The organism is Streptomyces sp. NPDC004327 (assembly GCF_042873935.1).
Classification (GTDB): domain Bacteria; phylum Actinomycetota; class Actinomycetes; order Streptomycetales; family Streptomycetaceae; genus Streptomyces.
Map to the genome: position 1 here is coordinate 1 of NZ_JBIAME010000004.1, position 55,366 is coordinate 55,366.

Here is a 55,366-nt window from a genome sequence, read left to right on the forward strand (position 1 = left end):
AAACGCCCGGTTACATTCCGAACCCGGAAGCTAAGCCTTTCAGCGCCGATGGTACTGCAGGGGGGACCCTGTGGGAGAGTAGGACGCCGCCGAACTCCTTTTAGCCTCAACCCCTGGACTCTGTCCGGGGGTTGAGGCATTTTTGCGTTCCGGTGACCCCTGTTCACCTTGTCCTGGTGGCTGAGGGTAAGGTCATGGGGCATCGTTGGCTCGTTTCCCACAGGAGGCCCCCGGGTGGAGGTCCAGGAGACTCGCGTTCAGACGGACCGGGTCCTCACCATCCCCAACATCCTCAGCATGGCTCGTCTCGTCGGCGTGCCGCTCTTCCTGTGGCTGATCCTCCGACCCGTGTTCGGTGGACACAGTGACGGCTGGGCTCTGCTCGTGCTGGCCCTCAGTGGTGTCAGCGACTATCTCGACGGGAAGCTCGCCCGGCGCTGGAACCAGATCAGCAACCTCGGCCGGCTGCTCGATCCGGCCGCGGACCGGCTCTACATCCTTTCCACGCTCGTCGGGCTCACCTGGCGGGAGATCCTGCCGCTCTGGCTGACCGGCATCCTTTTGGCCCGCGAGCTGATGCTCCTGGTCGCCGTGGGAATCCTCCGCCGGCACGGCTATCCGCCGCCGCAGGTGAACTTCCTCGGGAAAGCTGCCACTTTCAACTTGATGTACGCGTTCCCGCTGCTGCTGCTCAGTGACGGAAACGGATGGCTGGCGTCACTCGCCGAAGTTTTCGGGTGGGCCTTCGCCGGATGGGGTACAACTCTGTATTGGTGGGCAGGGATCCTCTACGTGGTCCAGGTCCGTCGACTCGTGAAGGCGGATACCGCGGCCGATTGAGCCCGTCCGTCCCGTGCCGAGCAGCGACGCCGGCAGGTTCGAGGACGCCCGAGGGCCATTGAGTGGACAGGTGAAGTCGGCAGGACCGTCGTCTCTTCAAGGAGGACGCTTCCGACATGAAGGCCGTCGTGATGGCCGGTGGCGAAGGTACCCGCCTTCGCCCCATGACTTCGAGCATGCCCAAGCCTCTGCTGCCGGTGGTGAACCGGCCGATCATGGAGCATGTCCTGCGACTGCTCAAGAGGCACGGTCTCAACGAGACCGTCGTCACCGTGCAGTTCCTCGCCTCCCTCGTCCGGAATTACTTCGGGGACGGGGAAGAGCTCGGAATGGAGCTCACCTATGCGAACGAGGAGAAGCCGCTCGGCACCGCGGGGAGTGTGAAGAATGCCGAGGAGGCGTTGAAGGACGACGCCTTTCTCGTCATTTCCGGGGACGCGCTCACCGACTTCGACCTCACCGATCTGATCGCCTTCCACAAGCAGAAGGGCGCCCTCGTCACGGTCTGTCTGACCCGGGTGCCCAATCCGCTGGAGTTCGGCATCACGATCGTCGACGAGGAAGGAAAGGTCGAACGATTCCTGGAGAAGCCGACCTGGGGACAGGTCTTCTCCGACACGGTGAACACGGGCATCTATGTGATGGAGCCCGAAGTCTTCGACTATGTCGAAGCGGACGTTCCGGTCGACTGGTCGGGTGATGTCTTTCCCCGCCTGATGAAGGACGGCAAGCCGATCTACGGCTATGTCGCCGAGGGCTACTGGGAGGACGTCGGCACCCACGAGAGCTATGTCAAGGCCCAGGCCGACGTCCTGGAAGGCAAGGTCCAGGTCGACATCGACGGCTTCGAGATCTCCCCGGGCGTGTGGGTCGCCGAAGGAGCCGAGGTCCACCCCGACGCCGTCCTGCGCGGGCCGCTCTACGTCGGCGACTACGCCAAGGTGGAGGCCGGCGCGGAGATCCGCGAACACTCCGTCATCGGTTCCAACGTGGTCGTGAAGAGCGGCGCCTTCCTGCACAAGGCCGTCGTCCACGACAACGTCTACATCGGGCAGCAGAGCAATCTGCGCGGCTGCGTCATCGGGAAGAACACCGATGTGATGCGGGCGGCCCGGATCGAGGACGGGGCCGTCATCGGTGACGAGTGCCTGATCGGTGAGGAATCGATCGTGCAGGGCAACGTTCGGGTCTACCCGTTCAAGACGATCGAGGCCGGCGCCTTCGTCAACACGTCCGTCATCTGGGAGTCCCGCGGACAGGCCCACCTCTTCGGGGCGCGCGGTGTGTCCGGCATCCTCAACGTGGAGATCACGCCCGAGCTGGCGGTCCGGCTCGCCGGCGCGTACGCCACCACGCTGAAGAAGGGCGCCACCGTCACCACCGCCCGCGACCACTCCCGCGGCGCGCGGGCGCTGAAGCGGGCGGTGATCTCGGCGCTGCAGGCCAGCGCCATCGACGTACGAGATCTGGAGAACGTGCCGCTGCCGGTGGCCCGGCAGCAGACCGCGCGGGGCAGCGCCGGAGGGATCATGGTGCGGACCTCGCCCGGAATACCGGACTCGGTCGACATCATGTTCTTCGACGAGCGCGGCGCGGACCTGTCGCAGGCCGGGCAGCGCAAGCTGGACCGGGTCTTCGCACGTCAGGAGTACCGGCGGGCGTTCCCGGGCGAGATCGGCGACCTGTCCTTCCCGGCGAGCGTCTTCGACTCGTACACCGGATCGCTGCTGCGGAACGTGGACACCTCCGGGATCGCGGAGGCCGCCCTGAAGGTGGTCGTGGACGCGTCCAACGGCAGCGCCGGGCTCGTACTGCCCAGCCTGCTCGGGCGCCTCCAGGTCGATTCGCTGACCATCAACCCGGGTCTCGACGAGGCGCGGCCCACCGAGTCGGCGGAGAGCCGGCGGGCCGGGCTCGTCCGGCTCGGGGAGATCGTGGCGTCGGCGCGGGCCGCGTTCGGCGTGCGCTTCGACCCGGTCGGCGAGCGGCTCTCGCTGGTCGACGAGCGGGGCCGGATCATCGAGGACGACCGTGCGCTGCTCGTGCTGCTCGACCTGGTGGCGGCCGAACGGCGCTCCGGGCGGGTCGCGCTGCCGGTGACGACCACGCGGATCGCCGAGCAGGTGGCGGCGTACCACGGCACCCAGGTGGAGTGGACGACCACCTCGCCGGACGACCTCACGAGGGTCGGCCGGGAGGAGTCGACGATCTTCGGCGGCGACGGGCGCGGCGGGTTCATCGTGCCCGAGTTCAGCAGCGTCTTCGACGGGGCGGCGGCCTTCGTGCGGCTGATCGGACTGGTCGCCCGGACCCAGCTCACGCTGAGCCAGATCGACGCGCGAATCCCGCGCGCGCACGTACTGCGGCGGGACATCGCCACACCGTGGGCGGTTAAGGGGCTCGTGATGCGCCGGGTGGTGGAGGCGGCCGGCGACCGGTTCGTCGACACGACCGACGGCGTGCGGGTGGTGGAGACCGACGGCCGGTGGGTGATGGTGCTGCCGGACCCGGCGGAGGCCGTCACCCATCTGTGGGCCGAGGGCCCCGACGACGCCTCGGCCCAGGCGCTGCTCGACGAGTGGTCGGCCGTGGTGGACAGCGCAGGTCACTGACCGTACGCGGGCCGGACGAGGCCGGTGGGCCGGGCGGTACCCAGAGGTTCCGCCCGGCCCGTCCACAGGGCCATTCGGCGGTAGGGCGTGCGACGTGCGACGATGTGCGGCATGTCGCAGCAGCCCCCCGTTCGGAGCACAGGATCGCCACCTCCGCGTCCGGACGCGTCCATGTCGCTGCTGAACAACGTGATCGACCACGCCGTGGACGACGGCTACGCGGAGGCGTCGGCGCGGCGCGCGGCGGAGGGCGGCGGCCTGCCCCGTACCGTACGGGCGAAGCTCGGCCTGGCGGCCGGCCTGGTGCTGGCGGCGGCCGTGGTGACGCTCGGCGCGGCCGAGGCGCGGGTGTCCGCGCCGGTCGCCGCGAAGGAGCGGCAGGACCTGATCAACCGGATCGACTCGGAGACCTCGGCGGCGGACCGGCTGCAGAAGGACGTCGAGCAACTGCGGACCGAGGTCGGTGAGCGCCAGCGCAAGGCGCTCGAGCAGCACGGCGGTGACCAGGCGGAGCTGGTGGCGCTGCTCTCGGGCGCGACCCCGGTGCACGGGCCCGGCGTGAAGCTGGTCGTGGACGATGCCAAGGGCAGTGACACCGGCGGTGGCGGCCCGCGCGAGAGCAGCGGCTTCTCCGACACGGGCCGGGTGCGCGACCGGGACATGCAGCGGGTCGTCAACGGCCTGTGGGAGTCGGGCGCCGAGGCGGTCGCGATCAACGGTCAGCGGCTGACGGCACTGTCGGCGATCCGGGCCGCGGGTGATGCCGTACTGGTCGACAACAAGCCACTGGTGCCGCCGTACACCATCCTCGCCGTCGGCGACGGGAAGCGGCTGAGCACCACGTTCCAGGACAGCGCCGACGGGCAGTATCTGCACGCGCTGCAGGAGAACTTCGGGATCCGCACCAGCATCTCGGCGGAGGGCGACGTACGCCTGCCGGCCGCGCCGAGCCTGATCGTACGTACAGCAGAGCCGAGGGGAGCCGGGGCGGCTAAGGCCACCGGGCAGGCCACGGCCGACACAGGGAAGGGCACATCTTGATCGCCGTACTGGGCCTCATCGTGGGAGTCGTGGTCGGACTGTTGGTCCGGCCCGAGGTTCCGGCGGTGGTCGAGCCCTATCTTCCGATCGCCGTGGTCGCCGCCCTCGACGCGGTCTTCGGCGGCCTGCGCGCCATGCTCGACGGGATCTTCGTCGACAAGGTCTTCGTGGTGTCGTTCCTGTCGAATGTGGTGGTGGCGGCGCTGATCGTCTTCCTCGGCGACAAGCTGGGCGTGGGCGCGCAGTTGTCGACCGGTGTGGTCGTCGTGCTCGGCATCCGGATCTTCTCCAACGCGGCCGCCATCCGGCGGCATGTGTTCCGGGCGTGAGGCCGATGAGCGAGCAGCGCGACAACCACGAGCACGATGGCAAGAACGACAACAACAAGAACGACGGAAGCAATGCCAACGGCAATGCCAACGGCAACGTCGGCGACGCCAAGCGGAACGACGCGGCCGAGCAGCCCCGGCCGCCGAAGCCGGAGCCTGTGCAGCCCCAGCAGCCTCCGGCCCCCCAGCAGCCTCCGACCCCCCAGCGGCAGCCGCAGCCCCAGCCCCGGCAGGCTCCGGTACCCCAGCCGCAGCCGCAGCCGCAGCCTCAGGCCGCGCCCCAGCCCCAGCCCCAGCCCCAGCCTCAGCCCGAGCCCCAGCCCGCTGTCACCGGCCGCCAGCGACTCGCCTCCGCGTTGTGGCCGCCGAAGGTGAGCCGGGCCCAACTCGTCGTCGCCCTGCTGCTGTTCGTGCTCGGCCTCGGCCTGGCGATCCAGGTGCGGTCGACCAGCGACAACAGCGCGCTGCGCGGTGCCCGCCAGGAGGACCTGGTGCGGATCCTCGACGAGCTCGACGACCGCACCCAGCGCCTGGAGGACGAGAAGACCCGCCTGGAGAAGCAGCGCTCCGAGCTGGAGTCCAGCTCGGACCAGGCCGAGGAGGCGCGCAAGCAGACCCAGGAGAAGGAGCGGCAGCTCGGCATCCTGGCCGGCACGGTCGCCGCCGAGGGCCCGGGGATCACGATGACGATCACGGACCCCTCCGGTGCCATCGAGTCGGACATGCTGCTCGACGCGATCCAGGAGCTGCGCGCGGCGGGCGCCGAGGCGATCCAGGTCAACGACGTGCGCGTGGTCGCCGACAGCTATTTCTCGGGCAGTGGACGCGACATGAAGATCGATGGAACGCAGGTGGCCGCTCCGTACGTCTTCAAGGTCATCGGCAAGCCGGAGGATCTCGAGCCCGCGCTCAACATCCCCGGCGGCATCGTTCAGACACTGGAGAAGGAGCAGGCCACGGTCACGGTGGAGCGTTCCGGGAAGATCGTCGTCGACGCCTTGCGGCCTGCGAAGCGGCCTGACTACGCTCGGTCGTCCTCGCAGTGAGGCGGGGTGTGATGACGGTCGCACGGCAAGGGCATGACCTTGCGGGGGGTCGCCGCACCACATCGGTGGTGCGTGGTGGAAACTGTCGAGTGGCCACGGACGTTGTGAAGATGTCCGGGTCGGCAGGTGTGTTCAGTCAGGGTTCGTCCTGCCCCACGGGCGGGTCTGTTTCGGTCAAGGGGAATCGCCCGTGAAGTTGTTTGCGAAGTTGTTCGGCAAGAGCGGACGCGAGGACGGCGGCAACGCCAGGCATCGCGCGCCGCGGAACGCCCAGAGCGAGGAACAGGGCGCAGAGCGCCCGCTCTTCCGCGACGAGGTCGGCGGCCAGGGTGGCGACATTCCGGGCACACCGGGCGCGTCTTCTGTTGACCCTGCCGGTGCCGCGCGCATAGGTTTCGGGGAAGCATCAACCTCAGGTGCGGGCGGAGGGTTCACCCCCGACCCGTACGCGACCCAGGCCTCCGCGGGGCAGCCGCGGCAGGAAGGCGCGTCCATGCCGGTGTGTACGAGGTGCGGTCACCGCAACACGGCGGACAGCCGTTTCTGCTCCCACTGCGGCACGCCGCTGCGCGGCGGGGTCGCTCCGGAGCGTCCCTCCGAGACGACCTCGACGATCTCCATCTCGGGGCTCGAGGCCTACGACGCCGAGGTCACCGGCCAGATTCCGGCGCTGTCGCCCGAGGCCCTGGCGGCCGTCGAGGCGCTGCCGACCGGTGCGGCGCTGCTCATCGTCCGCCGCGGTCCGAACTCGGGCAGCCGCTTCCTCCTGGACGGCGAGCTGACCACGGCCGGCCGCCACCCGCAGAGCGACATCTTCCTCGACGACGTGACGGTCTCCCGCCGCCACGTCGAGTTCCGGCGCCAGCCGGACGGCACCTTCACGGCGTCGGACGTCGGCAGCCTCAACGGCACCTATGTCAACCGCGAGCCGATCGAATCGGTCGTGCTCTCCAACGGTGACGAGGTGCAGATCGGCAAGTACCGGCTCGTGTTCTTCGCGAGCCAGCGGGGCGTGTGACGCCCCGGAGAACCTTCAGGGAAGGTCCATGGTGCGTACAGCGACGGGCGGTGCCGGCCTCGGTACCGCCTCCGCGGGCGAAGGGCTGGTCAGCATCGGCACGGTGCTGAGCCGGCTGCGTGACGAATTTCCCGAAGTGACCGTCTCCAAGATCCGGTTCCTGGAGGCCGAGGGGCTCGTCGAGCCCCAGCGCACGGCCTCCGGGTACCGGAAGTTCAGCCCGCGGGACGTGGAGCGGCTCGCTCGCATCCTGCGGATGCAGCGGGACCACTACCTCCCGCTGAAGGTGATCCGCGAGCACCTGGACGCGCTGGAGCGCGGCGAGCAGATCAGGCTGCCCGCACCCGGCCAGCACCCCGACCTGCTCGACGAGGCCGGGGCCGGGGACGCGGACGGCGAGCGCCCCACGGCGGCCCGCATCGGCCGCGCCGAGCTGCTCGCCGCCGCGGAGGTGACGGAGTCCGAGCTCGCCGAGTGGGAGTCGTACGGGCTGATCGCCGAGCTCGCCGGCGGCGGGTACGACGCCGAGACCGTGACCGTCGCCAGACTCGTGGCGGATCTGGGGAGATTCGGTCTGGAACCCCGCCATCTGCGCGCGGTGAAGGCCGCCGCCGACCGCGAGGCCGGACTGGTCGAACAGATGGTCGCACCGCTGCGCCGGCACCGTAACCCCCAGACCAGGGCCCATGCCGAGGCCACCGCCCAGGAGCTCGCCGGGCTCGCCGTACGGCTGCACGCGGCACTGGTCCAGACCGCCCTCGGGGTCCGGCTGCGGTGAGCCGGAGGCGGCCCGACTACCCAAACCGGTCGGGCACGTCCTAGGGTTGCTGTGTGAACGAGCTCGACGTTGTGGGTGTCCGGGTGGAAATGCCCTCCAACCAGCCGATCGTGCTCCTGCGTGAAGTGGGAGGCGACCGGTACCTCCCCATCTGGATCGGACCGGGGGAGGCGACCGCGATCGCCTTCGCCCAGCAGGGCATGGCCCCGGCCAGGCCGCTGACGCACGACCTGTTCAAGGACGTGCTGGAGGCGCTGGGGCAGGAGCTCACCGAAGTCCGCATCACGGACCTGCGGGACGGGGTCTTCTACGCCGAGCTGGTCTTCGCCAGCGGCGTCGAGGTCAGTGCCCGCCCCTCCGACGCGATAGCGCTCGCGCTGCGCACCGGCACGCCGATCTTCGGCAGTGACGGGGTGCTCGACGACGCGGGGATCGCGATTCCGGACGAGCAGGAGGACGAGGTGGAGAAGTTCCGCGAGTTCCTCGACCAGATCTCGCCGGAGGACTTCGGGACCGGCAACCAGTAGGCGGGGGCCGACGGGGCCGGGGCGCCGGGCGCCCCCGGAGCATTCGAGTAGCCCTTCCACGGAGTGGGGCACGGGAAACCACTCTCAGGGTGATTATCACTCGGCGTGCCGAGTGTGGCGATCGTTGACGCACCCCGAGTGACTGCCTACCTTCGTGTGGGCAGGTCAAGGACGGAGGGTCGGCGTGATGAGCAGCGGCGACGGTACGGCAGGGGGCTTCCTGGGGCGTGCGCCCGGGGAGGCGGGCCCGTATCCGCTTCACGGCAGTGCGGTCGGCTCCGGTACGGACGCGGGCGCGGACGCGCCGGCCGGCCCGGACTCCGTCGGCTACCGCGGTCCCACCGCGTGCGCGGCGGCCGGCATCACCTACCGGCAACTGGACTACTGGGCGCGCACCGGGCTCGTCGAGCCGAGCGTGCGGCCGGCGTACGGCTCCGGGACACAGCGGCTCTACAGCTTCCGCGACGTCGTCGTCCTCAAGATCGTCAAGCGTTTCCTGGACACCGGGGTCTCGCTCCAGAACATCCGGGCGGCGGTGCAGCACCTGCGGGCCCGCGGCTTCCGCGATCTGGAGCGCATGACGCTGATGAGCGACGGCGCGACCGTCTACGAGTGCTCGTCGCCCGACGAGGTCGTCTCCCTGCTCCAGGGCGGGCAGGGCGTCTTCGGCATCGCCGTGGGCGTGGTGTGGCGGGACGTCGAGGCGGCGCTCTCACAGCTGCACGGCGAGCGCGTCGACACCGGCGAGACGCTGATCGGGCACAACCCGGCCGACGAGCTGGCGCGCCGGCGCCGCGACAGGGCCGTCTGAGTCCGGCCGGACCGGTCGACTTCCAGGGCTCGTACGGATGTGCGGGCCGATTGTCAGTGGCGTAGGGCAGCATCAGAACCGTGAGAGCCGCGCCCACGATCCTGCATCTCGACATGGATGCCTTCTTCGCCGCCGCCGAGCAGGCGTCGAAGCCGAGCCTGCGCGGAAAGCCCGTGGTCGTGGGCGGGCTCGGACCGCGCGGAGTGGTCGCCACCGCGTCGTACGAGGCGCGGCGCTTCGGCGTGCACTCCGCGATGCCCATGGGGCAGGCGAGGCGGCTCGCGCCGAACGCGGCGTACCTGGTGCCGCGCTTCGGCTTCTACCGGGCGATCAGCGGGCAGGTCATGGAGTTGCTCGGGCGGCTCTCGCCGCTCGTGGAGCCGCTCAGCCTGGACGAGGCCTTCGTCGACCTGGAGGCGGGGGGCGTCGCCGACGACAGCGCGAGCGCGCGGGCGGCGGGGGAGCGGCTGCGGCGGGACATCCTGGCCGTCACCGGACTGACCGGATCGGTCGGGCTGGCCGGCACCAAGATGCTCGCGAAGATCGCCTCCGAGGAGGCCAAGCCCGACGGGCTCGTCCTCATCGAGCCCGGCACGGAGCGGGAGCTGCTCGGGCCGCGCTCGGTGCGGATCATCCCCGGTGTCGGCCCGGCCACCGGCGAGCACCTGCGGCGGGCCGGGATCACCACGGTGGCGGACATCGTGGAGGCGGGCGAGGACGAGCTCGTACGGCTCCTGGGGCGGGCGCACGGCGCCGGACTGCACCGGATGGCCCTCGGGCACGACGACCGGCCCGTGGTGGCCGAGCGGGACGCCAAGTCGGTGTCCGTCGAGGACACCTTCGACGTGGACCTGCACGACCGGCTGCGGATCCGCCTGGAGGTGGAGCGGCTCGCCGAGCGGTGCGTGGCGCGGCTGCGGGGCTCGGGGCACTCGGGACGGACGATCGTGCTCAAGGTGCGGCGCTACGACTTCTCGACGCTGACCAGGTCCGAGACGCTGCGCGGGCCGACGGACGACCCGGTGGTGGTGCGGGAGGCGGCGACGCGGCTGCTCGACCTCGTGGACACGACGGGCGGGGTGCGGTTGCTCGGGGTGGGGGTGAGCGGGCTCGCGGACTACACGCAGGAGGACCTGTTCGCGCAGGCGGAGCACGAGAGCGCGGCGGAGCCGGGAGCGGTGGAGGCCGCGGGGGCGGACGCCGTCGTCGAGGCGCCGGCCGCGCCGGCGTCCGCCACCGAGACCGCCGAGCGCCGGTGGGCGCCCGGGCACGACGTGCGGCACGCGGTGTACGGGCCGGGGTGGGTGCAGGGCAGCGGGGTGGGCCGGGTCACCGTCCGCTTCGAGGAGCCGGGGTCGGCGCCCGGGCGGGTGCGGACGTTCGCGGTGGACGATCCGGAGCTGGCGGCGTCGGATCCGCTGCCGCTGGTGGAGGGCGGGGCGGGCGCGGCGGCGTAGCGCCGGTGCGGGCCGCGCCGGTGCTCAGGCCCGGCCTTCGGCCGCTTGGGACTCCGGGCCCGCCTTCGGCCGCGTCGGTGCTCCGGCCCCGGCCGTCAGCCGCGTGGGTGCTCCGGGCCCGTCTTCGGCCGCGCCGGGCCCCGCCTCCAGCCCGGCCTTCGGCCGCACGAGGTACCGACCCCCACCTCCGTGCCGCTGAGCGCACGGAGGTGCGGATTCTCCCGTCGGGCGTCGGGCGGAATCGCCGCCGCTCTGCCTACCTCTCCTGCCTCTCCTCCTGGCCCGCCACCCTTCCGAAGTCGCGGTCCTCGCTCTGCGTCGGAGGCGGCGGCAGCGCCATGCTGTAGTGGCGGTAGAGCTGGAGCTCCTGGGCGGGGGAGAGGTGGCGGCCCACGCCGAAGTCGGGGGCGTCCTTGATGAGGGAGCGCTCGTAGGGGACGTGGAGGCCGTCGGCGGAGAGTTCGCTCGGCTCCAGGGGGACGAAGGCGTCCCGGCTGAACAGGCCGGTGCGGACGGCGGCCCATTCGGGGATTCCGGTCGCGTCGTCCAGGTACACCTCGTCCACGGTTCCGATCTTGTGGCCGTTCCGGTCGAACGCCTTGCGGCCGATCAGGCTGCGCGGATCGATGTCGGTCTGCACGGTCCCTCCAACTGGTCGCAACTGCTCTACAAGCACTACGAAAGTGCACATCTGGGATGTCGGCCACTTGAGCGATGGGAGAAGGATCCGCGCTGGTAGGCTGGCTGTGGCTGTCGACCCCGCGCGGGAGAGTCCTCCGAAGAAACCTTTCGGAGGCGCCGAAGGAGCAAATCCTCCCCGGAATCTCTCAGGCCCCTGTACCGCGCGGACGAGGTCACTCTGGAAAGCAGGGCGGGCGTCGGACGGCATCCGCTCTCACCGACGGTGAAAGCCGGCCCTCCGCGAGGCGTGCCGGTGAAGCTCTCAGGTTTTGATGACAGAGGGGGAGGCCGTCCGGGCACCCGCGCCGTGGTGCCCCTCGCAGGTCGTGACGACCAGGAGGCCCCCGCATCATGACCGCCAACCGCATTCCGCTCACCGAGCTCGAGCAGGGCATTCCCTTCGAGCAGCGGCACATCGGACCCGACGCCGAGGCGCGGGCCAAGATGCTCGCCCAGGTCGGTTACGGCTCCCTGGACGAACTGACGGCGGCCGCGGTGCCGGACGTCATCAAGAACGCCGAGGCGCTGGCGCTGCCGGCCGCCCGCACCGAGGCCGAGGTCCTGGCCGAGCTGCGCGAGCTCGCCGACCGCAACCAGGTCCTCGCCCCGATGATCGGCCTGGGCTACTACGGCACCTTCACGCCGCCGGTGATCCTGCGCAACGTCATGGAGAACCCGGCCTGGTACACGGCCTACACGCCGTACCAGCCGGAGATCTCGCAGGGCCGCCTGGAGGCGCTGCTCAACTTCCAGACCATGGTCGCCGACCTCACCGGTCTGCCCACCTCCGGCGCCTCGCTGCTCGACGAGGGCACCGCGGCCGCCGAGGCCATGTCGCTCTCCCGCCGCGTCGGCAAGGTCAAGAACGGCGTCTACCTGGTCGACGCCGACGCCCTGCCGCAGACCGTCGCCGTCATCGAGACCCGCGCCGAGCCCACCGGCGTCGAGGTCGTCGTCGCCGACCTGTCCGCCGGCATCCCGGCCGAGATCGCCGAGCGCGGCGTCTTCGGTGTGCTCCTGCAGTACCCGGGCGCCTCCGGTGCCATCCGCGACATCAAGCCGGTCATCGACCAGGCCCACGAGCTCGGCGCGATCGTCACCGTCGCCGCCGACCTGCTCGCGCTCACCCTGCTCGCCTCGCCGGGCTCCCTCGGCGCCGACATCGCCGTCGGCACCACCCAGCGCTTCGGCGTCCCGCTCGGCTTCGGCGGCCCGCACGCCGGCTACATGGCCGTCCAGGACAAGCACGCCCGCTCGCTGCCCGGCCGCCTGGTCGGCGTCTCCGTCGACGCCGACGGCAACAAGGCGTACCGCCTGGCCCTGCAGACCCGCGAGCAGCACATCCGCCGCGAGAAGGCCACCAGCAACATCTGCACCGCGCAGGTGCTGCTCGCCGTCATGGCGGGCATGTACGCCGTCTACCACGGCCCCGCCGGCCTCAAGGGCATCGCGCAGCGCACGCACCGCTACGCCGCGATCCTCGCCGCCGGTCTGCGCGCCGGGGGCGTCGAGCTCACCCAGGGCGCCTTCTTCGACACGATCACCGCCCGCGTCCCGGGCAAGGCCGACCAGGTCGTCGCCGCCGCCCGCGAGGCCGGCGTCAACCTGTACCGCGCCGACGCCGACACCGTCTCCGTCTCCTGTGACGAGACCACCACGCGCGCCAACCTGGCCGCCGTGTGGGCCGCCTTCGGCGTCGACGCCGACATCGAGGCGCTGGACGCCGCCACCGAGGACGCGCTGCCGGTCGACGCGCTGCGCACCGACGCGTACCTGACCCACCCGGTCTTCCACGCGCACCGCTCCGAGACCGCGATGCTGCGCTACCTGCGCAAGCTCTCCGACCGCGACTACGCGCTCGACCGCGGCATGATCCCGCTCGGCTCCTGCACCATGAAGCTGAACGCGACCACCGAGATGGAGCCGGTGACCTGGCCCGAGTTCGGCCAGATCCACCCCTTCGCGCCGATCGAGCAGGCCCAGGGCTACGCCACGCTCATCACCGAGCTGGAGGAGCGCCTCGCCGAGGTCACCGGCTACGACAAGGTGTCGATCCAGCCGAACGCCGGCTCCCAGGGCGAGCTGGCCGGCCTCCTCGCCGTCCGCGCCTACCACCGCGCCAACGGCGACGCCCAGCGCACCGTCTGCCTCATCCCGTCCTCCGCGCACGGCACCAACGCCGCCTCCGCGGTCATGGCCGGCATGAAGGTCGTCGTCGTCAAGACCGCCGACGACGGCGAGGTCGACGTCGAGGACCTGCGCGCCAAGATCGAGCAGCACCGCGACGAGCTCGCCGTGCTGATGATCACTTACCCGTCCACGCACGGTGTGTTCGAGGAGCACGTCGCCGACATCTGCGCGGCCGTGCACGACGCCGGTGGCCAGGTGTACGTCGACGGCGCCAACCTCAACGCCCTGGTCGGCCTCGCCAAGCCGGGCCACTTCGGCGGCGACGTCTCGCACCTCAACCTGCACAAGACCTTCTGCATCCCGCACGGCGGCGGCGGCCCGGGCGTCGGCCCGGTCGGCGTCCGCGCGCACCTCGCCCCGTACCTGCCGAACCATCCGCTCCAGCCCACCGCGGGCCCGGAGACCGGCGTCGGCCCGATCTCGGCCGCCCCGTGGGGCTCCGCGGGCATCCTGCCGATCTCCTGGTCGTACGTGCGCCTCATGGGCGGCGAGGGCCTCAAGCGCGCCACCCAGGTCGCCGTCCTCGCGGCGAACTACATCGCCAAGCGCCTGGAGCCGCACTACCCGGTGCTCTACACCGGCCCGGCCGGTCTGGTCGCCCACGAGTGCATCGTCGACCTGCGCCCGCTCTCCAAGGAGACCGGCGTCACCGTCGACGACATCGCCAAGCGCCTGATCGACTACGGCTTCCACGCCCCGACGATGTCGTTCCCGGTCGCCGGCACGCTGATGATCGAGCCCACCGAGTCCGAGGACCTGGCCGAGCTCGACCGCTTCTGCGACACGATGATCGCGATCCGCGCCGAGATCGAGAAGGTCGGCTCCGGCGAGTGGCCGGCCGAGGACAACCCGCTGCACAACGCCCCGCACACCGCGGCGGCGCTCGGCGGCGAGTGGGACCACGCGTACACCCGCGAGGAGGCGGTCTTCCCGGCCGGCGTCTCGGCCGCGGACAAGTACTGGCCGCCGGTGCGCCGCATCGACGGTGCCTTCGGCGACCGCAACCTGGTCTGCTCCTGCCCGCCGCTGGACGAGTACGAGGGCTGAGCCCGCGCCGTACGACCCACGGCGCACGGCCCTCGGTGAACGAGCCGTGGCGCACGAGCCGCGGCGCACGACCCGAGGCGCATGAGCCTTGGCGCATGACAAGAGGGCCGGTTCGGAGATCTCTCCGGGCCGGCCCTCGGCTTTTCCCTCGTACGGTGTGCGGCCGCGGCGGTCAGGCCGCCGTCGTCACGCCGGCCGCCGTCAGCGGGCGGTGCGGGGCGACGACCCGCCCGTCCGGCAGCAGCTCACCGGTGTCCTCGAAGAGCAGGACGCCGTTGCACAGCAGGCTCCAGCCCTGCTCCGGGTGGTGCGCCACAGGGCGGGCGGCCTCCCGGTCGGCGGAGTCGGCGCTGGGACAGGCAGGCTGGTGCTGGCACATGGGTGGGTTCTTTCGCTGCGTCGTGGTGGATGTCCTGCGGCTCTTCACAGTCATGGCCGCCCCCGTCGGTCGGTTCGGTTCCGGAGCCCAGTCTTGCCGCACGGACGGCGTTCCGCAGGTATTTCGCGGCAGCTCGTCCTCTTCGTTGAGGACGCATCACCCGCAGGGGCGGTTCACGCCAACTGCACCATTACTTCGGGGGGTTCGGGGTGGTCCGAGCGGGCTAGTCCGAACGGGAGCGGCCTCGGACAGCAGTGCGCTCCGGAGCCGGTCGGCTCCGGAGCGCAGCGGGGACGAGCGCGCCGGCTCAGGCCGTGGCGGCCGAGCCGAGCAGCGGCGGCGGGGTGAGCCGCAGGCCGATCACGGGCAGCAGGTCGGTCACCCGGTACGGGCGGTTCGCGGCGATCCCGGGGGGTGCGGGGGCCAGCGGAACCAGCAGGTCGGCCGGGCCGGGGACGGTGGTGGCGCCGTCGGCGTCGGTGTCGGCGTGCAGCCACAGCGTCAGCATGTACAGCCCCGGTACGGAGAGCAGCCGGGGCTGGTACGGGGTGCCGAGCGCCTCGGCCTGGATCAGCGCCCGCTCGGTGGCCGCGACATAGGGACCCTCGAAGAAGTGGGAGAAGGTCCAGCCGTCCGGGGTGAGCGTGGTGTCCGCGGCGGCGATCGCCCGCTCCCCGTTGCGGATCAGGAAGCGCCAGCCCGCCAGCCGGGTGTGGGACGGCGGTCCGGCCGGACCCGCGATGTCCGGCACGCCCAGCACGTGCACCGGCAGCGGGAGTTCGGGGCTCAGCGGTCCCTGTGCGGCCCGCAGGGCCGGTGTGCGCGGTTCGCGGACGGCCGAGGGCGAGCCGAGGGCCGCGAGGACACTGCGGAGGGCCGGCGCGGGGGCCGGGGAGGGTCGGAGCATGATGGGTCGCCTCTCACTCAGGAGACACGGTGCAGCGTGGGCAGGTTTGACGGCGCTGTCAGCGACGGGGCCAGAGAGGGGGGCCATGAGGACATGGCCGTGCGCCAACACTCTGCCTCGTGCGCGGAGTTTATACGACACGTGTTCACGCAGTGTTTCCGCTAGACGGCGCCGATATTCCTGACAAGGCGTCATTCGGTCTTATTCCCGCGGCGATTCGTTGGAATGCATGCGTCCGGCGGAACGTCTTCCTGCAGTTTCGCCTCCGGATCGGGTCGGCCGAATCCGGACGGTCCTCTGTTCGACTCCGACCCGACCTCACCAGGCAATATGCCTTTGGTATATGACCATTGCCCGTTGCCCTCGGGGACTGCCCCTGGAGAAATCCGCTCCAGACTATCCGTTCACACCTCGTCCCCGCAGGCGTTGTCGATCAGTCGGCTGGGCATCATGGTCCGAGACGCTCGCGGCCGCGTGGCGGCTGCCCACTCGGGGAGGGACGCTTCGATGGGTGAGAAGGTCGTGGCCGAGGTGTTCGGTCCGTCCGACCGACAGCGCTACCGCCGAAAGCTCCAGCAATGCCTCGCCGCCCTCGCGCGGCTGCTCGCGGAGAAACGGTTCGACCGTCCGCGCAATCTCATCGGGCTGGAGATCGAACTCAATCTGGCGGGTGAGGACGGGCTGCCCAGGATGCTCAACGGGCCGGTGCTCGACCGCATCGCCAGTTCCGATTTCCAGACCGAACTCGGCATGTTCAACCTGGAAGTCAACATCGCCCCGCACCGGCTCGACGGCCATGTATTCGACCGGCTCGCGGAGGAACTGCGCACCGGACTCGGATACGCCGACCGCAAGGCCCGGGAGGCCGGCGCGGGAGTCGTGATGATCGGCATACTGCCGACCCTCACCGAGGACGACGCGGTCGCCGCCAACCTCTCGGCGGCCGACCGCTACACCCTGCTCAACGACACGATCCTCGCCGTCCGCGGCGAGGACCTCATCCTCGACATCCAGGGCGTCGAGCACCTGCGCTGCACGCCGGCGTCGATCACGCCCGAGGCGGCCTGCACATCGGTGCAGCTGCACCTCCAGGTCACCCCGCCGCGCTTCGCCTCCGTGTGGAACGCGGCGCAGGCCATCGCCGGCGTGCAGATCGCCGTCGGCGCCAACGCTCCCTTCGTCTTCGGCCACGAGCTGTGGCGCGAGTCCCGGCCGCCGCTGTTCACCCAGGCCACCGACACCCGGCCGCCCGAGCTCCAGGCCCAGGGGGTGCGGCCGCGCACCTGGTTCGGGGAGCGCTGGGTGGACTCGGCGTACGACCTCTTCGAGGAGAACCTGCGCTACTACCCGGCGCTGCTGCCGCTGTGCGACGACGAGGACCCGCTGCGCGTCCTCGACGAGGGCGGGGTGCCCAGGCTCGCCGAACTCGTGCTGCACAACGGCACGGTCTACCGCTGGAACCGGCCCGTGTACGGCTGGGTCGACGGCGTCCCGCACCTGAGGGTGGAGAACCGGGTCCTGCCGGCCGGGCCGACCGTCACCGACGTCGTCGCCAACGCCGCTTTCTACTACGGCCTGGTGCGCACGCTCGCCGACGAGTCCCGGCCCGTGTGGAAGCGGCTGGCCTTCGCGGACGCCGAGCACAATTTCGACACCGCGTGCCGCCATGGCATCGACGCCGAGCTGCGCTGGCCGCGCTCCGGCCGCTCCGGCGGCACGGCGACCGTGCCGGCGGTACGGCTGGTGCTCGACGAACTGCTGCCGATGGCCGCCGCCGGGCTCGACGCCTGGCACATCGAGCCGCGCGACCGGGACTTCTACCTGGGCGTGATCGAGGAGCGCTGCCGGCGGCGGGTCAACGGCGCCTCCTGGCAGGCCGACACCTTCCACCGCTACCTGGAATCCGGGCTCGACCGGCCGGCCGCGCTCGCCGCGACCACCCGGCGCTACCGGGAGCTGATGCTGACCGGCGAGCCGGTGCACACCTGGCCGGCCGGGATCGGGGGCGGCGGCACACAGACACGGTAGGTAGGGTTCCCGTACCCGGTAAGCGAGGGGAATGGGAGACAGGTGTGGTGTCGGAGCAACGAGTGGTGGACGCTTCCCTGCCTCCCGGCGGCCTGCCGCGCCGGATGCTGCGCGACGAGACCCTGCTCGTGCTCGCGCTGTCGCTCGGCGCGAGCGCGGTCTCCGCGCTCATCAGCTTCATCGGCGCGCTGACCAGGCCCGGCGCGCTCAAGCAGCAGGCGGCCACGCTCAACGGCTCCTACGCGCCCGGTAGGCCGTGGCTCGACCTCGCCTGGCAGCTCTTCGGCATCGCCACCGCGCTCGTGCCGGTCGCGCTCGTCGCCCATCTGCTGCTGAGGGAGAGCGGGCGCGGGCTCAGGGTCGTCGGCTTCGACCGCACCCGGCCGTGGCCGGACCTGGGCCGCGGGGCGGTGGTGGCGGCCGGCATCGGCAGCGCCGGGCTCGCCTTCTACCTGGTGGCGCGGGCGGCCGGGTTCAACCTCACCGTGGTGCCGGAGTCGCTGCCGGACGTGTGGTGGAAGTACCCGGTGCTGATCCTCTCGGCGATCCAGAACTCCGTCGTGGAGGAGGTGATCGTCGTCGGCTATCTGCTGCGCAGGCTCGACCAGTTGGGCTGGAGCCCGCGTGCCTCGCTCGCCGCGAGTTCGGTGCTGCGCGGCTCGTACCACCTCTACCAGGGCATCGGCGGCTTCGTCGGCAACATGGTCATGGGCCTGGTCTTCGTCTGGCTGTACCGGCGCTGGGGCCGGGTCGGGTCGCTGGTCGTCGCGCACGCGCTGCTCGACATCGTGGCCTTCGTCGGTTACGGGCTGCTGGCGGGGAAGGTGGGCTGGCTGCCCACCGTCTGAGCACCCACCGTCTGAGCGCCCACCGTCCGAACGCGCGAGGAGACGGCACGGGAGAGGGGCGTACGGCATCGGCCGTACGCCCCTCTCCCGCGTTTCCGGGTTCTCCGCGTTTCCGGGTCCTCCGGGTCAGGCGTGCAGCTCGCCGTCGATGACCGTGACGGCGTGGCCGTTCAGGAGCGTGCGCTCGCCGCGCAGCCGGGTGCGGACGAGGCCCGTGCGGGCACCGCCCTGCAAGCCGGTGAGGTCGTCGCGGCCGAAGCGCGGCGACCAGTAGGGGGCGAGGGCGGTGTGGGCGCTGCCCGTGACCGGGTCCTCGTCGATGCCGACGGCCGGGAAGAAGCCGCGCGAGACGAACTGGTAGCCGCCCTCCGGCTCGTCCGCGACGGCCGTGGCGATGATGCCGCGGTCCGACAGGGTGCTCAGGGCGGCGAGGTCCGGGGCGAGACCGCGCACGGTCGCCTCGTCCGCCAGCTCGACGACCAGGTCGCCGATGTGGGCGGCGGTGTCGAGCACGGCGACCGGCTCGGCGCCGAGCGCCGCCGCCAGGCCCTCGGGTGCCGCCACCGGGGTCAGCGACGAGGTGGGGAAGTCCAGGGTGACCGTGCCGTCCGGCTCGGCCGTCGCGAGCAGGATCCCGCAGCGCGCGGTGAAGCGGACGGTGCCGGTCGCCAGGCCGGCGCGGTGCAGCACGTGCGCGGTGGCCAGGGTGGCGTGGCCGCACATGTCGACCTCGGTGGCCGGGGTGAACCAGCGCAGCGCCCAGTCCGCCTCGCCGCCCGGCGGCAGCGGATGGGCGAAGGCGGTCTCCGAGAGGTTGACCTCGGCGGCCACCCGCTGGAGCCAGGCGTCCTCCGGGAAGGAGTCGAGGAGCAGGACTCCGGCGGGGTTGCCGGAGAAGGGACGGTCGGTGAAGGCGTCGACGATTCGAATCCGCATGAGCCGGAACGTACCGGACGCGGAAAACCGCAGGCCAAGGCCAATTCGGGACGGCTGGACCGATCGGCGGTCGGGGCCGTTGTCGTTCGGGTGTTGCCGAACGAACTGTTCCGATATATCGTTGAGGCATCGCGACAGTTCAACGATGAATCCCGATGGAAGGAGCGTTGCGATGCGTACACATGGACACGAGCACATGCACGGACAGGGCGGCCCCGGTCGTGGGTACTGCGGGCCCGGACCTCGCGGTGACTTCGAGGGGCGGCGCGCGGCCTTCGGCAACTTCGGGCCCGGCCCGTGGAGCGGCGGCCCCTGGGGCGGCGGCGGCTTCGGCGGCCGGGGCCGCGGTGGCCCCGGCGGGCGCGGCAGGGCGCGGCGCGGCGATGTCCGCGCCTCGATCCTGGCGCTGCTCAAGGACCGCCCGATGCACGGCTACGAGATGATCCAGGAGATCGTCGAGCGCAGCGGCGGGGCGTGGAAGCCCAGCCCCGGTTCGGTCTACCCGACCCTCCAGATGCTGGAGGACGAGGGGCTGATCGCCAGCGAGAGCGAGGGCGGCAAGAAGCTGTTCACGCTCACCGACAGCGGCCGCGAAGAGGCCCAGTCGGGGCCGGAGGCCCCGTGGGAGGAGGCCGGCCGCGGTGTCGACTGGGACGCCGTGAACGAGATCCGGCAGGCCGGCTTCGGCCTGATGGAGGCGTTCGGTCAGGTCTGGAAGACCGGCAGCGCCGAGCAGCGGCAGAAGGCCGTCGACGTGATCAACGAGGCCCGGAAGAAGCTGTACCTGATCCTGGCCGACGAGCACTGAGCCGACGAGCACCGGGCCCGCGGCCACCGAGCCGGCGGCCGCCGGGCCGAGGCGTACGGATCGGTGAGGCGGAGGACGAGGGGCCCCGTGGCGACATCCGCCACGGGGCCCCTCCGCGTCGTACGGAACGGGCCGCCGGTCAGCCGACCAGGCCCGCGAGCTTGCGCAGCGACTCGGTCAGCGCCGCCGTCGCCGAGTCCTTGAGCTTGCCCGCCATCAGGGAGACGGCCGCACCCGTGAACTCCCCGTCGATCCGCACGGAGGTGGCCTCGCCGTCCGCGGTGAGCGCGTAGCGCGTGCCGACGACCACGCCCATCGGGCCCTTGCCGCGGATCGCGAACACCCGGCCGGGCTCCAGCTCCTCCACCGTCCAGAGCACCTCGGCGGGGAAGCCCATCAGCTTCATGTTCTCCGTGAAGGTCGCACCGGCCTCCAGGGCGGCCGGGCCGCCGTCCGGGAAGTTCGTGTGGGTGGCGTTCCACTCCCCGTACGAACCGAAGTCGGTGAGCTTCGCCCACACCTTCTCGGCCGGTGCCTCGATCCGTGCCTCCGCGCTGACTTCGGCCATGGGAACCACCCCTTCACGCGTAACACGCGTACCAGTCGGGCCTGCGGGCTTTCGGTGTCGCGGAACGTAGCCGGAGCGGCGCGAACATTCAATACTGATGAACCGTCAGTTCTGCGGGCTCGTCGTCGACGCCGTCGATCCACCAGATCTGCGCCGAGTCGAACCAGTCCGAGGCGCGCGGTCCGCCGCTCTCGTCATGGCAGTGGAAGGCGGCCCAGAACAGATCGGCCGGCAGCGCCTCCCGCGGTGCGTACACCCGGTAGACGTACTGCCGCCCGTCGAGCGCGAGCAGAGCCACCATCCAGAACATGTCTGAAGGACGATACGGGGCGGGCCCGTGGTTGCGTCCGGGGTGCGAGGCAAGGCGGCGCGCGCCGTTGCCGGGGATCCGGCGCGATCTCATCCGCGAGGAGGACGAACCGCCCGCCCGTGCACGACTCCGGTTGGATGCGCAGATGCTCCTTGCCGGGGATGTCCGGGCCGGGTGGGTTTGATGAGGTGGGACCGTGCACCGTTCCGTCCCTCAGCCGTCGCCGACGCCCCGCGTCCCCGCCGCCCGGCGGCAGGCCGCCGCGCCCCGGGCGCCCGAGACGCAGCTCCCCGTGCCGCAGGCGCCCCGGCCGCTGCCCGCCGCGCGTCTCGCCGAGCCTGCGGACGTCATGACCGCGGAGCTCCTGACGGTCGTGACCGGCGCCCGGCGGCGCGCATTGCGGGACGGCGACCGGCAGATCGACACCGCCCACCTGCTGCACTCCCTCGTCGAGACCGACCCCGAGGCCGCCGCCGCCTTCGAGACCGACCCGTCGGCCGGCGGCGGCCGGCAGCGCGCCCGGGTGCTCGGCTATCTCGTCCAGCGGTCGATCGGCTACGGGCTGCGCTGGCAGCGCTCCGTCGAGGACGCCGGCTCCGCGCTGCCCGCCGTCCGGGGCGCCGAGACCGCCGCCTCCGGCTGGTCGCCGGCGGCCGCCGCCGCGTTCGCGGGCGCCTGTGAACGGGCCGCACTGCGCGGCGACCGGCGCGTCCGCGGGATCGATCTGCTCGCCGTGCTCGCCGCCGATCCGGGCAACCGGGCCGCCGAGGTGCTGCGCGCGGCGGGGGTCGACCGGGCCGCGCTGGCCGCACGGATCGAGGAGCTGTCTCAACAGGTGTAACGGGGGTTACGCACCTGACCGCGTCCTGTCATCATGGCCCGATGCACGCGTCTCAGGGGAGAAGCGCCGGCCTGGGACTCGCCCTGGCCTCGGCCTTCGCATTCGGTGGTTCAGGAGTGGCGGCCAAGCCGCTCATCGAGGCGGGCCTCGACCCGCTCCACGTGGTGTGGCTGCGGGTGGCCGGCGCCGCCCTCGTCATGCTGCCGGTGGCCTGGCGCCACCGCGACCTGGTGCGCCGCAGGCCGGCCCTGCTCGCCGGCTTCGGACTGCTCGCCGTCGCGGGCGTCCAGGCGTGCTACTTCGCCGCCATCTCCCGGATCCCGGTCGGCGTCGCCCTGCTCATCGAGTACCTCGCCCCGGCGCTGGTCCTCGGCTGGGTCCGCTTCGTCCAGCGCCGCCCCGTCACCCGCGCCGCGGCCGTCGGCGTCGTCCTCGCCGCCGCCGGGCTCGCCTGTGTCGTGCAGGTCTGGTCCGGGCTCAGCTTCGACCTGCTCGGCCTGCTGCTCGCGCTCGCCGCCGCCTGCTGCCAGGTCGGCTACTTCGTCCTGTCCGACGCCGGCAGCGACGGGGCCGAACCCGCCGACCCGCTCGGTGTCATCGCGTACGGCCTGCTCGGCGGCGCCCTCGTCCTCACCCTCGTCGCCCGCCCGTGGGGCATGGACTGGTCCGTCCTCGGCGGCACCGCCGAGATGAACGGCACCGAGGTCCCGGCCGGGCTGCTGATCGGCTACATCGTGCTGATCGCCACCGTCCTCGCGTACGTCACCGGCGTCATCTCCGTGCGCAAGCTCTCCCCGCAGGTCGCCGGCGTGGTGGCCTGCCTGGAGGCGGTGATCGCGACCGTGCTCGCCTGGGTGCTGCTCGGCGAGCACCTGGCGGCGCCGCAGATCCTCGGCGGCGCGGTGGTCCTCGTCGGCGCGTTCATCGCGCAGTCCTCGACGCCCAGGGCGGCGCCGGCCGAGCCGGTGGCCGGGTCGGCCGCATCCGTCACCGAGGACGTCGAGGTGGCGGCCGGGCGGACCGCCCCGTAAGGTGCCGCCCATGCATGCGACCGTTCTTCCGCCTCCCGCCGCGTAGCGCGGGCGGCCTCCTCCACACGGCCTTCTGTCGAAGGCCTTCTGACGAAGACCGGGCTCGGGCGTGCCGCACACGGCCCCCGAGCGGTTCGTCGCTGCCCGCGCGCCCAGCCGAGCGACCACCCGACCCCGTCTTCACACGGAGAAGAACGCACGTGTCGAACACGTCCGCGTCCACCCTGCCCACCGGCCTGTCCGCCGGCCCGTCCACGGGCCCGAGCACCGGGCCGTCCGCCGGGCGGAGCCTCGTCTATCTGATCGTCGCCGGAATCGCCTGGGGCACGGCCGGCGCCGCGGCCTCCCTGGTCTTCCGGAGCAGTGACCTTGGCCCCCTCGCCCTCTCCTTCTGGCGCTGCGTCGGCGGGCTCGTCCTGCTGCTCGGGGCGCTCGCGCTGCGCCGGGGCCGCAAGGCCCCGGCCGCGCCCGAGCCACGGCTCCGGCGGCTCGTCCGCATCCTCGGCACGGGCATCGGCCTGACCGTCTTCCAGAGCGCCTACTTCGCCGCCGTGCAGGCCACCGGGCTCGCGGTCGGCACCGTCGTGACCCTCGGCGCCGGGCCCGTGCTCATCGCGGTCGGCGCGCGGCTGCTGATGGGAGAGCGGATCGGCGCGGGCGGCGCGGCCGCCGTCGCCGGGGCGCTCGGCGGGCTCGGCGTGCTCGTCCTCGGCGGGCTCGGGGACGGCGGGGCCGAGGTCCGGCCGCTCGGCGTCCTGCTCGCCGTCGTCTCCGCCGCCGGATACGCGGCGATCACCCTGCTCACCCGCCGGCTCGGGCGCACCGGCGGCGGCGCGGACGCGCTCGCCACCACCACCTGGGCGTTCGCCGTCGGCGCCGTCGGGCTGCTGCCCATGGCCGCCGTCGAGGGACTCGTCCCGCACACCGACGCACCGGCGCAGGTGCTGGGACTCCTGGTGTACGTGGCGGCCGTGCCGACGGCCCTCGCCTACGCCCTCTACTTCGCCGGGGCGGCCGTGGTCCGCGCCGCGACCGTCTCCGTGATCATGCTCCTGGAGCCGGTGAGCGCGGCGGCCATCGCGGTCACGCTGCTCGGCGAACGCCTCACCGCCGCGACCGTGGCCGGCACCCTGCTGCTGCTCACCGCCGTCACCGGCCTCGCCGTCGCGGAGGCCCGGTCGGCGGCGGGCCGCCGCAAGGACGGGGCGGTGGCGGTCACTTCGCAGCGGCGGTCACCTCGTGGCGGCGGTCACTCCGGGGCGTCCGCCGCGGAGTGACCGGTGGCGCGGCGGCGGAGCTGATGGGCCCGGGCCGCCGCGTCGCCGGGGCCGGCGCGCTCGGCGAGGCGCTCGGAGACCCGCTCCTGCACCTCCACCGGCTTGTTGCCGGCGTACTTGAACTTCGCGCGTACGCCGGTCACTTCGAGCCGCAGGACGCGGATGCCCGACAGCATCCGGCCGAACGGGGCCTCGCCCGGGCGCACCGGGGCGGTGCCGCCCTCCGGCTGGAAGTGGGCGACCTGCCGGTCGAGCAGGGCCGCCTTCTCCTCCGGGTCCTCGACGATGTGCGCGGTGCAGCGCAGCTGCACGGCCGCGTAGTACGAGGTGGGCGTGCCGTGCTCGGCGGGCGCGCCGTCCGGCGCGGTCCAGTGGCCCGGCACGTACACGTAGTCGTCGACCACGCTGAGCAGCACGGTGGGCTCGCGCTCCAGGTCGTGCCAGAGCGGGTTGGGGCGGGCGAGGTGGGCGATCGCCTGTCCGTACGGGCCGGGCCCGGGCTCGTAGCGGAAGTGCATCGGCTGCACCCACGGCGGCTCGCCGGCCGCGCCGTTGACCGCGAGCTGGCCGAAGTCGTGGGCGGCGAGCCAGTCGCGCCACTCGCCCTCGTCGTGGGCGGCGTCCCAGGGGTGGATCAGCATGCCGTCGCTCCTTCCCGGAGCGCGGCGAGGTAGCCGGGCAGGGCGACGGCCGGGTCGAGGTCGGCGGCCGGTTCGGGCGTGCCGTAGGTCTTCTGGACCGGGATCACGCCGGCCCAGTGGGGGAGCGCGGCGTCCTCGGGCTCGTCGTTGGGGCCGCCGGCGCGGACCTTCGCGGAGACCTCGGCGAGGTCGATGCGGAGCACGGCGGTGGCGGCGAGCTCCTTGGCGTTGCCGGGCCGGGAGTCGGCCGCCCGGCCGGGCACCACGTGGTCGACGAGGGCGTCGAGGGCGGTGCGCAGCTCCTCGGGGTCGGTGACCTGGCGGGCGGTGCCGTGCACGACGACCGAGCGGTAGTTGATCGAGTGGTGGAAGGCGGACTTGGCGAGGACCAGGCCGTCCACGTGGGTCACGGTGAGGCAGACCGGCAGGCCCGGCGCCTCCTCGCCCGGGCCGTCCGCCTGGCCGGCCATGCGCAGCGGCCGGGAGCCGGTCGAGCCGTGCACGTAGAGGCGCTCGCCGACCCGGCCGTAGAGGGTCGGGAGCACGACGGGCGCGCCGTCGCGGACGAAGCCGAGGTGGCAGAGGTAGGTCTCGTCGAGTATCGCGTGGACCAGCTCGCGGTCGTACGAGGCCCGCTGGCGGGAGCGGGTGGGGACGGTCCGCTCGGTGGGCTCGTAGCTGCTGGGGGCCGTCATCGCGTCCGTCGCCGACATTGCGTACTCCATTGCACTAGTGCATACTTGGCTTTGTGCTAGGAGAGTATCGGATCGAAGGCCGTCGCGCATCGGAGATCGCCGCCAGCGTCGAACGCGCAGTGGGCTCCGGAGAGCTCGAACCCGGGCAACTGCTGCCACCCATGCGGGAGTTGGCGCAGTCGCTCGGGGTGAATCCGAATACCGTCGCCGCCGCGTACCGCACGCTGCGCGAGCGCGGGGTGATCGAGACCGACGGGCGCCGAGGCAGCCGGGTGCGCCCCGCGCCCGCCACCACCGCCCGCGGCTCGATCCGCGTCGAGGCCCCCGAGGGCGTCCGGGACGTCAGCAACGGCAGCCCCGACCCGGCGCTGCTCCCGCCGCTCGGCCCCGTCTTCGCGGCCGTCGCGCGGGAGTACGCCGAGCGGCCGCCGATGTACGGGGAGGCGCCGGTCGACGAGGAGCTCGCGGCGCTCGCGCGGGCCGCGTTCGACGCGGGCGGGGTGCCGGCCGGGCCGGTCGGGGTGGCGTCCGGCTCGCTCGACGCCGTGGAGCGGGTGCTCGCCGTGCATCTGCGGCCCGGCGACGCGGTCGCCGTCGAGGACCCGGGCTGGGGCAGCCTCCTCGACCTCGTACCGGCGCTCGGGCTGCGGCCCGTGCCCGTCGCCGTCGACGACGAGGGCCCGCTGCCGGAGTCCGTGGCGCGGGCGCTGCGGGCCGGGGCGCGGGCCGTGATCGTCACCGACCGGGCCCAGAACCCGACCGGCGCCTGCGTCACCGCCGAGCGCGCCGCCGCGCTGCGGGCCGTGCTCGACGACCACCCGGACGTGCTGCTCGTCGAGGACGACCACGGGCACGGCATCGTCGCCCAGCCGCTGCACCCGCTCGCCACCGGGCGGGGCAGCTGGGTCTTCGTGCGGTCCGTCGCCAAGGCGTGGGGCCCCGACCTGCGGCTCGCCGCCTTCACCGGCGACGCCGAGACCGTCGACCGCGTCCTCGGCCGGCAGCGCCTCGGCCCTGGCTGGGTCAGCCGGCTGCTCCAGCGCGCCGTCGTCCACCTGTGGCGCACCGGCGCCATCGACCCCGGGGCCGTCTCCGCGTCGTACGGCGCCCGGCGCGACGGCCTCGTCCGGGCCCTCGCCCGGCGTGGCGTCACCGCCCACGGCCGCAGCGGCATGAACGTCTGGGTCCCGGTGACCGACGAGACCGGCGCCGTCGCCCGGCTCCTCGCCCGCGGCTGGGCCGTCGCGCCCGGTGCCCGCTTCCGCATGCAGGCCGGCCCGGCGATCCGCCTCACCGTCTCCGGCCTCACCCGCGCGGACATCGAGCCGCTGGCCGACGCGGTGGCGTACGCGGCGGGGCCGGCGCCGGCGCGCAGTTACGGCTGAGCCGCAGCGGGAGCGCGCCGGCGCACCCGCTAGGAGCGAAGCTCGGCCGGCGCGCGCCGGCGCACCCGCGGAGAGGGCGCCTCGGCCGGCGCTTCGGACGAGGGCGCGGCGCCCACCGTCCGCGCCCGCCGAGTCGCGGGTGGTGACGGATCGGGTCAGGATGGCACGGTGCGGGGGCCGGTCGGGGCGGGGACCCGCAGGCGGCCCCCGGGGCCGGCAGGGCGGGCGCCGTACGGCGCCGCCCGAGGCAGGAAATCGCCCGAACCAGCATGCAGGAGGCTCCGGCCATGGATCCCGTGCTCACCACCGACACGCTCACCAAGCTGCGCCAGACCCGGCCGTACCCCGCCGTCTCGATCGTGATGCCGACCCATCGGCGCGAACCGGACGACGCCCAGGACCCGGTGCGGCTGCGCAACCTCCTCGCCCAGGCGGAGAAGGCCCTGCAGGAGGATCCGGACGTGCCGCGCGACCGGCGGCTCGACGTGCTCGACCAGCTGCGGCGGGCGGTGGCCGAGGTCGACCTCGCGCACGCGGAGGACGGGCTCGTGATCTACGCGGCGCAGGGCGAGCACCACGTGTGGTCGGTGGCCCGCGCCGTGCCCGAACGGGTGGTGCTGTCCGACACGTTCCTCACCCGGAACCTGGTCGCCGCCCAGGCCGCCGAGCAGCCCTACTGGGCGCTGGCGGTGGCCGCCGACCGGGTCTCGCTGTGGAGCGGCGACCCCGAGCGGGCCACCGAGGCGACGACCGGCGGCTTCCCGCTCACCCGCAGCCTGGAGGACCCGGACGCGGAGCGGAAGGAGCGCATCGGTGACCTGCCGAGCACCTTCCAGGACGAGGCCACCCGTCAGTTCCTGCGCGAGGCGCACGAGAAGCTGCGGGCCGTCCTCGCGTCCGAGCCCCGCCCGCTCTACGTGCTCGGCTCGGACGCCGCGCTCGCCCTCCTGGAGGAAATGGGCCCGCTCGGCCCCGGCGCCGTGACGATCCGGCACGGCGGACTCGCCGAGGGGCCGGCCGCCGCCGTGTGGGAGGCCGTCGAGCCGTCCCGCACGGCGCGCGAGTCGGCGGCGACGAACACCGTCGTGGCGGAGCTGGACACCGCGCGCGGCCGGCGCGAGTACGCGGGCGGCATCGACGAGGTGTGGCAGGCCGTGCAGCAGGGGCGGGTGCGGCTGCTCGCCGTGGAGGACGACTTCCGGACCGTCGTGCGCGAGCAGGGCGACCACCTGGAGCCGGCGGCGGCCGGCGACCCGGACGCCCGGGACGACATGATCGACGAGATCGTGGAGCGGGCGCTGGACAGCGGCACCGAGGTCCGCTTCGTGCCCGACGGCACGCTGGCGGCCGCGGGGCACATCGCGGGCGCCCTGCGCTACTGAGGCGCGCGCTGCCGGGGAGTCGGGCTGTCGGACGGCCGGGTGGCCGGGTGGCCGGGCGGCCGGGCGGCTGGGCTTCCACGTGGCCGGGCTGTCGGGCCGTCGGGTGGCCGGGCAGCCGGGCATCCCGGCAGTCGGGCTGTCGGACGGCCGGGATGCCGGGTTGCCGGGCTGTCGGGCTATCTGGCCGCGGCCCGGGGCGACCTGCTCTCGGCCGCCAGTTCCCGGGCCGGTTCGCCGCTCCCGGCGGCCACCGGCTCGGGAGCCGGCGTGCCGGACGTACGGCGCGGGCCACGGGTCTGGGTGAGGGCGGCGCCCGCGAGGACCACGAGCGCGCCGACCGGGGTGTTCCAGGTGAGCTGCTCGCCCAGGACGGCGACACCGGCGGCCGTGGCGATGACCGGGATGAAGTACGTGACCATGGCCGCCGTCGTCGGGCCGACCTCCGCGACCACGCCGTACTGGAGCAGCATCGCGTAGCCGGTGCCCAGCGCGCCGAGCGCGATCACCGAGAGCAGCGGAAGCAGCTCGATGCGGCTCGGCCAGGTGGTGAACAGCGGCGTGACGAAGGCCAGTTGGAGCGTGGCGAGACCGACCTGGGAGCAGGCGAGGGAGAGGTTGGAGGAGCCCGTGCCGGCCAGGGTGCGGCGGACGTAGATCCAGCCGACCGCGTAGCTGAACGAGGCGAGCAGGGCCAGTGCCGTGCCAGTGAAGTCCAGGCCCGAGAAGCCCTGCCAGGCGCCGAGCACGGTCAGGACGCCGATGAAGCCGATGCCGAGGCCCGCCGCCCGCACCCGGGTCGGGCGGTCCTCGGAGAGCGCGACCAGCGACAGGACCATGCCCCACAGCGGGGTCGTGGCGTTGCAGATGCCGGCGAGCGTGGACGGGATCGTCAGCTCGGCGTAGGCGAAGAGCGAGAACGGCAGCGCGTTGAGCAGGAACGCCGCCACCGCCAGATGCCCCCAGGTGCGGGCGGAGCGCGGCAGGCGCTCGCGCTTGACGAGGAGCGCGACGGCGAGCACCGCCGTACCGAACAGGAGCCGGCCGAAGGTGACCTGGAACGGGGCGAAGCCCTCTGTGCCGACCTTGATGAAGAGGAAGCTGAAGCCCCAGATCAGGGCGAGGACACCGAAGCGGACGCGCCAGTCGACGGTGCGGGCGCGGACGGGCGCTGCGGCGGAGGGGACCGAGGGGGAGGGGCTGCTCATGCCGTTCAGGTTGGGGGACCCACACCTCGTAGTACAAGCGAGAATTTCTGGAGGCGATGTCTTAGCATCGCTTACATGTTGAACCTGGAGCGCCTGCGGACCCTGGACGCCGTCGCACGGCACGGCTCGGTGAGCGGCGCCGCCGAAGGACTGCACGTCACCACCTCCGCCGTCTCGCAGCAGCTGGCCAAGCTGGAGCGCGAGATCGGCCAGCGGCTCCTCGCCAAGAACGGGCGCGGCGTGCGGCTCACCGACGCCGGCCTGCTGCTCGCCGAGCACGCGGGCCGGATCCTGTCCCAGGTCGCCCTCGCCCAGGCGGACATCGAGGCGCAGCGCGGCCAGGTCGTCGGCGAGGTGCGGATCGCGGCCTTCCCGACGGCGATGCGCGGGCTCTTCCCCACCGCGATCCGCGCGCTGCGCGCCGCCCACCCCGATCTGCGCGTGCACACCGCGGAGCTGGAACCGGACCTCGGCGTGCGCGAGGTGCTGCGCGGCGACAGCGACCTCGCCGTCGTCCTGGACTGGAACAACAAGCGGGCGCCCCTCCCGGCCGGGCTCGAACGCGCCCATCTGCTCGACGACTCCGCCGACGTGGCGCTGCCCGCCGACCATCCGCTGGCCGGGCGGGAGGCGGTGGACCTGGAGGACTTCGGCGGCGAGGAGTGGGTCTCCTGGCCGGCCGGCGAGTTCTGCCACGACTGGCTGATGTTCACGCTGCGCGGCAAGGGCATCGAGCCCCGGATCGCCCATGTCGCCGGCGACCACCACACCCAGCTCGCGCTCGTCGCCGCCGGGCTCGGCATCTGCGTCGCGCCCCGGCTCGGCCGGCCCGTGACCATGGACGGCGTCGCCTTCGTGCCCGTACGGCAGTCGGTGTGCCGCCACATCTACGCGACCTGGCGCAGCGCGGCCGGCCGCCGGCCGTCCATCCGCGCGGTCGTGGACGCGCTGCGGGCGGCCGGGGAGCCGCTCGCCGGCTGAGCGGGGGTACGGACCGGGCTCAGAGCCCGGCGAGTTTGCGGAAGTCCCAGGAGGCGACGGCCGTCGGGGTGAGCCGCATCCAGGCGTGCCGGCCGTCGTGCGGCATCACGTCGAGGCCGAAGTTCTTCGCGGCGAACAGCCGCTCCGGCACGTCGAGTTCGGGGCAGGGCTCGCCCGTGCGCGGCGCCTCGCCCACGAACTCCACGGTCCCGGAGAGCTCCGCGCCGCGCAGCTCCCCGTACGCCACGCCGTCGTCGACCAGCACCGACACCTGCGGCCGGGCGGCCAGCTCGGCCCAGCGGCGGCTGCGGTTCAGGGAATAGAGCCAGAGCGAGGTGCCGTCCCAGGCGAACCAGAGCGCGCTGAGGTGCGGGCGGCCGTCGGCCGAGACGGTCGCCACCCGGCAGGTGCGCTGCTCGGTGAGGAAGGTGTCGAGTTCGGCCGGGGTCATCATGATCCGGCGTCCGTGGCGCTGCGCGACGGTCATCGTCCGCACCCTTCTGGATTTCTGATGGAGTGTCAGAAATAGTGGGGGGCGCGGGCACCCGGGTGCAAGGAGGAGGACGCCATGGGAGAGCGGGAACGGCTCAGGGAGCAACTCGGCCCGGACGGCACCGTGCTGCTCACCGTCGAATGCCAGCAGGGCGTCGTCGGACCCGGCAGCGCCCTGCCCGAACTCGCCGCCGTGGCGCGGGAGTCGGGCGCCCTGGCCAATGTCGCCCGGCTCGTCGCCGGCGCGCACGCGGCCGGCGTGCAGGTCCTGCACGCCGTCGCCGAGCGCCGCCCGGACGGCCGCGGCGCCAGCCGCAACGCCCGGCTCTTCCGCGCCGCCGCCCGGCTGGCCGTACAGCAGCACACCGGGAGCCCCGCCGTACGGATCGCCGAACCCATCGAGGTCGCCGAGGAGGACCTCGTGGTGCGGCGGCTGCACGGCCTCTCGCCGCTCGCCGGCACCGACGTCGACGCGCTCCTGCGCAACCTCGGCTGCCGGACCCTCGTCGTCTCCGGCGTCTCCGCCAACGTCGCCGTCCCGAACGCCGTCTTCGACGCCGTCAACCTCGGCTACACGGTCGTCGTGCCCGGCGACGCCGTCGCGGGCGTGCCGGCCGACTACACACCCGCGATGATCCGCCACACCCTCGCGCTGGTGGCCGCCATCGCGACCACCGACGAGATCCTGGGCGCCTGGAAGACGCCCTGACGGGAGGCCGGGGCGGTCAGCCGAGCCTGATCGTGTCGCCGGACACCTCGATCGGCGTCGGCTCCAGCGGCCGGGTCGCCGGGCCCTGCTTGACGCTGCCGTCCGAGGCGGAGAACTTGCTCTGGTGGCACGGGCAGACGATGACCCCGTCCGTCACACCGCCGACCGTGCAGCCCTGGTGGGTGCAGTGCGCGGAGAACGCCAGGAACTCGCCGGCCTTGGGCTGGGTGATCACCACGCCCTGGTCGGCGAGCACCTTCCCGCCGCCCACCGGGATGTCGCCGGTCTTCGCGAGCGGCGCGTTCTCCTCGACGACCTGCTTGCCCCCGCCGTCACCGCCGCCACACGCGGCCAGCGCCGCCGCCAGCCCCGCCGTGCCCGCCGCCGCGACGACCGTCCTGCGCGCCACACCGCTCATACCGCATCCCTTCCGATCAGGGCCCGGGACACACGTCCCGGATGTACGCGGGCCATCGTGCCCGACGCGGCCCCCGGGAAACGAGCCCCGCGCTCGCCTCCCGTGTCCACCGACCGGTGGACACCAGGTTCAACCGGGCGCTGCTGTCGGCGCGACGCACCCGCCGACAAGTCTTGGACCATGACGAATCCCACCGTACGCATGGCCCGCCACAGCGCCCGCCACCCCTGGCGCGCGATCGTCGGCTGGCTGCTCTTCGTCGCCCTCTGCCTGGGCGCGGGCATCGCCGTCGGCACCCGTCCGGCCACCACCGAGGACTACCGCATCGGCGAGGCGGGCAGGGCCGAAGCCCTGGCCGCCGAAGGCGGACTCCAGCCAAAGCCCCTGGAGCGGGTCCTCGTCCAGGCCGCGCCGGGCACCGGCCGCCCGGACCCGACACAGCTCGCGGCCGGCGCCGCCGAGATCGTCGCCCGGATGCGGAAGCTGCCCGAAGTGCTGTCCGTCGCCGGCCCCTTCCCCGACGCGGAAGGGACCGCGCTGCGCGTCGACGTCACCATGAAGGGCGCCGAGCTCGACGGGAAGAAGCACGTCGACGCGCTGCTCGCGCAGACGTCCGAGGTCCAGGCGGCGCACCCGGGGCTGGTCGTCGCGGAGGTCGGCGGCCCCTCGATCGGCAAGGGGGTCGACACGCTCCGCGGTGACGACCTCGCGCGCACCGAGATGATCGCGCTGCCCGTCACCCTGATCACCCTGCTGCTCGTCTTCGGCTCCGTGGTCATGGCCGTCGTACCGCTGCTTCTCGCGCTGTCCTCGATCGTGGCCGCCGTAGGGCTGTCGATGCTCGCCTCGCACGTCTTCCCCGACGCCGGCGTCGGCACCAACGTCATCCTCCTGATCGGCCTGGCCGTCGGCGTCGACTACGCCCTCTTCTACCTCAAGCGGGAGCGCGAGGAGCGCGCGCGGAACGCCGACGGACGGCTGACCGGCCAGGCCGTCGTGGAACTCGCCGCGGCGACCTCGGGGCGGGCCGTGGTCGTCTCCGGACTGGCCGTGGCCGTCTCCAGCGCCACGCTCTACCTGGCGGACGACGTCATCTTCTCCTCCATCGCCACCGGAGCCGTCGCCGTCACCCTGGTCGCCGTCCTCAGCTCGCTGACCGTCCTGCCCGCGCTGCTCGCCAAGCTCGGTGAGCGCGCCGAGCGCCGCAGGGCCGCCCGCGGGGCGACCCGCAAGGCGCCCCGTACCGGCTCCGGACGGATCACCGCCGCCGTCCTGCGCCCCGTCGAGCGGCATCCCGCCGTGACGCTCGCCGTGTCGGGACTCGCCCTCGTCGCCCTCGCCCTGCCCGTCCTCGACATCAACATCACGGAGATGAGCCGCGAGACGCACTCGCGCGCCATTCCCGCCATGCGGACCTACGACCGGCTGATGGCCGCCTACCCCGAGCTCAGGGCCATGCACCAGGTCGTCGTACGGGCCGACGCCGGGCGCGCCGAGGACGTCGCCGGCGCCCTGCGCCGACTCGCCGGCCGGGCCGCGGCCGAGGATCCGGCGATCGGCGGCACGCCCGTCCTGCGCACCTCGGCGGACCGCCGCGTCACCGTCCTCGAACTCGCCGTCTCCCGCTCCGTGAACAGCCCCGGGGCGCGGGAATCGCTCGCCCGGCTCCGTACCGAGTTCGTGCCCGCGACCGTCGGTGCCCTGCCCGGCACCGAGGTGGCCGTCACCGGCGAGGTCGCCCGCTATGCCGACTACCCCGACCACCAGAAGCGGAAGCTGCCGCTCGTCGTGGGCGCGCTGCTGCTCGTCACCTTCGCGATGACCGTGTGGGCGTTCCGGTCCGTGGTGCTCGGGGTGGTCGGCGTCGTCCTCAACCTGCTCTCCGCGTTCGCCTCCCTGGGCCTGCTGGTCCTGGTGTTCCAGAACCGATGGGCCGAGGGACTCCTCGGCTTCACCTCGACGGGCTCGATCGGATCCCGCGTCCCGCTGTTCCTGTTCGTGATCCTCTTCGGACTCTCCATGGACTACCAGGTGTTCGTGATCAGCAGGATCCGCGAAGCCCGCCTCGGCGGCACGCCCACCCGGCAGGCCGTCCTCACGGGCCTGTCCTCCTCCGCCGGGGTCGTCACCAGCGCGGCGGTGGTGATGGTGACGGTGTTCGCCGGCTTCGCCGCCCTGCACCTGATCGAGATGAAGCAGATCGGCTTCAGCCTGGCGGTCGCCGTCCTGCTCGACGCCTTCGTGATCCGGGTCTTCGTCCTGCCCTCCCTGATGCTGCTGCTCGGCGAGGCCAACTGGTGGCCCGCGCGCGCCATCCGCGCAGCGGGGCGGGCCGCGCGGACGGACCGTCAGCCGGCGTCCGTAGGCTGATCGCATGACCGACGGGACGACCGACAGCATGACCGGCGAGACGGCCGGGCGGCCGCTCGCCGCGCTGCGCCGCTGGTACACCGCCGTCTGGATGCTCCTGGGACTGACACCCTCGGTCATCGCCGTCGGAAACGACCCGGGTCCCCCGCGGTGGGCGTCCCTGGCCCTCGTGGGCGCGGCCCTCGCGTACGCGGCCGTCCACCGCGCCCGCGACCACGGGCCCGGCTACCTCGCGGCCCTGGCCGCCGGACTCGGCGTGATGGCGGCGCTGCCGGGCGGCGGTGCGGCCCTGCTCGTCGCCGCGCTCCCGCAGTTCTGGTTCCAGGCGCGCGGACGCGTGACAGCCGTCCTGACCAGTGGCTGCGCCACCGCCGCCACCGTGGCGGGGAGCCTCGTCGCCGACTCGCCGGGCAACGCGGCCGCGGCGCTGACCGGATACGTCCTGTCCGTCCTGACCGGGCTCCTCGTCCACCGCCTCGTTGCGGACGGCGACGCCCGGGCCACCGCCCTGTCCGCCGAACTGTCCCTCGCCCAGGAGCAGTTGGCACAAGCCCACCGCCGCGAGGGCGCGGCCGGCGAGCGGGAGCGGATGGCCCGCGAGATCCACGACACCCTCGCCCAGGGATTCGCCTCCATCATCGTCCTGGCCGAGGCAGCCCGCGCCGGACTGGGCGAGGACTCCGCGCGCACGGCCCGGCAGCTGCACTCCATCGAGCAGACCGCCCGCGAGAACTTCGCCGAGGCCCGGGTCCTGGTGGGCTCCGCCCCGCACGGCGGACTCACTCCGGGCTCGGTGGTGCCGACCCTGCGCCGCACCCTGGAACGCTTCGCCCAGGACACCGGCATCACGGTGGACGCGGACCTGCCCGAGGACGTCCACGGCGATCAGCAGACCCGGATCGCGCTGCTGCGCTGCGCCCAGGAGTCCCTGGCGAACATACGCAAACACGCCGACGCGAGCACCGTCGGCGTGGTGCTCACCGCGCACGCGGACGCCGTCGAGCTGGAGATCACCGACGACGGGCGCGGCTTCGTCGTCGAGGAGTCCCGCGGATTCGGCCTCGACGGCATGCGCAGGCGCCTCGCCGAACTCGGCGGAGAGCTGAAGGTGACCAGCTCGGTCGGCGACGGCACCCGCGTCCTCGCCGCCCTTCCCACGAACGGACGGCCCTGACATGCCCGAAGCACGCAAAGCCCCTGAAGCGCTGGAAGCGCCTGAAGCACCGGAAGTCCTCCGGGTCGTGGTCGTCGACGACCACACGGTGATGCGCGCGGGCGTGATCGCCCTCCTCGCCCCCGTCCCGGACGTCGCCGTCGTCGGCGAGGCGGGTGACGGCCGTGAGGCCGTGGCACTCGTCGAGCGGCTCGCCCCCGACGTCGCCCTCGTCGACCTGCGGATGCCGGTCATGGACGGAGTCGCCGCCACGGCGGCGATCCTCGCCGGCCCCGCGCCGACCCGGGTCCTCATCCTCACCACGTACGACACCGACGTGGAGATCGAGCGGGCGGTCGAGGCCGGCGCGATCGGCTACCTGCTGAAGGACACCACCGCCGAGCAGCTCGCCGAGGCCGTCCGCGCCGCCGCCCGCGGCGAGACCGTCCTCGCGCCCCGGGTCGCCGAACGCCTGGTCGCCCGCATGCGCCGCCCCGCCCCGGTCGCCCTCACCGCACGCGAACAGGACGTGCTGGCCGCGGTGGCGGACGGTCTGTCCAACGCCGAGATCGGCAGGCGCCTGGTCATCGCGGAGGCCACGGTCAAGACCCACCTCCTGCGCGTCTTCGCCAAACTCGACGTCAGCGACCGCACCCGCGCGGTGGTCGTGGCCCTCGACCAGGGCCTGCTGCCGGGCCGCACGCCGTCCTGACGCGGGGGCGCGGGCCGTCCTGGCGGCACGCCCGACTCGATACCCTGGGCGGATGCTTACCGAAGTGACAGCGACCCGCTACGTCACGCCCCTGCGCGAGGGCGGCTCGCTCCCCGGGATCGTCGAGGCCGACGATTACGGCACGTACGTCATGAAGTTCACCGGCGCCGGCCAGGGGCGCAAGACCCTCGTCGCCGAGGTCGTCTGCGGGCAGCTGGCCCGACGGCTCGGGCTGCGGGTGCCGGAGCTGGTGACGATCCAGCTGGACCCGGTGATCGGGCTCTCGGAGCCCGACCAGGAGGTGCAGGAGCTGCTGAAGGCCAGCGGCGGACTGAACCTCGGGATGGATTTCCTGCCCGGCTCGCTCGGCTTCGACCCGCTCGCCTACGAGGTCGACCCGAAGGAGGCCGGCAAGGTCGTCTGGTTCGACGCCGTGATCAACAACGTCGACCGGTCCTGGCGCAACCCCAACATGCTCGTCTGGCACGGCGACCTGTGGCTCATCGACCACGGCGCCACCATGATCTGGCACCACAACTGGCCCGGCGCCCAGGCGTCCGCCGCCAAGCCCTACGACGCCTCCGACCACGCGCTCGCCCCCTTCGGGCCGGACGTCGCGGCCGCGGCGGCCGAGCTGGCGCCGCTCGTCACCCGCGAGCTGCTCACCGAGGTGGCCGCCGACGTGCCCGACGAGTGGCTGGTCGACGAGCCCGGCTTCACGAGCACCGACGAGCTGCGGGCGGCCTACGTGGAGGCGCTGCTGCCGCGCGCCGCGACCATCCACGAACGGATCACCCTCGGCCCCCGCACCGAGCGCAAGGCCCAGCAGCCGCCCGGCTGGCTCGCCGACCGCCTCGCCCCGCGCCCCACCCAGAAGGACAGCACCACGTGACCGACCGCGATGTCTTCGAGTACGCGCTGCTGCGCGTCGTGCCCCGCGTCGAGCGCGGCGAGTGCTTCAACGCCGGCGTGGTCGTCTACTGCAGGGCCAAGTCCTTCGTGGCCGCCCGCACCCACCTGGACGAGGCCAAGCTCGCCGCGCTCGACCCGAACGCCGACGTCACCGGCGTACGGGCCGCGCTGCACGCCGTCGAGGGCGTCTGCCTGGGCGGGGACGCCGCCGGCCAGGCCGCCCGCGACGACGCCGGACGGCGCTTCCGCTGGCTGATCGCGCCCCGCTCGACGGTGGTCCAGCCCGGCCCCGTGCACACCGGTCTGACCGCCGATCCCGAGGCCGAGGTGGAACGCCTGCTCGACGTGCTGGTGCGCTGAGCGGCGACGGGCGCCCGAGCGTGACCCGGTGCACCCGGTGGGCCGTTGACACCGGGTGCCAGGGCTTCTAGCGTCTCGTCCTGCGGACCTACTAAGCGGTTGCTCATTCACGGGAGAGTGAGCCGGCCGCCGGGTGCGGACCGCATCAAGGGACGATCCAAGGGCGAGGAGAACAAGCATGTCCACCACCGAGCAGCGGGTAGCCGTCGTCACCGGTGCGGCGCGGGGCATCGGCGCCGCCACCGCGATCCGGCTCGCGGCCGAGGGCCGCGCTGTCGCCGTGCTCGACCTCGACGAGGCGGCCTGCAAGGACACCGTCGAGAAGATCACCGCCGCGGGCGGCCGGGCGCTCGCCGTCGGCTGCGACGTCTCCGACGGCGCCCAGGTGGAGGCCGCGGTCGCGCGGGTCGCCGCCGAGCTCGGCGCGCCGACGATCCTCGTCAACAACGCGGGCGTGCTCCGCGACAACCTGCTCTTCAAGATGTCCGAGTCGGACTGGGACCTCGTCATGAACGTGCACCTCAAGGGCGCGTTCCTGATGGCCAAGGCCTGCCAGAAGCACATGGTGGACGCCGGCTTCGGCCGGATCGTCTCGCTGTCCTCCTCCTCGGCGCTCGGCAACCGCGGCCAGGCCAACTACTCCGCCGTCAAGGCCGGCCTGCAGGGCTTCACCAAGACCCTCGCCAAGGAGCTCGGCAAGTTCGGCGTCACCGCCAACGCCGTCGCCCCCGGCTTCATCGTCACCGAGATGACCGCGCAGACCGCCGAGCGGGTCGGCATGGGCTTCGAGGAGTTCCAGGAGGCCGCCGCCTCCATGATCCCGGTGCAGCGGGTCGGCCGCCCCGAGGACGTCGCGAACGCCATCGCCTTCTTCACGGGCGACGCCGCCGGGTTCGTTTCCGGCCAGGTCATGTACGTGGCCGGCGGCCCGCTCAACTGACGCGCGGCGCGGGAGGAGTCAAGGACATGAGCGAGAAGCAGCTGCCCGAGCTCTCGGGCAAGGTCGCCCTCGTCACCGGCGCCAGCCGGGGCATCGGCTACGGCATCGCCGAGGCCCTGGTCGCCCGCGGTGACCGGGTCTGCATCACCGGACGCGGCGAGGAGGCCCTCAAGGAGGCCGTGGAGCGGCTCGGCGCCGACCGGGTCGTCGCGGTGCCCGGCAAGGCCCACGACGAGGCCCACCAGGCCGCCGCCGTTGAGGCCACCATGGAGGCCTTCGGCCGGGTCGACTTCCTGGTCAACAACGCCGGCACGAACCCGGTCTTCGGGCCGATCGCCGAGCTCGACCTGAACGTCGCCCGCAAGGTCTTCGAGACGAATGTGGTCTCGGCGCTCGGTTTCGCCCAGCAGACCTACCGGGCCTGGCAGAAGGAGCACGGCGGGGCGATCGTCAACATCGCCTCGATCGCCGGCGTCTCCGCGTCGCCGTTCATCGGCGCGTACGGAATGAGCAAGGCGGCGATGATCAACCTGACCCTCCAGCTGGCGCACGAATTCGCGCCACTGGTCCGGGTCAACTCGATCGCCCCGGCCGTCGTGAAGACGAAGTTCGCCGCGGCGCTCTACGAGGGCCGGGAGGCCGAGGCCGCCTCCCGCTACGCGCTGGGCCGGCTCGGCGAGCCGAAGGACATCGGCGGCGCCGCCGCCTTCCTCACCTCGCCCCAGGCGGAGTGGATCACCGGCCAGACGCTGGTCGTGGACGGCGGACTTTTCCTGAACGCCGGTGTCGAGTGACCGGTATCCGGACACTTTCCTGAATTCCTGACCGGTTTGGCCCCGGTTATACGCAGAATGCCTCAAGTGCCCCGCCAGGGTCGGTCATTGACCTGGTGGGGCGCTGCGGTATCGTCTGCCGATCCCAGGCTGAACGAGGAGCGTGCACGTGTTCAACCGGACCAGTCTGCAGGCAACTGCAGCCCTTGCGTCCATATCCGTCCTGTCCGGATGCAGTGTGTTTTCGGACGCTGAATCCACGGCGGAGCAGAGAATCGTCGTGGGGACGACGAGTTCTCCCACCACGCTCGACCCGGCTGCCGCCTGGGACAATTCCTGGGAGCTTTTCCGGAATGTCTTCCAGACGCTCGTGGCATTTCCCACCGGCAGCGCGGCGCCCAAGCCGGACGCCGCCGACTGTCAGTTCAAGCCCGACTCCAACAGCCGGGTCTTCGAGTGCTCGATCCATGACGGGCTGACCTTCTCCAACGGTCACAAGCTGGACGCCAACGCGGTCAAGTACTCGATCGAGCGGATCCGCACCATCAAGGTCGAGGGCGGCCCGAACGGCATGCTCGGCTCGCTCGACAAGATCGACGTCCCGGACCCGAGCACGGTGGTCTTCCGCCTGAACAAGCCCGACGCGACCTTCCCCTTCATCCTCGCCACCCCGGCCATGTCGATCGTCGACCCGGCCGAGTACCCCGCGGACAAGCTCCGCGAGGACGGCAAGCTCACCGGCTCCGGCCCGTACGTCCTCGACTCCTACGAGGAGGGCGCGGAGGCCAAGCTCACCAACAACCCGAGCTACAAGGGCTTCGCCGACCGCAAGAACGGCGGCGTGACCATCCGGTACTTCAAGGAGTCCGAGTCGATGGTCGCCGCGCTGAAGAAGAAGGAGATCGACGCCACCTACCGCGGTCTGACCGCCCCCGAGGTGGTCGAGCTCCAGGCCGACAAGCCGGAGAACAAGGGCCTCCAGCTCGTCGAGTCCACCGGCGCCGACATCCGCTACCTGGTCTTCAACGCCAAGGACGGTGCGGTCGCCAAGCTGCCCGTGCGCAAGGCCATCGCCCAGCTCGTCGACCGCGACGAACTGGTCAGCAAGGTCTACCAGGGCACCGCCGAGCCGCTGTACTCGATGGTCCCCAAGGGCATCGCCGGGCACACCACCAAGTTCTTCGACCGCTTCGGCTCGCCCAGCGTCTCCAAGGCCAAGGCCATCCTGCGCGGCGCCGGCATCACCGAGCCCGTCGAGCTGGACTTCTGGTACACCACGGACCGGTACGGCTCCGCGACCGCCGGCGAGTTCGCCGAGCTGAAGCGGCAGCTGGAGGAGTCCGGCCTGTTCAAGATCACCCTGCACGGCAAGCCGTGGAAGGAGTTCCAGGCTGGCTACCAGCACGGCCAGTACCCGGTCTTCGGCCGCGGCTGGTTCCCCGACTTCCCGGACCCGGACAACTTCATCGCCCCGTTCGTGGGCAAGGAGAACGTCCTCGGCACCCCGTACATCAGCCCGGAGATCACCGACGACCTGCTGCCCAAGTCGCGCCGCGTCAGCGACCGCGGGGCCGTCACGGACGAGTTCAACCAGGCCCAGGAGGTCATGGTCCAGGACGTCCGGCTGCTGCCCCTGTGGCAGGGCAAGCTCTACATCGCCGCGAGCGAGGACATCGGCGGCGGCGAGCGGGCGCTCGACCCGCAGACCGTCATGCAGATGTGGGAGCTCAGCCGCCGCACCAGCTGGTAGAGCGACCGGCGGAGCCCCGCGGCGGGGAGGGAGCGGGCGGCGTTGTCAGTGGGTGCCGGTAGGTTCTCGTTCGGAGTAACAAGAACGCCCACCGGAGGTTGTTGACGTGACCGACACCGACATGCTGCCCGAGTCCTGGCGCGGCGTCCTCGGCGAGGAGCTGGAGAAGCCCTACTTCAAGCAGCTCACCGAGTTCGTCGAGGAGGAGCGGGCCAAGGGGCCGGTCTACCCGCCGCGCGAGGAGGTCTTCGCCGCCCTCGCCGCCACGCCGTTCGACAAGGTGAAGGTCCTGATCCTCGGCCAGGACCCCTACCACGGCGAGGGCCAGGGCCACGGCCTGTGCTTCTCCGTCCGCCCGGGCGTGAAGACCCCGCCCTCGCTGCGCAACATCTACAAGGAGATGCAGGACGAGCTCGGCCACCCCGTCCCCGACAACGGCTATCTGATGCCGTGGGCCGAGCAGGGCGTGCTGCTGCTCAACGCGGTGCTCACGGTCCGCGCCGGCGAGGCCAACTCGCACAAGGGCAAGGGCTGGGAGAAGTTCACCGACGCCGTCATCACGGCCGTCGCGTCCCGCCCCGACCCGGCCGTCTTCGTCCTGTGGGGCAACTACGCGCAGAAGAAGCTGCCGCTCATCGACGAGTCGCGGCACGTCGTGGTGAAGGGCGCCCACCCCTCGCCGCTGTCGGCGAAGAAGTTCTTCGGCTCCAAGCCGTTCACCCAGATCGACGAGGCCGTCGCGGCCCAGGGACACGAGCCGATCGACTGGCGCATCCCCGACCTCGGCTGAGCCTCGCCCGGATCCGGCGCGGCGGCGGTTAGCGTCGGATCCGGCAGTCTCGTACGAGCGTCGCGGAGGCCGTAGTGACCGGGCAGCAGGTGTCGGACGACGCCGTCATGACCAGGATCGGGCAGGCGATGATGCTGCTCCACGGCGGCGACCGGGAGGAGGCCCGCAACCGCTTCGGCGCGATCTGGCAGCAGCTCGGGCCGGACGGCGACCCGCTGCACCGCTGCACGCTCGCCCACTACATGGCCGACGCCCAGGACGACCCGGACACCGAGCTCGCCTGGGACCTGCGGGCGCTGACCGCCGCCGAGGGCCTCGACGAGGACCGGCTCGCCCGGCACGACTCGGCGGCCGCGCTGCGCGCCCTCTACCCCTCGCTCCACCTCAACCTCGCCGCCGACTACGTGAAGCTGGCCCGGCCCGACGCGGCCCGCGTGCACCTGGACCGGGCCCGCGCCGCCTCCGCGTACCTGGACGACGACGGATACGGGAACGGGGTGCGGGCCGCGATCGAGCGCCTTGAGCTGCGGTTGCGGGGGCGGTGAACCCGAGGGGGCCTTCAGCGTCCGTAGGTGTTCCGGCAGGTCCTGGCCTGTGCGCTGTCCGGGCTCCAGCCGCCGTACGCCTGGCCGATGGCGCAGACGTCGGCCCCGGAGCGCGGCACCTGGGGCAGATCGGGCAGCCCGGCGGCCGGCCGGCGGCGGTGCTGGTCCGGTACGTGGTCGGTGCGCGGCCTGGTGGCCTCGTGCCGGTGCCCGGGGGCGGCGCCGGGCGGCTGCCGGGCGGCGGACGAGCGGGCCTCGGGCGCCGGGGGATCGGGCATCGCCGCCTCCAGGGCCTCCCGGGCGGGGCCCTGGACGATCTGGGGCGCGACGTCCTGACCGGCGGGGCCGGGCGAGGCGGCGGGAGCGGGGGCGGGCGCGGGGGCCGCGGGGGACGGCTCGACCGCCACACAGCCGGAGAGGGCGGCCATCGCCAACCCGGCCACGCCGGCGAGCAGCGTCACTGTCGTTCTGGTTCCATGCACCCGCGCAACTCTGCTGGCCGGCGCGGGCCGCGCGAACCCCTACTGGCGGGGAATGCCCCGCATGAGTGATCACCCGGGCGCGGGCTGACCGCGCCCGGGGCCGGCTGGTGGCGTCCGGTGGTGTCCGGGGGCGGGTCTCCGTCAGTCGCCGGTGGCGCCGTCGATGCGCTCGCGGACGAGGTCCGCGTGGCCGTTGTGGCGGGCGTACTCCTCGATCATGTGCAGGTAGATCCAGCGCAGGTTGAAGCTCTCACCGGAGCGGTGCTTCCCCACGCCGAGGTCGTCGAGCCCGCGCTCGGCCGCGTTGGCCCGGGCCTTGGCGATCTCGCCCTGCCAGGCGGCGTACGCCTCCTCCCAGGTGTCCTCGTCGGTGACGTGGAAGTCCCGGTCGTGGTCCTCCACGGTCGAGAAGATCCAGCCGGCCTCCTCGCCCGCCAGGACCTTCCGGAACCAGCCGCGCTCGACCTCGGCCATGTGCCGGACCAGGCCGAGCAGGGTGATATCCGAGGGCGGGGCGGAGGCGGTGCGCAGCTGGGCCTCGTCGAGGCCCGCGCACTTCTGCTCCAGGGTCGCCCGGTGGAAGTCGAGCCACTGTTCCAGGGCCTCGCGCTCACCGGTGAGGGTGCCGGGGTCGACGCGGGGGACGGATTCGATGCGTTCGGCAGTCATGCTCCGCATCCTGACCGACGATCCCGTCCGCGGCCAGTGAATTGACGGCCGCTCAGCCGCCGTGAACGCGGCCGTGGACGCCGTCGTCGCCGCTCCGGCCGCCGCTGCTCCGGCCGTCGCCGGTCCGGCTTTCGCTGTCGTTGCCGCCGTTGTCGTCGCTGTCGCCGCCGAGCATGCCGCGCAGGAGCTCGTCGAAGCCGGTGCGCAGCTCCGCCAGGCTCGGCACGGCCGCCGTGAAGGACCCGGCGGCACAGGAGAACATCAGCCCCTCGCACCAGGCGATGAGCGAGAGCGCGTGCCGCTCGGGCGCCGGGGAGCCCGCCGCGCGCAGCATCGCGACCAGCGGCGTGTGGAAGACGCTGCCCGCCGTGTCGAAGAAGGCGCGCAGTTCGGGGCGGCGGGTGGCCTCCAGGGCGAGCTCGTAGCGGGAGACGAGCAGCGCCCGGTGGTCCGTCAGATAGCGGTGCAGCGCGAGCGCGAGGGCGTCCACCAGGGCCCGGGGCGGGGCGCCGGCGGAGGGCACGGAGGGCAGCTCGTGCGGGGCGAGCACGGCGGCCTCCAGCTGCACCTGGCGGCGTACGGCGGTCTCCAGGAGGGCCTGGCGGGTGCGGGCCTGGTTGGAGGTGGAGCCCTGGGGGAGTCCGGCCCGCTCGTCGACGGCGCGATGGGTGAGCCCGCGCATCCCGCGCTCCACCAGCAAACCGAGGGCGGCGTCGCCGATGCGCTCGGCGCGGGTGAGCGGGGCGCCGAGGGGCGGGTTCGGCGGTGCGTCGGGGGCCGGTGCTGCGGTCATGGGGACAACCTACCGAGCCCGGCCCCCGGTCTGGCCCGCCGACTACAGCTGTAGTAACTTCAAGGAGTCACTACAGCTGTAGTCCGACCTGTGGTCCCGTCCGCGGTGCCACGTGTCGTCCCGCCCGTCGTCCCCGAGGGGGAGTCATGGAACAGCACCGTGCCGTCGTCGTCGGAGCCGGCATCGGCGGCCTCACCGCCGCCCTCGCCCTGCGTGCCCGCGGCTGGCAGGTCACCGTCCTCGAACGCGCCGCCGCCCTCACCCCCGTCGGCGCCGGCATCGCCCTCGCCCCCAACGCGCTGCGCGCCCTCGACGTCCTCGGCCTCGGCGACCGGGTCCGCGCGCTCGCCGCCTGGCAGGGCGACGGAGGCATGCGCCGCCCCGACGGCCGCTGGCTCGTCCGCACCGACGCCGAGGCCGCCGCCGCACGCTTCGGCGGCCCGCTCGTGACCCTCCACCGCGCCACCCTCGTCGACCTGCTGCGCGCCGGACTCCCCGAGGGCGTGATCCGCACCGCGACCGCCGCCGCCCTCGCCGACCCCGGCGACGCCCACCGCCCCGCCCGCCTCACCACTCCCGACGGCGATCTCGCGGCCGAGCTCGTCGTCGGCGCCGACGGCATCCACTCCGCCGTGCGCCGCGCCCTCTTCCCGGCCCACCCCGGCCCCCGCTACGCCGGCTTCACCACCTGGCGGACGGTCATCCCCGCCCCCGCCACGCCCTTCGCCCCGCACGAGACCTGGGGCCGCGGCCGGATCTGGGGCACGCAGCCGCTGGGCGACGGCCGCGTCTACGCGTACGCCGCGGCCACCGCGCCCGCCGGCGCGCACGCCCCCGACGACGAACGCGCCGAGCTGCTGCGCCTGTTCGGCGACTGGCACCACCCCGTGCCCGAGATCCTGGCCGCCGCCGACCCGGCCGGCGTGCTGCGCCACGACGTCCACCACCTCATCGACCCGCTGCCCGCCTTCCACCACGGCCGCACCGCCCTCCTCGGCGACGCCGCCCACGCCATGACCCCGAGCCTCGGGCAGGGCGGCAACCAGGCCGTCGAGGACGCGATCGTGCTCGCCCACCACGCCCGGCCCGGCGCGGCCGTCGACCGCGCGCTCGCCGCCTACACCGCCGAGCGGCTGCCCCGTACCACGGCGATCGTCCGCCGGGCCGCCCGCACCGGCCGCGCCACCATGCTCGCGTCCGTGCCCGCCGTAGCCCTGCGCGACTCCCTCGCCGCCGCCGTCTCCCGCTTCGGCCCCGGCCTCGTCCTGCGCGGCTTCGACGGCATCGCCGACTGGCGCCCCCCGGCCGGCGACGCGCCCGCGCGCGTAAGCTGACCGGCGCGAACGCCCGTACCGCGGACCGGAACACGGCGCGCACCGCGGACGAACGCGAACGCGAACGCGAACGCGACGAACGCGAGCGCGGCCCACGAGTACGCGCCCAGCGAGTACGAACGAGCAGGAACGAGAAGGAGACACCCCGTGAAGGTCGGCTGCATCGGACTCGGCGACATCGCCCAGAAGGCGTACCTGCCCGTCCTGACCACCCTTCCCGGGGTCGAGCTCCACCTCCAGACCCGCACCCCCGCCACCCTCGACCGGGTCGGCGACACCTTCCACGTCCCCGCCGGGCGCCGCCACCGCGACCTCGACGGACTGCTCGCCGCCGGGCTCGACGCGGCCTTCGTGCACGCCCCCACCTCCGCGCACCCCGGGATCGTCACCCGGCTCCTGGAGGCCGGCGTGCCCACCTACGTCGACAAGCCGCTCGCCTACCACTACGCCGAGTCCGAACTGCTCGTGGAACTCGCCGAGAAGCGGGCCGTGGGCCTCGCCGTCGGCTTCAACCGCCGCCTCGCGCCCGGCTACGCCCAGTGCGCCGACCATCCGCGCGAGCTGATCCTGATGCAGAAGAACCGCGTCGGACTGCCCGAGGACCCGCGCACCTTCGTCCTCGACGACTTCATCCACGTCGTCGACACCCTGCGCTTCCTGCTCCCCGGCGAGGCCGACCACATCGACGTACGGGCCCGGATCCGTGACGGCCTGATGCACCACGTCGTGCTCCAGCTCTCCGGCGACGGCTTCACCGCCATCGGCACGATGAACCACATGAGCGGCTCCACCGAGGAGATCCTGGAGGTCTCCGGGCAGGACTCCAAGCGCCAGGTCCTCAACCTCGCCGAGATCGTCGACCACAAGGGCCAGCCGACCGTGCGGCGGCGCGGCGACTGGGTGCCGGTGGCCCGCCAGCGCGGCATCGAGCAGGCGGTGCTCGCCTTCCTCGACGCCGTACGGGAGGGACGGCGGCTCGACGCGCGGGATGCCCTGCTGACCCACGAACTGTGCGAGCGCGTGGTCACCGAGGCTCTCGCCCAGGCTTCCTGAGCCCGGCCCTGCGGGACCCGGCCTTGCGGAGCCCGACCTCCTGAGCCCCGCCCTCCGGAGCCCCTACGCCCCGCGCCGTCGCCGGCCGAACTCCACCGCGCCGGCGGCGATCAGCACCAGGACCGCCGCGTACACCGGCCACGCGCCGAAGCGGTCGTACAGCGTCCGGGTGTGCGACAGCGGCAGCTCGTAGACGGCGGACGCGCTCGCGTGGGTGCCGAGCACCGGCCCGGTGCGCCGGCCGTCCGGGCCGTACGCGGCGCTGACGCCGGTCAGCGTCGCCTGCACCATCGGCCGGCCCGTCTCCGCCGCCCGCAGCGCGCCGAGCGAGGCGTGCTGTGCCGGCGCCCAGCTGTCCTGGAAGGTCGACGTCGAGGACTGCGCGACGATCACGGCCGCGCCGTTGTCGGCGAGCCGCCGGCTCATGTCGGGGAAGGCCGTCTCGAAGCAGATCAGCGGCCCGATCCCGAGGCCCGGCGCGGTGCTGCCCGGGGCGCTCGGCAGCGTCATCACCACCGGCGCCGTGCCGCGCCGCCGGTCCTCGGCCGCCGCCTTGCCGACCGAGGTCGCCCAGCCGAGCAGCGGCCGCATCGGGATGTACTCGCCGAACGGCACCAGGCGCATCTTGTCGTAGCGCTCGCCCGTCGGCCCGTCGGGCCCGACCAGGATCGCGCTCTTGTAGATCCCGGGCCGGTCGGAGCGGCGCGCGTCCACGTTGACCAGGATCGGCGCGCCGACCCGCCGGGAGAGCGCGGTCACCCGGGCCGACAGGTCCGGCCGGGTCCGCAGATCCGCGCCGACGCTGCTCTCGCCCCACACCACCAGGTCGAGCCGCCGCCCCGCGAGCGCCCGGGTCAGCGCCTCGCCCCGGGCGAACCGCAGGCCCGCGCCCCCGGCCCCGGCCGCGTCGTACACGCCCGGCTGGACCACCGCGATCCGCACCGTGCCGGACGTCCGCGGCGCCGGGACGCCCCACCAGACCAGGCCCAGGAGCAGGGCGGAGCCGGTGACACCGGCGACGCCGGTACGGCGTACGGGCGCGGGCGCGACGAAGAGCAGCGCGACCGCCGTGTTCACCGCCACCACCAGCAGGCTCACCAGCCACACCCCGCCGACCGACGCGAGCCGCAGCGCGGCCGGCACCTGCCACTGGCTCGCCCCGAGCAGCCCCCAGGGCCCGCCGAGGCCCTGCCAGGAACGGACCAGCTCGATCATCAGCCAGCCGGACGGGACGACGAGCAGCGCGGCGGCGGCCCGTGCCGGGGACGGCTGGCCGCCGAGCATCGCCCGCACGAGCCGCCCCCACGGCAGCCACAGCAGTGCCATGAGCGCGGCGATCACGAGCAGGAACACGTGCAGGCTCGGCAGCAGCCAGTGGTGCACCGCGAGCATGAAGCCGAGTCCGCCCGACCAGCCGTCCAGACCGGCGCGGCGCGCGCTCGGAGCCGTACGGACCAGGAGCAGCCAGGGGACCAGGGCGACGTACGCGAACCACCACAGCGCCGGGGCGGGGAAGGCGAGCGCGGGCAGCGCGCCGCACACCAGCGCGAGCGCGGAGCGCCGCACGCCGGACCACCGCCCGCCGCCGCTTTCACCGGCCGCGGCCGTGGTTTCGGTGTGCGCGCCGACGACCATGCCCCGCCTCCAGGAGTCGCCTCCAGTGTGCGCGCGTAGGGGCGCGCGGGCAGACCCGGACGCGCCGTAACCGCGGGACGTGACAAAACGGGATGCTTTGGACGCGTCAGAGGAGTCGGACGTGCTGGAAGGGACGTACGCACGGGATGGGCCGGACGCACCGGTGTGACCCGACGCGTCGGAAGAGTCGTATGCGCCGGACGGGTGGGAAGAGTCGTACGCGCCGGAGCCCTCGGGAGAGACGGAAGAGTCGTACGCGTCGTACGCGTCGTACGCGTCGTACGCGTCGTACGCGTCGTACGTGCCGGACGGGTCGGGTGGCCGGGAGGGTCCGGGCGGCCCGGTCACATCCGGCGCCACTTCTCCTCGACGACCACCGAGCGCAGCCTCCAGCCGGCGTCCGTGCGCCGCAGCGCGAAGGCGTACCGCCCGCCGCACACGAAGTCCGCGCCCGACTCGAAGCGCATCGGGTTCACGTAGTCGGCGCGCACGGCGGCCGTGTCGCCCGGGTAGCCGCCGAGGTCCTCGATGCGGACCCGGCGGTTCACGATGAGGTGCTGGCGCACGGGGAAGAGCCGCATCGTCTCGGCGAGCCAGTCGGCCACCTCGGCGGCCGGGCCCTCGATCCCGCCCGAGCCGCGGTAGTCGGCCCGCCCGTCCGGGGTGAAGAGGGCCCGGTACGCGGTCCAGTCGGAGTCGTCCACGGCCATCGCGTAGCCGGTGACCAGGTCGTCGACGGCGAGCCGGTCCATCACGGTCGCGAGATCCACGCGCTGCGTCATCGGCTCAGTGTCGGGCCTGGCGCGCGCGGGGCCAAGGCCCGTGCGGCGGGGGATTCCCGCCGATTCCCCGGGGGCCGGCGCGTCAGCCGGCGGACTCGCCCGCGGTGGCGCTGAGGACGTCGGCGCCGACCAGGACGAAGAGCAGGACACCGAGGACGATCCGGTAGATCACGAAAGGCATGAAGGACTTCGTGGTGATGAACTTCATGAACCAGGCGATCACCGCGTAGCCGACGCCGAAGGCGATGACCGTGGCGAAGATGGTCGGGCCCCAGGAGACGCCGCCGCCCTCGGCCGCGTCCTTGAGCTCCATCCCGCCGGAGGCGAGCACGGCCGGGATGGCGAGCAGGAAGGAGTAGCGGGCGGCGGACTCACGGGTGTAGCCCATGAGCAGACCGCCGGAGATGGTGGCACCGGACCGGGAGACGCCGGGGATCAGGGCCATTGCCTGGCAGACGCCGAAGATCAGGCCGTCCCGCACGCCGAGGTCCTGGAGCGACTTGCGCTCGCGCGCGGCCCGGTGCCGGCCGCCCACTTCGTCGCGGGCCGCGAGCCGGTCGGCGATGCCGAGGACGATGCCCATGACGATCAGCGTGGTGGCGGTGAGCCGCAGGTCGCGGAAGGGGCCCTCGATCTGGTCCTTGAGCGTGACGCCGAGGACGCCGATCGGGATCGAGCCGACGATGACGAGCCAGCCCATCTGGGCGTCGTGGTCGTGGCGCAGCGTCTTGTCGAAGAGCGAACGGAACCAGGTGGAGATGATCCGCGCGATGTCCTTGCGGAAGTAGATGAGAACCGCGGTCTCGGTGCCTATCTGGGTGATGGCCGTGAACGCGGCTCCGGGGTCCTCCCAGCCGGCGAACGCGGCGGTGAGCCGCAGATGCGCGCTGGAGGAGATGGGAAGGAACTCCGTCAGCCCCTGGACGAGTCCGAGGATGAATGATTCGAACCAACTCATGGGGCCAGGGCCGTCCCGAATGTACGTGTGCGGTCATATGGTCGGTGCGCAGCGTACCGTCCCGAGATGACAAGATCGTTCCGGGGTCACATGCGGAGCCAGTCCTCGCGGGACCGGCGGTGCGCCGAGCGCAGCTTGCGCAGCCCGGTCAGGGCCGGGGCGGCGGCCGCGAGGGCGAAGAGCACCAGCGCGAAGACGAGGTGGGCCGTCGTCCGGCCCTGGGCGAGGGTGTAGATCCCGCCGCCCACGGTTCCCACGGCCAGACCGAGCGCAGGCGGCCAGCGGTCGGCGACCAGACCCATGACCGTCACCGCGAACGTCGGGAGCAGCAGGACGACGCAGGTGATGCCGGGCGCCCAGCGGATCTCGAAGGACTCGGAAACGCAGCCGCCGCGCGCTCCGCGCACGCAGTCGTCCGGGAAGTCGACGGTGAAGGGGTTGATCCAGAAGTTCACGACCGCCCACGCCATCCCGAGCGTGACGACCGCGCCGAGCACGATCCACCACGGCTGCCGCCAGGTGTCCTCGATGTCCCGCCCCTCGCCCGCCGCGTCGCCCAGCCCGCTCATGCCGCCTCCCCCGCGTGTGAACCGGAGGCGACTATACGGCCGCCGTCCGGCCGTCATACAGCCGCTATGCGGCCGCGTGCTCGCGCTCCGGAGCCGCCTGCGCCTCCGCGGAGGCCGGTCCGCGCAGGTGGTGCCGCTTGCGCCAGCCGACCACCGCCGCGGCCGCCGCCGACAGCACGATGAAGCCGGTCGAGATCAGGAACGCGGGCGAGGTGGGGGAGGTGGCCTCGCTGCCCGCGACCACGTACGCGATCGTGTTCGGCACGGAGCCGAGGCCGGTGGCCAGCAGGAAGGGGAGGTACCGCATCCGGGAGATCGCGGCCCCGTAGTTGGCCACCGCGAACGGCATCCCCGGGAACAGCCGGATCGCCAGCATCGAACGGAAACCGTGCCGGCTCAGCTGGCCGTCCGCCGCCTTCAGCCAGCGGCCGCGCACGTACGGACGGAGCGCGTCCTGCCCGAGCGCGCGGCCCAGCGCGAAGGAGAGGCCCGCGCCGAGGACCGTCCCGGCGAGCGCCGCCGTGAAGCCGGCCGCCGTGCCGAAGAGGGCGCCCGCCGCCAGGTTCAGGATCGGCCGCGGCACCAGGGCCGCCGTGCACACCCCGTACGCGAGCCCGAAGACGACCACCGCGCCGGCGCCGCCGAGCTGCGGCGGCCAGCCCGCCGAGAGCAGCCGCTGCGGCTCGAACAGCAGCACCGAGACCCCCGCGGAGAGGAGGATCACGGCCAGGTAGGTCAGCCGGGCCTTGGGCGACAGAAGCACCCGGGGAGCGTAACCGACACGACGATGTGATCGCCGTAACGAGCGCGGCGGGCAGGGCTTTCAGCGGGCAGGGCTTTCAGGGGCCAGGCTTTCAGCGGGCAGGGCTTTCAGTGGCCAGGGCTTTCAGCGGGCAGGGCCTTCAAGGGAACCGGCCGGCCTCGTGCCCTGCGCCCTCGCGCGGCTGACCCGCGCTTCTCACTCCGGTCACTGTCAGACCGCGCGCCTATCGTGAACGCATGACCGAGGCCGTCCCTCCCGCCGTCCCCGACAGTGCCCTCGCCGACACCGTGCTCGCACGGCTCACCGAGGCCTACCCCGCCGCGGGCGACCCCTTCCGGGCGCAGGAGATGGTCGCGTACATGAAGGGCGTGGCGCCGTTCCTCGGCCTGCGCACGCCCGAGCGCCGTGCCCTGTCCCGTACGGTCCTGGACCGGCTGCCCGCACCCGACGAGGCCGACTGCACGGCGATCGCGCTGCGCTGCTTCGCATTGCCCGAGCGGGAGTACCACTACTTCGCCGTGGACTACCTGCGCCGGCACGTCGGGCGCTGTTCCTCCGCGTTCCTGCCGGTCGCGCGCACCCTCGTCACCACCGTCTCCTGGTGGGACACCGTCGACCACCTCGCCGCGCACGTCGTCGGCGGTCTGGTGCTCGCCGACCCCGCGCTGGTCTCCCGCATGGACGAGTGGATCGCCGACGACGACCTCTGGATCGCCCGCACCGCCCTGCTCCACCAGCTCCGCTACAAGACCGCCACCGACGCCGACCGGCTGTTCTCCTACTGCCTGCTGCGCTCCGCCCACCCCGACTTCTTCATCCGCAAGGCGATCGGCTGGAGCCTGCGCGAGTACGCCAAGACCGCGCCCGACGAGGTCCGCGCCTTCGTCGGCCACAACACCTCGCGCCTCTCCCCGCTCTCGGTCCGCGAGGCCCTCAAGAACCTCTGAAACACCCTGGCGCCCCCGCCCCCTGGCACCCGTGGCGCCCCTGGCACCCCTGGCGTTCGCCTCTGGGGTTCGCCTCTGACGGTCCCTCACCGACCGCGGGGAAATTCGGTCGACGGGGGCGGGGCGAGCCGGGATCATCGTGGGCATGTCCCGGTACGCCTTCCCCGCAGCGCCGTCCGCAGTCGCGGACGCGCCGAAGGCTGCCGTTCTGGACGTGCCCGCCGTTCTCGCCCTGATCGCGACGCCCGGCGGCGACCGAAGCTGACCCTCCCCGGATCGTCCGGCGGACCCCACAGGGGGAGGGTCGGTCCGGCCCAGGGGTCCCCGCACACGCTTCGAGTCGCGAAACGAGCGATCAGCCATGTCCTCCACGTCCCACACGCCCAAGCAGGCGTACGCACGCACCAAGCCGCACCTCAACATCGGCACCATGGGCCACGTCGACCACGGCAAGACCACCCTCACCGCCGCCATCACCAAGGTCCTCAGCGAGCGCGGCACCGGCGGCCCGACCACGTACGTGCCGTTCGACCGGATCGACCGGGCGCCCGAGGAGGCCCGCCGCGGCATCACCATCAACGCCGCGCACGTCGAGTACGAGACGGACACCCGGCACTACGCGCACGTCGACATGCCGGGCCACGCCGACTACGTCAAGAACATGATCACCGGCGCCGCCCAGCTCGACGGGGCGATCCTCGTCGTCTCGGCGCTCGACGGGATCATGCCGCAGACCGCCGAGCACGTCCTGCTCGCCCGTCAGGTCGGCGTCGACCACATCGTGGTGGCGCTCAACAAGGCGGACGGCGCCGACGACGAGCTCGCCGACCTGGTCGAGCTGGAGGTACGGGAGCTGCTCACCGCGCACGGGTACGGCGGCGACGGCGTGCCGGTCGTCCGGGTGTCCGGGCTGCGCGCCCTGGAAGGTGACCCGCGCTGGACGGCGGCCGTGGAGGCGCTGCTCGACGCGGTCGACACGTACGTGCCCGTGCCGGTGCGCTATGTGGAGGCGCCGTTCCTGCTGCCGGTGGAGAGCGTGCTCACCATCACGGGCCGCGGGACCGTCGTCACCGGAGCCATCGAGCGCGGCAGCGTCCGCGTCGGCGACCGGGTCGCCGTCCTCGGCACCGACCCGGACACCGAGACCGTCGTCACCGGCGTCGAGACCTTCGGACGCCCGATGGAGTCGGCGCAGGCCGGCGACAACGTGGCGCTGCTGCTCCGCGGGGTGCCACGCGGCGCGGTCCGCCGCGGCCACGTGGTGGCCCGGCCGGGCAGCGTCGAGCCGCGCCGCCGCTTCACGGCCCGGGTGCACGTGCTCTCCGCCGCCGAGGGCGGCCGCCGCACGCCCGTCTCGACGGGCTACCGGCCGCAGTTCCACCTCCGCACGGCCGACGTCGTCGGCGCCGTCGACCTCGGCGACCAGGGCGTGGCCCGGCCCGGCGAGACGGTCACCATGACCGTCGAACTCGGCCGCGAGCTCCCGCTGGAGCCCGGCCTCGGCTTCGCGATCCGCGAGGGCGGCCGGACGGTCGGCGCGGGCACGGTGACCGAGGTGCTGTGAGCCGGGGCCGCGGCCGGGGCCAGGGCCTTGGCCCGGGCGCGAGCCAGGACCGCGCCGGCCAGGCCGGGCTCGGGTTGGCCCTGGCCTTGGCCCTTGCCCTGGCCTGGGGCAGGGCCTCGGTCCGGGCCTCGGCTCGGGCCTTTGCCCGATCCTGACTTCGGTTCGGGCTCCGGCTCCGGTCCGGGCCTGGGTCCGGGTCTCGGCTCCGGTCCGGCCCTGCCCAGCATGGCCTCGGCTCGGGCCCCGGCCCGGCGCCCGGCCCGGCCTCGGCCCCGCCCCCGCCCCCGCCCCCGGCTCCGGCCCGGCCACGCCCTGACCTGGCCCCGGCCTGGCCCTGGCTCCGGTCGGTTCAGAGCTCAACCGGCCTTGCCCGGCCCCGCCTTGGGCCCGGTACGGCCCCGTTGCCGTGCGGACCGCGTCCTCGGTAAACGCGGCGGTCCGGCCGGAGGGTCGCATTCCGCCCCCCGAGGGGATCGGGCCCTCGGTCGTCCGCCAGACTCGGATCATGACCGAGACAGCGAGGCGTACGGCACTGGTACTGGGCGCGGGCGGTTTGACCGGCGCGGGGTGGGAGATCGGGGTCCTTTACGGGCTCGCCGAGGCGGGTACGGATCTGACGACCGCCGATCTGATCGTCGGGAGCTCCGCGGGCGCGGTTGTCGGCGCCCAGGTGGCCTCCGGGAAGTTCCCGCTCGACGCGCTGTACGAGAGCCAGCTCGGCGACCCGGTCGGTGAGCTGGCCGCGCGGCTCGGGCCGGGGCAGATCGTGAAGTACGCGCTGGCCCTGCTGCGTTCCCGTACGCCCGAGGAGTACGGGCGGCGGCTCGGGCGGATCGCCGGTGCCGCCACCACCGTCACCCCGGCCGTCCGCCGCCAGGTGATCGCCGGGCGGCTCGGCCCCGCCACCGAGTGGCCCGGACGGCGGCTCGTCATCACCGCCGTCGACGCCGACAGCGGCGAACTCGCCACCTTCGACGGCGCCGACGCGCAGGTCTCCCTCGTCGACGCCGTGACCGCCAGCTGCGCCATCCCCGGCGTCTGGCCGGTCACCGAACTCGCCGGACACCGCTACATCGACGGCGGCCTCCACTCCACCGCCAACGCCCACCTGGCCGCCGGCTACGAGCGGGTCGTGGTCGTCGCGCCCAGCGGCACCGGCAGCAAGGTCGTCGTCTCCCCGGCCGCGCAGGGCGCCGCGCTCGCCGCCGCCGGTGCGCGGGTCGAGGTCATCACGCCCGACGCCGAGTCCAAGCGGGCCTTCGGCCGCAACCCGCTGGACCCCACCCGCCGCGCC

General features: G+C 73.0%; 55 protein-coding genes, 1 rRNA gene and 1 riboswitch (1 of these 57 cut by a window edge). Of the genes, 37 read left to right on the forward strand and 19 right to left on the reverse strand.

Annotated features, from left to right (window positions below; all coding sequences use genetic code 11):
• From rrf to ACFYU9_RS14305, 11 genes are all read left to right on the forward strand, one after another.
• Positions 1-95 (forward strand): 5S ribosomal RNA (gene rrf, locus ACFYU9_RS14255); the annotation flags it as partial.
• 139 nt (positions 96-234) lie between these two features.
• The gene (locus tag ACFYU9_RS14260) at positions 235-840 is read left to right on the forward strand and encodes a CDP-alcohol phosphatidyltransferase family protein (protein WP_389344790.1); all 606 of its coding nucleotides are present in this window, start codon (positions 235-237) and stop codon (positions 838-840) included.
• 116 nt (positions 841-956) lie between these two features.
• Positions 957-3,452 carry a sugar phosphate nucleotidyltransferase gene (locus ACFYU9_RS14265; RefSeq protein WP_389344792.1) on the forward strand — a complete coding sequence of 832 codons (2,496 nt, stop codon included), beginning with the start codon at positions 957-959 and terminating at the stop codon, positions 3,450-3,452.
• A gap of 111 nt (positions 3,453-3,563) precedes the next feature.
• Positions 3,564-4,493 carry a DUF881 domain-containing protein gene (locus tag ACFYU9_RS14270; protein ID WP_389344794.1) on the forward strand — a complete coding sequence of 310 codons (930 nt, stop codon included), beginning with the start codon at positions 3,564-3,566 and terminating at the stop codon, positions 4,491-4,493.
• A complete protein-coding gene (locus ACFYU9_RS14275; protein WP_015032176.1) occupies positions 4,490-4,822 on the forward strand; it encodes a small basic family protein in 333 nt (110 codons plus the stop codon). Before ACFYU9_RS14270 ends, ACFYU9_RS14275 begins: the two co-directional genes overlap by 4 nt.
• A gap of 5 nt (positions 4,823-4,827) precedes the next feature.
• Entirely contained in the window at positions 4,828-5,868 is a 1,041-nt protein-coding gene (locus ACFYU9_RS14280) for a DUF881 domain-containing protein (protein ID WP_389344795.1), read from the forward strand.
• A gap of 61 nt (positions 5,869-5,929) precedes the next feature.
• Positions 5,930-6,886, forward strand: a complete 957-nt coding sequence (locus tag ACFYU9_RS14285; RefSeq protein ID WP_389217707.1) for an FHA domain-containing protein — start codon at positions 5,930-5,932, stop codon at positions 6,884-6,886.
• A gap of 28 nt (positions 6,887-6,914) precedes the next feature.
• The gene (locus tag ACFYU9_RS14290; protein WP_389217042.1) at positions 6,915-7,664 is read left to right on the forward strand and encodes a MerR family transcriptional regulator; all 750 of its coding nucleotides are present in this window, start codon (positions 6,915-6,917) and stop codon (positions 7,662-7,664) included.
• A 53-nt stretch (positions 7,665-7,717) separates the two neighbouring features.
• Positions 7,718-8,191 (forward strand): bifunctional nuclease family protein, encoded by a 474-nt coding sequence (locus ACFYU9_RS14295; RefSeq protein WP_389217045.1) that lies wholly within the window; start codon positions 7,718-7,720, stop codon positions 8,189-8,191.
• Between the two features lie 187 nt (positions 8,192-8,378).
• Complete coding sequence (locus ACFYU9_RS14300) at positions 8,379-9,002, forward strand: MerR family transcriptional regulator (RefSeq protein WP_389217048.1); 624 nt, start codon at positions 8,379-8,381, stop codon at positions 9,000-9,002.
• Positions 9,003-9,082: 80 nt separating this feature from the next.
• Positions 9,083-10,459 carry a DNA polymerase IV gene (locus ACFYU9_RS14305; protein ID WP_389344797.1) on the forward strand — a complete coding sequence of 459 codons (1,377 nt, stop codon included), beginning with the start codon at positions 9,083-9,085 and terminating at the stop codon, positions 10,457-10,459.
• Positions 10,460-10,715: 256 nt separating this feature from the next.
• Here ACFYU9_RS14305 and ACFYU9_RS14310 read toward each other — a convergent pair whose 3' ends face one another.
• Positions 10,716-11,150 (reverse strand): PRC-barrel domain-containing protein, encoded by a 435-nt coding sequence (locus ACFYU9_RS14310; protein WP_389217054.1) that lies wholly within the window; start codon positions 11,148-11,150, stop codon positions 10,716-10,718.
• Positions 11,151-11,213: 63 nt separating this feature from the next.
• Positions 11,214-11,312, forward strand: a riboswitch (glycine riboswitch).
• 179 nt (positions 11,313-11,491) lie between these two features.
• Between ACFYU9_RS14310 and gcvP the strand changes: the two genes are divergently transcribed.
• On the forward strand, positions 11,492-14,377 hold the full coding sequence (gcvP, locus tag ACFYU9_RS14315; RefSeq protein ID WP_389217056.1) for an aminomethyl-transferring glycine dehydrogenase: 2,886 nt from the start codon (positions 11,492-11,494) through the stop codon (positions 14,375-14,377).
• Between the two features lie 172 nt (positions 14,378-14,549).
• On the opposite strand, the gene ACFYU9_RS14320 is transcribed toward gcvP, so the two are convergent.
• Together ACFYU9_RS14320 and ACFYU9_RS14325 are read right to left on the reverse strand one after the other, a co-directional pair.
• Positions 14,550-14,756: a DUF5999 family protein gene (locus ACFYU9_RS14320; RefSeq protein WP_389217059.1), complete on the reverse strand. Its 207-nt coding sequence runs from the start codon at positions 14,754-14,756 to the stop codon at positions 14,550-14,552.
• A 307-nt stretch (positions 14,757-15,063) separates the two neighbouring features.
• Positions 15,064-15,663 carry a hypothetical protein gene (locus ACFYU9_RS14325; protein ID WP_389217062.1) on the reverse strand — a complete coding sequence of 200 codons (600 nt, stop codon included), beginning with the start codon at positions 15,661-15,663 and terminating at the stop codon, positions 15,064-15,066.
• Between the two features lie 507 nt (positions 15,664-16,170).
• On the opposite strand from ACFYU9_RS14325, the gene ACFYU9_RS14330 reads away from it, so the two are divergent.
• The gene (locus ACFYU9_RS14330; RefSeq protein ID WP_389344799.1) at positions 16,171-17,691 is read left to right on the forward strand and encodes a glutamate--cysteine ligase; all 1,521 of its coding nucleotides are present in this window, start codon (positions 16,171-16,173) and stop codon (positions 17,689-17,691) included.
• 104 nt (positions 17,692-17,795) lie between these two features.
• Positions 17,796-18,539, forward strand: a complete 744-nt coding sequence (locus ACFYU9_RS14335) for a CPBP family intramembrane glutamic endopeptidase (RefSeq protein WP_389345300.1) — start codon at positions 17,796-17,798, stop codon at positions 18,537-18,539.
• A 126-nt stretch (positions 18,540-18,665) separates the two neighbouring features.
• On the opposite strand, the gene ACFYU9_RS14340 is transcribed toward ACFYU9_RS14335, so the two are convergent.
• The gene (locus ACFYU9_RS14340) at positions 18,666-19,475 is read right to left on the reverse strand and encodes a PhzF family phenazine biosynthesis protein (RefSeq protein WP_389217068.1); all 810 of its coding nucleotides are present in this window, start codon (positions 19,473-19,475) and stop codon (positions 18,666-18,668) included.
• A gap of 172 nt (positions 19,476-19,647) precedes the next feature.
• On the opposite strand from ACFYU9_RS14340, the gene ACFYU9_RS14345 reads away from it, so the two are divergent.
• Positions 19,648-20,283, forward strand: coding sequence for a PadR family transcriptional regulator (locus ACFYU9_RS14345; protein ID WP_389217071.1), 636 nt, complete (start codon positions 19,648-19,650; stop codon positions 20,281-20,283).
• 139 nt (positions 20,284-20,422) lie between these two features.
• On the opposite strand, the gene ACFYU9_RS14350 is transcribed toward ACFYU9_RS14345, so the two are convergent.
• Positions 20,423-20,851, reverse strand: a complete 429-nt coding sequence (locus ACFYU9_RS14350) for an SRPBCC family protein (RefSeq protein ID WP_389344801.1) — start codon at positions 20,849-20,851, stop codon at positions 20,423-20,425.
• Between the two features lie 88 nt (positions 20,852-20,939).
• A complete protein-coding gene (locus ACFYU9_RS14355; RefSeq protein ID WP_389217076.1) occupies positions 20,940-21,161 on the reverse strand; it encodes a hypothetical protein in 222 nt (73 codons plus the stop codon).
• A gap of 349 nt (positions 21,162-21,510) precedes the next feature.
• Between ACFYU9_RS14355 and ACFYU9_RS14360 the strand changes: the two genes are divergently transcribed.
• From ACFYU9_RS14360 to ACFYU9_RS14370, 3 genes are all read left to right on the forward strand, one after another.
• Positions 21,511-22,002 carry a Clp protease N-terminal domain-containing protein gene (locus ACFYU9_RS14360; RefSeq protein WP_389345301.1) on the forward strand — a complete coding sequence of 164 codons (492 nt, stop codon included), beginning with the start codon at positions 21,511-21,513 and terminating at the stop codon, positions 22,000-22,002.
• A gap of 41 nt (positions 22,003-22,043) precedes the next feature.
• A complete protein-coding gene (locus tag ACFYU9_RS14365; RefSeq protein ID WP_389344802.1) occupies positions 22,044-23,033 on the forward strand; it encodes a DMT family transporter in 990 nt (329 codons plus the stop codon).
• A gap of 236 nt (positions 23,034-23,269) precedes the next feature.
• Positions 23,270-24,310 (forward strand): DMT family transporter, encoded by a 1,041-nt coding sequence (locus ACFYU9_RS14370; protein ID WP_389217716.1) that lies wholly within the window; start codon positions 23,270-23,272, stop codon positions 24,308-24,310.
• On the opposite strand, the gene ACFYU9_RS14375 is transcribed toward ACFYU9_RS14370, so the two are convergent.
• Entirely contained in the window at positions 24,283-24,951 is a 669-nt protein-coding gene (locus tag ACFYU9_RS14375; protein ID WP_389217082.1) for an FMN-binding negative transcriptional regulator, read from the reverse strand. The genes ACFYU9_RS14370 and ACFYU9_RS14375 overlap by 28 nt on opposite strands.
• Entirely contained in the window at positions 24,945-25,676 is a 732-nt protein-coding gene (locus ACFYU9_RS14380; RefSeq protein ID WP_389217085.1) for a pyridoxamine 5'-phosphate oxidase family protein, read from the reverse strand. Before ACFYU9_RS14380 ends, ACFYU9_RS14375 begins: the two co-directional genes overlap by 7 nt.
• Positions 25,677-25,699: 23 nt before the next feature.
• Between ACFYU9_RS14380 and ACFYU9_RS14385 the strand changes: the two genes are divergently transcribed.
• Entirely contained in the window at positions 25,700-27,031 is a 1,332-nt protein-coding gene (locus ACFYU9_RS14385) for an aminotransferase class I/II-fold pyridoxal phosphate-dependent enzyme (protein ID WP_389344804.1), read from the forward strand.
• A gap of 287 nt (positions 27,032-27,318) precedes the next feature.
• The gene (locus tag ACFYU9_RS14390) at positions 27,319-28,413 is read left to right on the forward strand and encodes a chemotaxis protein (RefSeq protein ID WP_389344806.1); all 1,095 of its coding nucleotides are present in this window, start codon (positions 27,319-27,321) and stop codon (positions 28,411-28,413) included.
• A gap of 176 nt (positions 28,414-28,589) precedes the next feature.
• Here ACFYU9_RS14390 and ACFYU9_RS14395 read toward each other — a convergent pair whose 3' ends face one another.
• Entirely contained in the window at positions 28,590-29,618 is a 1,029-nt protein-coding gene (locus tag ACFYU9_RS14395; RefSeq protein ID WP_389344808.1) for a DMT family transporter, read from the reverse strand.
• A 75-nt stretch (positions 29,619-29,693) separates the two neighbouring features.
• On the opposite strand from ACFYU9_RS14395, the gene ACFYU9_RS14400 reads away from it, so the two are divergent.
• On the forward strand, positions 29,694-30,599 hold the full coding sequence (locus ACFYU9_RS14400) for a LysR family transcriptional regulator (RefSeq protein WP_389217097.1): 906 nt from the start codon (positions 29,694-29,696) through the stop codon (positions 30,597-30,599).
• 19 nt (positions 30,600-30,618) lie between these two features.
• On the opposite strand, the gene ACFYU9_RS14405 is transcribed toward ACFYU9_RS14400, so the two are convergent.
• Positions 30,619-31,086, reverse strand: coding sequence for a pyridoxamine 5'-phosphate oxidase family protein (locus tag ACFYU9_RS14405; protein ID WP_389217100.1), 468 nt, complete (start codon positions 31,084-31,086; stop codon positions 30,619-30,621).
• Between the two features lie 81 nt (positions 31,087-31,167).
• Between ACFYU9_RS14405 and ACFYU9_RS14410 the strand changes: the two genes are divergently transcribed.
• Positions 31,168-31,800 carry a cysteine hydrolase gene (locus ACFYU9_RS14410; protein WP_389344810.1) on the forward strand — a complete coding sequence of 211 codons (633 nt, stop codon included), beginning with the start codon at positions 31,168-31,170 and terminating at the stop codon, positions 31,798-31,800.
• 16 nt (positions 31,801-31,816) lie between these two features.
• Here the strand turns inward: ACFYU9_RS14410 and ACFYU9_RS14415 are convergent, their stop codons facing one another.
• Complete coding sequence (locus ACFYU9_RS14415) at positions 31,817-32,218, reverse strand: Rieske (2Fe-2S) protein (protein WP_389217106.1); 402 nt, start codon at positions 32,216-32,218, stop codon at positions 31,817-31,819.
• A gap of 180 nt (positions 32,219-32,398) precedes the next feature.
• Here ACFYU9_RS14415 and ACFYU9_RS14420 point away from each other — a divergent pair, with 180 nt between their 5' ends.
• From ACFYU9_RS14420 to ACFYU9_RS14465, 10 genes are all read left to right on the forward strand, one after another.
• On the forward strand, positions 32,399-34,588 hold the full coding sequence (locus tag ACFYU9_RS14420; RefSeq protein WP_389344812.1) for an MMPL family transporter: 2,190 nt from the start codon (positions 32,399-32,401) through the stop codon (positions 34,586-34,588).
• A 28-nt stretch (positions 34,589-34,616) separates the two neighbouring features.
• Positions 34,617-35,762, forward strand: coding sequence for a sensor histidine kinase (locus ACFYU9_RS14425; protein WP_389217719.1), 1,146 nt, complete (start codon positions 34,617-34,619; stop codon positions 35,760-35,762).
• 1 nt (position 35,763) lies between these two features.
• Entirely contained in the window at positions 35,764-36,453 is a 690-nt protein-coding gene (locus ACFYU9_RS14430) for a response regulator (RefSeq protein WP_389344814.1), read from the forward strand.
• A gap of 52 nt (positions 36,454-36,505) precedes the next feature.
• On the forward strand, positions 36,506-37,345 hold the full coding sequence (locus tag ACFYU9_RS14435) for a HipA family kinase (protein ID WP_389217115.1): 840 nt from the start codon (positions 36,506-36,508) through the stop codon (positions 37,343-37,345).
• Positions 37,342-37,725, forward strand: a complete 384-nt coding sequence (locus ACFYU9_RS14440; protein WP_389217117.1) for a DUF3037 domain-containing protein — start codon at positions 37,342-37,344, stop codon at positions 37,723-37,725. The genes ACFYU9_RS14435 and ACFYU9_RS14440 overlap by 4 nt, the downstream gene beginning before the upstream one ends.
• Before the next feature lie 178 nt (positions 37,726-37,903).
• On the forward strand, positions 37,904-38,665 hold the full coding sequence (gene fabG, locus ACFYU9_RS14445) for a 3-oxoacyl-ACP reductase FabG (RefSeq protein ID WP_389217120.1): 762 nt from the start codon (positions 37,904-37,906) through the stop codon (positions 38,663-38,665).
• A gap of 26 nt (positions 38,666-38,691) precedes the next feature.
• Positions 38,692-39,459 (forward strand): SDR family oxidoreductase, encoded by a 768-nt coding sequence (locus ACFYU9_RS14450; protein WP_389344816.1) that lies wholly within the window; start codon positions 38,692-38,694, stop codon positions 39,457-39,459.
• Positions 39,460-39,607: 148 nt separating this feature from the next.
• Positions 39,608-41,188: an ABC transporter substrate-binding protein gene (locus tag ACFYU9_RS14455; RefSeq protein WP_389217126.1), complete on the forward strand. Its 1,581-nt coding sequence runs from the start codon at positions 39,608-39,610 to the stop codon at positions 41,186-41,188.
• Between the two features lie 106 nt (positions 41,189-41,294).
• Positions 41,295-41,978: a uracil-DNA glycosylase gene (locus ACFYU9_RS14460; protein ID WP_389217129.1), complete on the forward strand. Its 684-nt coding sequence runs from the start codon at positions 41,295-41,297 to the stop codon at positions 41,976-41,978.
• 107 nt (positions 41,979-42,085) lie between these two features.
• Positions 42,086-42,523 carry a hypothetical protein gene (locus tag ACFYU9_RS14465; protein WP_389217722.1) on the forward strand — a complete coding sequence of 146 codons (438 nt, stop codon included), beginning with the start codon at positions 42,086-42,088 and terminating at the stop codon, positions 42,521-42,523.
• A 14-nt stretch (positions 42,524-42,537) separates the two neighbouring features.
• Here the strand turns inward: ACFYU9_RS14465 and ACFYU9_RS14470 are convergent, their stop codons facing one another.
• The 3 genes from ACFYU9_RS14470 to ACFYU9_RS14480 all read right to left on the reverse strand — a co-directional run bounded on the left by ACFYU9_RS14470 (position 42,538) and on the right by ACFYU9_RS14480 (position 44,467).
• Positions 42,538-43,005, reverse strand: coding sequence for a hypothetical protein (locus ACFYU9_RS14470; protein WP_389217132.1), 468 nt, complete (start codon positions 43,003-43,005; stop codon positions 42,538-42,540).
• A gap of 141 nt (positions 43,006-43,146) precedes the next feature.
• Positions 43,147-43,674 (reverse strand): DinB family protein, encoded by a 528-nt coding sequence (locus ACFYU9_RS14475; protein ID WP_389344818.1) that lies wholly within the window; start codon positions 43,672-43,674, stop codon positions 43,147-43,149.
• A gap of 52 nt (positions 43,675-43,726) precedes the next feature.
• Positions 43,727-44,467 carry a TetR/AcrR family transcriptional regulator gene (locus ACFYU9_RS14480; protein WP_389344820.1) on the reverse strand — a complete coding sequence of 247 codons (741 nt, stop codon included), beginning with the start codon at positions 44,465-44,467 and terminating at the stop codon, positions 43,727-43,729.
• Positions 44,468-44,613: 146 nt separating this feature from the next.
• Between ACFYU9_RS14480 and ACFYU9_RS14485 the strand changes: the two genes are divergently transcribed.
• Positions 44,614-45,801 carry an FAD-dependent monooxygenase gene (locus tag ACFYU9_RS14485; RefSeq protein ID WP_389344822.1) on the forward strand — a complete coding sequence of 396 codons (1,188 nt, stop codon included), beginning with the start codon at positions 44,614-44,616 and terminating at the stop codon, positions 45,799-45,801.
• Between the two features lie 147 nt (positions 45,802-45,948).
• Positions 45,949-46,854 carry a Gfo/Idh/MocA family protein gene (locus ACFYU9_RS14490; RefSeq protein WP_389217144.1) on the forward strand — a complete coding sequence of 302 codons (906 nt, stop codon included), beginning with the start codon at positions 45,949-45,951 and terminating at the stop codon, positions 46,852-46,854.
• Positions 46,855-46,917: 63 nt separating this feature from the next.
• Here the strand turns inward: ACFYU9_RS14490 and lnt are convergent, their stop codons facing one another.
• The 5 genes from lnt to ACFYU9_RS14515 form a co-directional block, all read right to left on the reverse strand.
• Complete coding sequence (gene lnt, locus ACFYU9_RS14495) at positions 46,918-48,489, reverse strand: apolipoprotein N-acyltransferase (protein ID WP_389344824.1); 1,572 nt, start codon at positions 48,487-48,489, stop codon at positions 46,918-46,920.
• A gap of 344 nt (positions 48,490-48,833) precedes the next feature.
• The gene (locus ACFYU9_RS14500; protein WP_389217150.1) at positions 48,834-49,271 is read right to left on the reverse strand and encodes a nuclear transport factor 2 family protein; all 438 of its coding nucleotides are present in this window, start codon (positions 49,269-49,271) and stop codon (positions 48,834-48,836) included.
• Between the two features lie 82 nt (positions 49,272-49,353).
• Positions 49,354-50,229 carry an undecaprenyl-diphosphate phosphatase gene (locus tag ACFYU9_RS14505; protein ID WP_389217152.1) on the reverse strand — a complete coding sequence of 292 codons (876 nt, stop codon included), beginning with the start codon at positions 50,227-50,229 and terminating at the stop codon, positions 49,354-49,356.
• 86 nt (positions 50,230-50,315) lie between these two features.
• Positions 50,316-50,798, reverse strand: a complete 483-nt coding sequence (locus tag ACFYU9_RS14510) for a hypothetical protein (protein WP_389217155.1) — start codon at positions 50,796-50,798, stop codon at positions 50,316-50,318.
• Between the two features lie 64 nt (positions 50,799-50,862).
• Positions 50,863-51,561 (reverse strand): TVP38/TMEM64 family protein, encoded by a 699-nt coding sequence (locus ACFYU9_RS14515; protein ID WP_389217158.1) that lies wholly within the window; start codon positions 51,559-51,561, stop codon positions 50,863-50,865.
• A gap of 236 nt (positions 51,562-51,797) precedes the next feature.
• On the opposite strand from ACFYU9_RS14515, the gene ACFYU9_RS14520 reads away from it, so the two are divergent.
• The 3 genes from ACFYU9_RS14520 to ACFYU9_RS14530 all read left to right on the forward strand — a co-directional run.
• Positions 51,798-52,508: a DNA alkylation repair protein gene (locus ACFYU9_RS14520; RefSeq protein WP_389217161.1), complete on the forward strand. Its 711-nt coding sequence runs from the start codon at positions 51,798-51,800 to the stop codon at positions 52,506-52,508.
• Positions 52,509-52,869: 361 nt separating this feature from the next.
• A complete protein-coding gene (tuf, locus tag ACFYU9_RS14525; RefSeq protein ID WP_389217164.1) occupies positions 52,870-54,072 on the forward strand; it encodes an elongation factor Tu in 1,203 nt (400 codons plus the stop codon).
• 505 nt (positions 54,073-54,577) lie between these two features.
• Positions 54,578-55,366, forward strand: the 5' portion of a protein-coding gene (locus ACFYU9_RS14530) for a patatin-like phospholipase family protein (protein ID WP_389344826.1). It continues 72 nt past the right edge of the window; only the first 789 of its 861 coding nucleotides appear in the window; its start codon is at positions 54,578-54,580; the stop codon falls past the right edge of the window.

Coding starts and splice junctions, on each gene's coding strand:
- ACFYU9_RS14330 (WP_389344799.1), top strand. CDS start 16,171: ATGGGTGAGAAGGTCGTGGCCGAGGTGTTCGGTCCGTCCGACCGACAG.
- ACFYU9_RS14325 (WP_389217062.1), bottom strand. CDS start 15,663: ATGCTCCGACCCTCCCCGGCCCCCGCGCCGGCCCTCCGCAGTGTCCTC.
- ACFYU9_RS14500 (WP_389217150.1), bottom strand. CDS start 49,271: ATGACGCAGCGCGTGGATCTCGCGACCGTGATGGACCGGCTCGCCGTC.
- ACFYU9_RS14435 (WP_389217115.1), top strand. CDS start 36,506: ATGCTTACCGAAGTGACAGCGACCCGCTACGTCACGCCCCTGCGCGAG.
- ACFYU9_RS14420 (WP_389344812.1), top strand. CDS start 32,399: ATGACGAATCCCACCGTACGCATGGCCCGCCACAGCGCCCGCCACCCC.
- lnt (WP_389344824.1), bottom strand. CDS start 48,489: ATGGTCGTCGGCGCGCACACCGAAACCACGGCCGCGGCCGGTGAAAGC.
- ACFYU9_RS14380 (WP_389217085.1), bottom strand. CDS start 25,676: ATGGAGTACGCAATGTCGGCGACGGACGCGATGACGGCCCCCAGCAGC.
- ACFYU9_RS14430 (WP_389344814.1), top strand. CDS start 35,764: ATGCCCGAAGCACGCAAAGCCCCTGAAGCGCTGGAAGCGCCTGAAGCA.
- ACFYU9_RS14350 (WP_389344801.1), bottom strand. CDS start 20,851: ATGGCCGAAGTCAGCGCGGAGGCACGGATCGAGGCACCGGCCGAGAAG.
- ACFYU9_RS14345 (WP_389217071.1), top strand. CDS start 19,648: ATGCGTACACATGGACACGAGCACATGCACGGACAGGGCGGCCCCGGT.
- ACFYU9_RS14480 (WP_389344820.1), bottom strand. CDS start 44,467: ATGACCGCAGCACCGGCCCCCGACGCACCGCCGAACCCGCCCCTCGGC.
- ACFYU9_RS14290 (WP_389217042.1), top strand. CDS start 6,915: ATGGTGCGTACAGCGACGGGCGGTGCCGGCCTCGGTACCGCCTCCGCG.
- ACFYU9_RS14450 (WP_389344816.1), top strand. CDS start 38,692: ATGAGCGAGAAGCAGCTGCCCGAGCTCTCGGGCAAGGTCGCCCTCGTC.
- ACFYU9_RS14265 (WP_389344792.1), top strand. CDS start 957: ATGAAGGCCGTCGTGATGGCCGGTGGCGAAGGTACCCGCCTTCGCCCC.
- ACFYU9_RS14300 (WP_389217048.1), top strand. CDS start 8,379: ATGAGCAGCGGCGACGGTACGGCAGGGGGCTTCCTGGGGCGTGCGCCC.
- ACFYU9_RS14465 (WP_389217722.1), top strand. CDS start 42,086: ATGACCAGGATCGGGCAGGCGATGATGCTGCTCCACGGCGGCGACCGG.
- ACFYU9_RS14410 (WP_389344810.1), top strand. CDS start 31,168: ATGGGAGAGCGGGAACGGCTCAGGGAGCAACTCGGCCCGGACGGCACC.
- ACFYU9_RS14415 (WP_389217106.1), bottom strand. CDS start 32,218: ATGAGCGGTGTGGCGCGCAGGACGGTCGTCGCGGCGGCGGGCACGGCG.
- ACFYU9_RS14360 (WP_389345301.1), top strand. CDS start 21,511: ATGACCGCGGAGCTCCTGACGGTCGTGACCGGCGCCCGGCGGCGCGCA.
- ACFYU9_RS14355 (WP_389217076.1), bottom strand. CDS start 21,161: ATGTTCTGGATGGTGGCTCTGCTCGCGCTCGACGGGCGGCAGTACGTC.
- ACFYU9_RS14475 (WP_389344818.1), bottom strand. CDS start 43,674: ATGACTGCCGAACGCATCGAATCCGTCCCCCGCGTCGACCCCGGCACC.
- ACFYU9_RS14400 (WP_389217097.1), top strand. CDS start 29,694: ATGTTGAACCTGGAGCGCCTGCGGACCCTGGACGCCGTCGCACGGCAC.
- ACFYU9_RS14375 (WP_389217082.1), bottom strand. CDS start 24,951: ATGCTGATCCACCCCTGGGACGCCGCCCACGACGAGGGCGAGTGGCGC.
- ACFYU9_RS14520 (WP_389217161.1), top strand. CDS start 51,798: ATGACCGAGGCCGTCCCTCCCGCCGTCCCCGACAGTGCCCTCGCCGAC.
- fabG (WP_389217120.1), top strand. CDS start 37,904: ATGTCCACCACCGAGCAGCGGGTAGCCGTCGTCACCGGTGCGGCGCGG.
- ACFYU9_RS14510 (WP_389217155.1), bottom strand. CDS start 50,798: ATGAGCGGGCTGGGCGACGCGGCGGGCGAGGGGCGGGACATCGAGGAC.
- ACFYU9_RS14395 (WP_389344808.1), bottom strand. CDS start 29,618: ATGAGCAGCCCCTCCCCCTCGGTCCCCTCCGCCGCAGCGCCCGTCCGC.
- ACFYU9_RS14505 (WP_389217152.1), bottom strand. CDS start 50,229: ATGAGTTGGTTCGAATCATTCATCCTCGGACTCGTCCAGGGGCTGACG.
- tuf (WP_389217164.1), top strand. CDS start 52,870: ATGTCCTCCACGTCCCACACGCCCAAGCAGGCGTACGCACGCACCAAG.
- ACFYU9_RS14270 (WP_389344794.1), top strand. CDS start 3,564: ATGTCGCAGCAGCCCCCCGTTCGGAGCACAGGATCGCCACCTCCGCGT.
- ACFYU9_RS14320 (WP_389217059.1), bottom strand. CDS start 14,756: ATGTGCCAGCACCAGCCTGCCTGTCCCAGCGCCGACTCCGCCGACCGG.
- ACFYU9_RS14390 (WP_389344806.1), top strand. CDS start 27,319: ATGGATCCCGTGCTCACCACCGACACGCTCACCAAGCTGCGCCAGACC.
- ACFYU9_RS14405 (WP_389217100.1), bottom strand. CDS start 31,086: ATGACCGTCGCGCAGCGCCACGGACGCCGGATCATGATGACCCCGGCC.
- gcvP (WP_389217056.1), top strand. CDS start 11,492: ATGACCGCCAACCGCATTCCGCTCACCGAGCTCGAGCAGGGCATTCCC.
- ACFYU9_RS14340 (WP_389217068.1), bottom strand. CDS start 19,475: ATGCGGATTCGAATCGTCGACGCCTTCACCGACCGTCCCTTCTCCGGC.
- ACFYU9_RS14485 (WP_389344822.1), top strand. CDS start 44,614: ATGGAACAGCACCGTGCCGTCGTCGTCGGAGCCGGCATCGGCGGCCTC.
- ACFYU9_RS14280 (WP_389344795.1), top strand. CDS start 4,828: ATGAGCGAGCAGCGCGACAACCACGAGCACGATGGCAAGAACGACAAC.
- ACFYU9_RS14425 (WP_389217719.1), top strand. CDS start 34,617: ATGACCGGCGAGACGGCCGGGCGGCCGCTCGCCGCGCTGCGCCGCTGG.
- ACFYU9_RS14310 (WP_389217054.1), bottom strand. CDS start 11,150: ATGTGCACTTTCGTAGTGCTTGTAGAGCAGTTGCGACCAGTTGGAGGG.
- ACFYU9_RS14365 (WP_389344802.1), top strand. CDS start 22,044: ATGCACGCGTCTCAGGGGAGAAGCGCCGGCCTGGGACTCGCCCTGGCC.
- ACFYU9_RS14335 (WP_389345300.1), top strand. CDS start 17,796: ATGCTGCGCGACGAGACCCTGCTCGTGCTCGCGCTGTCGCTCGGCGCG.